The organism is Pararhodobacter sp. CCB-MM2, assembly GCF_001691415.1.
Lineage (GTDB): Bacteria > Pseudomonadota > Alphaproteobacteria > Rhodobacterales > Rhodobacteraceae > Pararhodobacter.
Genome location: NZ_LRRR01000002.1, coordinates 400,317 through 448,463, shown reverse-complemented (window position 1 = coordinate 448,463; position 48,147 = coordinate 400,317). Strand labels below are relative to the sequence as shown.

43 protein-coding genes and 2 pseudogenes (1 of these 45 cut by a window edge) are annotated in these 48,147 nt (G+C 66.8%); 21 read left to right on the top strand and 24 right to left on the bottom strand.

The features are described from left to right. Window positions 1–28 precede the first annotated feature (28 nt). The 5 genes from BCY78_RS04895 (at window position 29) to BCY78_RS04875 (ending at window position 5,537) form a co-directional block, all read left to right on the top strand. Window positions 29–763 (top strand): amino acid ABC transporter ATP-binding protein, encoded by a 735-nt coding sequence (locus BCY78_RS04895; protein WP_068298610.1) that lies wholly within the window; start codon window positions 29–31, stop codon window positions 761–763. A 33-nt stretch (window positions 764–796) separates the two neighbouring features. Further along, entirely contained in the window at window positions 797–2,272 is a 1,476-nt protein-coding gene (locus BCY78_RS04890) for an aldehyde dehydrogenase (protein WP_068298607.1), read from the top strand. A gap of 79 nt (window positions 2,273–2,351) precedes the next feature. Continuing rightward, window positions 2,352–3,758, top strand: a complete 1,407-nt coding sequence (locus BCY78_RS04885) for an NAD(P)/FAD-dependent oxidoreductase (protein WP_083194822.1) — start codon at window positions 2,352–2,354, stop codon at window positions 3,756–3,758. Beyond that, window positions 3,755–4,801, top strand: coding sequence for a Gfo/Idh/MocA family protein (locus tag BCY78_RS04880; RefSeq protein ID WP_068298603.1), 1,047 nt, complete (start codon window positions 3,755–3,757; stop codon window positions 4,799–4,801). Before BCY78_RS04885 ends, BCY78_RS04880 begins: the two co-directional genes overlap by 4 nt. Window positions 4,802–4,805: 4 nt before the next feature. Beyond that, complete coding sequence (locus BCY78_RS04875) at window positions 4,806–5,537, top strand: GntR family transcriptional regulator (RefSeq protein WP_199523106.1); 732 nt, start codon at window positions 4,806–4,808, stop codon at window positions 5,535–5,537. Window positions 5,538–5,600: 63 nt separating this feature from the next. Here BCY78_RS04875 and BCY78_RS04870 read toward each other — a convergent pair whose 3' ends face one another. From BCY78_RS04870 to BCY78_RS04850, 5 genes are all read right to left on the bottom strand, one after another. Further along, a complete protein-coding gene (locus BCY78_RS04870) occupies window positions 5,601–6,509 on the bottom strand; it encodes a dihydrodipicolinate synthase family protein (RefSeq protein ID WP_068298600.1) in 909 nt (302 codons plus the stop codon). Between the two features lie 20 nt (window positions 6,510–6,529). After that, on the bottom strand, window positions 6,530–7,591 hold the full coding sequence (locus BCY78_RS04865) for a proline racemase family protein (protein WP_068298599.1): 1,062 nt from the start codon (window positions 7,589–7,591) through the stop codon (window positions 6,530–6,532). Further along, on the bottom strand, window positions 7,591–8,697 hold the full coding sequence (locus BCY78_RS04860) for a mandelate racemase/muconate lactonizing enzyme family protein (RefSeq protein WP_068298597.1): 1,107 nt from the start codon (window positions 8,695–8,697) through the stop codon (window positions 7,591–7,593). Before BCY78_RS04860 ends, BCY78_RS04865 begins: the two co-directional genes overlap by 1 nt. A 23-nt stretch (window positions 8,698–8,720) precedes the next feature. Beyond that, on the bottom strand, window positions 8,721–10,154 hold the full coding sequence (locus BCY78_RS04855; RefSeq protein WP_369808691.1) for an aldehyde dehydrogenase (NADP(+)): 1,434 nt from the start codon (window positions 10,152–10,154) through the stop codon (window positions 8,721–8,723). Window positions 10,155–10,248: 94 nt separating this feature from the next. After that, on the bottom strand, window positions 10,249–11,181 hold the full coding sequence (locus tag BCY78_RS04850) for a dihydrodipicolinate synthase family protein (protein ID WP_068298692.1): 933 nt from the start codon (window positions 11,179–11,181) through the stop codon (window positions 10,249–10,251). 262 nt (window positions 11,182–11,443) lie between these two features. Between BCY78_RS04850 and BCY78_RS04845 the strand changes: the two genes are divergently transcribed. Next, the gene (locus BCY78_RS04845) at window positions 11,444–12,661 is read left to right on the top strand and encodes a D-arabinono-1,4-lactone oxidase (RefSeq protein WP_068298595.1); all 1,218 of its coding nucleotides are present in this window, start codon (window positions 11,444–11,446) and stop codon (window positions 12,659–12,661) included. Between the two features lie 107 nt (window positions 12,662–12,768). On the opposite strand, the gene BCY78_RS04840 is transcribed toward BCY78_RS04845, so the two are convergent. From BCY78_RS04840 to BCY78_RS04815, 6 genes are read right to left on the bottom strand one after another with little or no spacing between them, the layout of a single operon-like run. Further along, on the bottom strand, window positions 12,769–13,983 hold the full coding sequence (locus tag BCY78_RS04840) for a pyridoxal phosphate-dependent aminotransferase (RefSeq protein ID WP_068298593.1): 1,215 nt from the start codon (window positions 13,981–13,983) through the stop codon (window positions 12,769–12,771). Window positions 13,984–14,022: 39 nt separating this feature from the next. Beyond that, window positions 14,023–14,793, bottom strand: a complete 771-nt coding sequence (locus BCY78_RS04835; protein ID WP_068298591.1) for an aspartate dehydrogenase domain-containing protein — start codon at window positions 14,791–14,793, stop codon at window positions 14,023–14,025. Between the two features lies 1 nt (window position 14,794). Next, window positions 14,795–15,400 carry a hypothetical protein gene (locus tag BCY78_RS04830; protein ID WP_068298590.1) on the bottom strand — a complete coding sequence of 202 codons (606 nt, stop codon included), beginning with the start codon at window positions 15,398–15,400 and terminating at the stop codon, window positions 14,795–14,797. After that, complete coding sequence (locus BCY78_RS04825; RefSeq protein ID WP_068298586.1) at window positions 15,401–18,244, bottom strand: FAD-dependent oxidoreductase; 2,844 nt, start codon at window positions 18,242–18,244, stop codon at window positions 15,401–15,403. Next, the gene (locus BCY78_RS04820; protein ID WP_068298585.1) at window positions 18,241–18,513 is read right to left on the bottom strand and encodes a sarcosine oxidase subunit delta; all 273 of its coding nucleotides are present in this window, start codon (window positions 18,511–18,513) and stop codon (window positions 18,241–18,243) included. Before BCY78_RS04820 ends, BCY78_RS04825 begins: the two co-directional genes overlap by 4 nt. A gap of 10 nt (window positions 18,514–18,523) precedes the next feature. Next, window positions 18,524–19,765: an FAD-dependent oxidoreductase gene (locus BCY78_RS04815; protein WP_068298584.1), complete on the bottom strand. Its 1,242-nt coding sequence runs from the start codon at window positions 19,763–19,765 to the stop codon at window positions 18,524–18,526. 118 nt (window positions 19,766–19,883) lie between these two features. On the opposite strand from BCY78_RS04815, the gene BCY78_RS04810 reads away from it, so the two are divergent. Further along, a complete protein-coding gene (locus BCY78_RS04810) occupies window positions 19,884–20,777 on the top strand; it encodes a LysR substrate-binding domain-containing protein (RefSeq protein ID WP_068298581.1) in 894 nt (297 codons plus the stop codon). On the opposite strand, the gene BCY78_RS04805 is transcribed toward BCY78_RS04810, so the two are convergent. From BCY78_RS04805 to BCY78_RS04775, 7 genes are all read right to left on the bottom strand, one after another. Beyond that, window positions 20,774–21,526 carry a GntR family transcriptional regulator gene (locus BCY78_RS04805; RefSeq protein WP_068298578.1) on the bottom strand — a complete coding sequence of 251 codons (753 nt, stop codon included), beginning with the start codon at window positions 21,524–21,526 and terminating at the stop codon, window positions 20,774–20,776. The genes BCY78_RS04810 and BCY78_RS04805 overlap by 4 nt on opposite strands. 58 nt (window positions 21,527–21,584) lie before the next feature. Beyond that, window positions 21,585–22,553: a threonine/serine dehydratase gene (locus BCY78_RS04800; RefSeq protein ID WP_068298576.1), complete on the bottom strand. Its 969-nt coding sequence runs from the start codon at window positions 22,551–22,553 to the stop codon at window positions 21,585–21,587. A 13-nt stretch (window positions 22,554–22,566) separates the two neighbouring features. Further along, window positions 22,567–23,868: a TRAP transporter large permease gene (locus BCY78_RS04795; protein WP_068298573.1), complete on the bottom strand. Its 1,302-nt coding sequence runs from the start codon at window positions 23,866–23,868 to the stop codon at window positions 22,567–22,569. A gap of 4 nt (window positions 23,869–23,872) precedes the next feature. Next, window positions 23,873–24,388, bottom strand: a complete 516-nt coding sequence (locus BCY78_RS04790; protein ID WP_068298571.1) for a TRAP transporter small permease subunit — start codon at window positions 24,386–24,388, stop codon at window positions 23,873–23,875. A 73-nt stretch (window positions 24,389–24,461) separates the two neighbouring features. Beyond that, window positions 24,462–25,457, bottom strand: a complete 996-nt coding sequence (locus tag BCY78_RS04785) for a TRAP transporter substrate-binding protein (RefSeq protein WP_068298568.1) — start codon at window positions 25,455–25,457, stop codon at window positions 24,462–24,464. A gap of 98 nt (window positions 25,458–25,555) precedes the next feature. Beyond that, window positions 25,556–27,256, bottom strand: a complete 1,701-nt coding sequence (locus BCY78_RS04780; protein WP_068298565.1) for a hydantoinase B/oxoprolinase family protein — start codon at window positions 27,254–27,256, stop codon at window positions 25,556–25,558. Further along, on the bottom strand, window positions 27,249–29,336 hold the full coding sequence (locus BCY78_RS04775; protein ID WP_068298564.1) for a hydantoinase/oxoprolinase family protein: 2,088 nt from the start codon (window positions 29,334–29,336) through the stop codon (window positions 27,249–27,251). Before BCY78_RS04775 ends, BCY78_RS04780 begins: the two co-directional genes overlap by 8 nt. Before the next feature lie 549 nt (window positions 29,337–29,885). On the opposite strand from BCY78_RS04775, the pseudogene BCY78_RS25935 reads away from it, so the two are divergent. Next, window positions 29,886–30,173 (top strand): annotated as a pseudogene (locus BCY78_RS25935) (DNA-binding protein); the annotation flags it as partial. A 122-nt stretch (window positions 30,174–30,295) separates the two neighbouring features. On the opposite strand, the gene BCY78_RS04770 reads toward BCY78_RS25935, so the two are convergent. Then, on the bottom strand, window positions 30,296–31,852 hold the full coding sequence (locus BCY78_RS04770) for a trimethylamine methyltransferase family protein (protein WP_068298561.1): 1,557 nt from the start codon (window positions 31,850–31,852) through the stop codon (window positions 30,296–30,298). Between the two features lie 173 nt (window positions 31,853–32,025). Between BCY78_RS04770 and BCY78_RS04765 the strand changes: the two genes are divergently transcribed. The 6 genes and pseudogenes from BCY78_RS04765 (at window position 32,026) to BCY78_RS04740 (ending at window position 37,424) form a co-directional block, all read left to right on the top strand. After that, window positions 32,026–32,577, top strand: coding sequence for a TetR/AcrR family transcriptional regulator (locus BCY78_RS04765; protein ID WP_068298558.1), 552 nt, complete (start codon window positions 32,026–32,028; stop codon window positions 32,575–32,577). 25 nt (window positions 32,578–32,602) lie between these two features. After that, on the top strand, window positions 32,603–33,712 hold the full coding sequence (locus tag BCY78_RS04760; RefSeq protein WP_068298557.1) for a mandelate racemase/muconate lactonizing enzyme family protein: 1,110 nt from the start codon (window positions 32,603–32,605) through the stop codon (window positions 33,710–33,712). 10 nt (window positions 33,713–33,722) lie between these two features. Beyond that, entirely contained in the window at window positions 33,723–34,454 is a 732-nt protein-coding gene (locus tag BCY78_RS04755) for an SDR family NAD(P)-dependent oxidoreductase (RefSeq protein ID WP_068298553.1), read from the top strand. Beyond that, a pseudogene (locus BCY78_RS26295) lies at window positions 34,451–35,184 on the top strand (SDR family NAD(P)-dependent oxidoreductase). The gene BCY78_RS04755 and the pseudogene BCY78_RS26295 overlap by 4 nt, the downstream one beginning before the upstream one ends. Before the next feature lie 33 nt (window positions 35,185–35,217). Next, window positions 35,218–36,105 (top strand): dihydrodipicolinate synthase family protein, encoded by an 888-nt coding sequence (locus BCY78_RS04745; RefSeq protein WP_068298550.1) that lies wholly within the window; start codon window positions 35,218–35,220, stop codon window positions 36,103–36,105. Next, entirely contained in the window at window positions 36,105–37,424 is a 1,320-nt protein-coding gene (locus BCY78_RS04740) for an FAD-binding oxidoreductase (protein ID WP_068298548.1), read from the top strand. The genes BCY78_RS04745 and BCY78_RS04740 overlap by 1 nt, the downstream gene beginning before the upstream one ends. An 11-nt stretch (window positions 37,425–37,435) precedes the next feature. Here BCY78_RS04740 and BCY78_RS04735 read toward each other — a convergent pair whose 3' ends face one another. From BCY78_RS04735 to BCY78_RS04720, 4 genes are all read right to left on the bottom strand, one after another. Next, complete coding sequence (locus BCY78_RS04735) at window positions 37,436–39,277, bottom strand: sodium:proton antiporter (RefSeq protein ID WP_068298545.1); 1,842 nt, start codon at window positions 39,275–39,277, stop codon at window positions 37,436–37,438. Between the two features lie 196 nt (window positions 39,278–39,473). Further along, window positions 39,474–39,713 carry a WGR domain-containing protein gene (locus BCY78_RS04730; protein ID WP_068298543.1) on the bottom strand — a complete coding sequence of 80 codons (240 nt, stop codon included), beginning with the start codon at window positions 39,711–39,713 and terminating at the stop codon, window positions 39,474–39,476. A 186-nt stretch (window positions 39,714–39,899) separates the two neighbouring features. Beyond that, complete coding sequence (locus BCY78_RS04725; protein WP_068298541.1) at window positions 39,900–40,193, bottom strand: CcdB family protein; 294 nt, start codon at window positions 40,191–40,193, stop codon at window positions 39,900–39,902. Next, window positions 40,193–40,414 carry a type II toxin-antitoxin system CcdA family antitoxin gene (locus tag BCY78_RS04720; RefSeq protein ID WP_068298538.1) on the bottom strand — a complete coding sequence of 74 codons (222 nt, stop codon included), beginning with the start codon at window positions 40,412–40,414 and terminating at the stop codon, window positions 40,193–40,195. Before BCY78_RS04720 ends, BCY78_RS04725 begins: the two co-directional genes overlap by 1 nt. Window positions 40,415–40,474: 60 nt before the next feature. Between BCY78_RS04720 and BCY78_RS04715 the strand changes: the two genes are divergently transcribed. The 4 genes from BCY78_RS04715 (at window position 40,475) to repC (ending at window position 45,362) form a co-directional block, all read left to right on the top strand. Beyond that, on the top strand, window positions 40,475–41,515 hold the full coding sequence (locus tag BCY78_RS04715; RefSeq protein WP_068298535.1) for a tyrosine-type recombinase/integrase: 1,041 nt from the start codon (window positions 40,475–40,477) through the stop codon (window positions 41,513–41,515). Between the two features lie 243 nt (window positions 41,516–41,758). Next, the gene (repA, locus tag BCY78_RS04710; protein WP_068298534.1) at window positions 41,759–42,934 is read left to right on the top strand and encodes a plasmid partitioning protein RepA; all 1,176 of its coding nucleotides are present in this window, start codon (window positions 41,759–41,761) and stop codon (window positions 42,932–42,934) included. Then, a complete protein-coding gene (repB, locus tag BCY78_RS04705; RefSeq protein ID WP_068298531.1) occupies window positions 42,934–43,959 on the top strand; it encodes a plasmid partitioning protein RepB in 1,026 nt (341 codons plus the stop codon). Before repA ends, repB begins: the two co-directional genes overlap by 1 nt. A 188-nt stretch (window positions 43,960–44,147) precedes the next feature. Next, a complete protein-coding gene (gene repC / locus BCY78_RS04700; protein WP_068298528.1) occupies window positions 44,148–45,362 on the top strand; it encodes a plasmid replication protein RepC in 1,215 nt (404 codons plus the stop codon). A 68-nt stretch (window positions 45,363–45,430) separates the two neighbouring features. Here the strand turns inward: repC and BCY78_RS04695 are convergent, their stop codons facing one another. Next, window positions 45,431–46,339: a LysR family transcriptional regulator gene (locus BCY78_RS04695; RefSeq protein ID WP_068298525.1), complete on the bottom strand. Its 909-nt coding sequence runs from the start codon at window positions 46,337–46,339 to the stop codon at window positions 45,431–45,433. Between the two features lie 189 nt (window positions 46,340–46,528). Here BCY78_RS04695 and dctP point away from each other — a divergent pair, with 189 nt between their 5' ends. The 3 genes in view from dctP to BCY78_RS04680 are tightly spaced (at most 9 nt apart) and all read left to right on the top strand, a layout consistent with a single transcriptional unit that may run on beyond the window. Next, on the top strand, window positions 46,529–47,494 hold the full coding sequence (gene dctP / locus BCY78_RS04690) for a TRAP transporter substrate-binding protein DctP (protein ID WP_068298523.1): 966 nt from the start codon (window positions 46,529–46,531) through the stop codon (window positions 47,492–47,494). Window positions 47,495–47,496: 2 nt separating this feature from the next. After that, a complete protein-coding gene (locus BCY78_RS04685; RefSeq protein ID WP_139103081.1) occupies window positions 47,497–47,994 on the top strand; it encodes a TRAP transporter small permease in 498 nt (165 codons plus the stop codon). A 9-nt stretch (window positions 47,995–48,003) separates the two neighbouring features. Beyond that, window positions 48,004–48,147, top strand: the 5' portion of a protein-coding gene (locus tag BCY78_RS04680) for a TRAP transporter large permease subunit (RefSeq protein WP_068298521.1). 1,179 nt of this gene lie beyond the right edge of the window; the window shows 144 of its 1,323 coding nt (coding positions 1–144); it begins with the start codon at window positions 48,004–48,006; its stop codon lies beyond the right edge, outside the window.

Here is a 48,147-nt window from a genome sequence, read left to right as displayed (position 1 = left end):
AGATGTTTATCAGAGACAGGCCCGGGCCATCCGCAAGAGTTTCGGCAGTCTCGAAGTGCTCAAGGGCGTCAACCTGACCGTCGATTACGGCAAGGTCTGCTGCATCCTCGGGCCCTCGGGTTCCGGCAAGTCGACCTTCCTGCGCTGCATGAACCATCTGGAGAAAATCGACGGCGGCCTGTTGCGTGTCGGCGGCTCGCTGGTCGGCTACCGCGAGCACGACGGCAAGCTCTACGAGATGCGCCAGAAGGAAGTCGCACGCCAGCGCGCCGATATCGGCATGGTGTTTCAGGGCTTCCACCTGTTCCCGCACATGACCGTGCTGGAGAACATCATCGAGGCGCCGATCGGTATCCGCAAAATGCGCAAAGCCGAGGCCGTCGCCCTGGCGATGGACCTTCTGGCCAAGGTCGGCCTGACGGAAAAGGCGCAGGCCTATCCCGCCACGCTCTCGGGCGGGCAGCAGCAACGCGTCGCCATCGCCCGCGCGCTGGCGATGAAACCGAAGCTCATGCTGTTCGACGAGCCGACCTCCGCGCTCGATCCCGAATTGGTGGGCGAGGTTCTGACGGTGATGCGCGACCTTGCCCGCGAAGGCATGACCATGGTCGTCGTTACCCATGAGATGGGCTTTGCCCGCGACGTCGGCGACCGCGTGGTCTTCATGGATGGCGGTGTCGTCGTCGAGGAAGGCACGCCCGACGAGGTTTTCAACCACACCCGCGAACAGCGCACCCGTGCCTTCCTCGGCAAGGTGAGCTGACGCTTCTGACCTGACCAAACGACCGGATACGACATGACCACCCTCCCTCCCGATCACCGCACCCAGGCCTTCATCGACGGCCAGCTCGTCGATGCCGAAGGCGGCGCCCTGTTCGACACGCCGAACCCCGCCACCGGCAAGACCCTGACCCAGGTTGCGGCCTGCAGCGAGGCGGATGTCGACCGTGCCGTCGCCGCCGCGCGGGCCGCCTTCCGTTCGGGCTGCTGGAGCCGTATCGCACCGGAAGAGCGCAAGGCCGTGATGCTGCGCTTCGCGGATCTGGTGCATGCCCATGCCGAGGAGCTGGCGCTGCTTGACGCCATCGACGCAGGCAAGCCGATCACCGATTGCCGCACTCTCGATCTGCCGGATGTGGAGAACAACATCCGCTGGTATGCCGAGGCGATCGACAAGGTCTATGGCGCGGTCGCGCCCACCGGCGAGGACCATCTGGGCCTGATCCAGCGCGATCCGCTGGGCGTGATCGGTATGGTGCTGCCGTGGAACTTCCCGCTGGGCACGCTGTCGTGGAAGATCGCCCCCGCGCTGGCGGCCGGCAATTCCATCGTAGTGAAGCCGGCGGAACTCGCCTCGCTCTCGACCATCCGCATCGCCGAGCTGGCCGTCGAGGCCGGGATCCCTGCCGGCGTGTTCAACGTCATTCCGGGCTATGGCCATGTCGCTGGAAAGGCGCTGGGGCTGCACCCGGATGTGGACATGATCACCTTCACCGGCTCCACTGCCGTCGGCCGGCAATTCCTGCGCTACGCCGCCGACAGCAACCTAAAGAACGTGGTGCTGGAATGCGGCGGCAAGAGCCCGCAGATCGTCTTCCCCTCGGCCGCGGACCGGCTGGACGAGGTGGCCGACAACCTCGCCGCGGCTGCCTTCTGGAACATGGGTCAGAATTGCACCTGCGGCTCGCGTATCCTTGTCCATGCCTCGCTGGCCGAGGCCTTTACCGCCAAGCTGGTGGAAAAGGCGCAGGGCTGGAAAGTCGCGCAGCCGACCGACGAGACCGCGATGATGGGCCCGCTGATCGAGGCCAAGGCGCTCGAACGCGTGCTGGGCGCCATCGCCACGGCAAAGGCCGAGGGCGCGACCATCGCGCAGGGCGGCCAGCGGCTGTTCGAGGAAACCGGCGGCTGGTTCGTGGAACCCACCGTGATCACCGGCGTCACGCCGCAGATGGAGATCGCCCGCAAGGAGATCTTCGGCCCGGTCGTCGCGGTGATCCCCTTCGACACCGAAGAAGAGGCGATCGCGCTGGCCAATGACAGCGAATACGGCCTCGCCGCGACGGTCTTCTCCAGCGATATCAATCAGGCGATCCGCGTCTCGCGCCGCATTCAGGCCGGGACCGTCGCGGTCAATGCCTATGGCGAGGGCAACATCACGACGCCCTTCGGCGGCTACAAATCCTCGGGCTTCGGCGGCTACGACAAGGGGATCGAGGCCTTCGATCAATACAGCCACAAACGCACCATCTGGATCACTTTGACCCTGTGACCAACCTTCGGCGGGGCGCGCGTTTGCCCCGCCGCCCTGCCCTCCTCCCGGCGCCGCGGCGCCTCTGAAAGTTCGGATCATGAACCAGCAACACCACGAGGTCATCATCATCGGCGGCGGTCCCTCGGGCCTCTCGGCCGCTTGGGAATTGCGCGACCGCGACATCCATATCCTCGAGACCACGCAGCGCCTCGGCGGGCGGCTGTTCTCGGTCTCGAAGGGGGATTACTGGATGAACTTCGGCGGACATCTGTTCCCCGCCGCCGGATCGCATATGCGCAACATCCTGCATTCGATCGGGCTGGAGGTGATCCGCATCCCCGGCAACAAATTCGCCATCGAATGGCGCGGCAAGGTCTACTCGCCCAAATCGGTGTCGATGCTGCCGCTGACCCTGCCGATGTCGCTGGGCGAGCGTATCCAGTTTGCCCGCATCGGCCTGCGCATCCTCGCGGCCGTGAAGAAATGGCAGGCCGAGATGGCCCCGGTCTATGGCGAGAGCAACCAGAAGCGCCGCGCCCGCGTCGCGCGCTTCATGTCGGACATCAGCTTCAAGGATTTCGTCGGCAAGACCTCGCCGCGCATCGAGAAGCTGTTCCAATCCGCCGCCCGCCGCGCCGCCGCCGAAATGGAGGACCAGAACGCCGGTGTCGGCGTGTCGCTGTTCGGCGCAGTCTGGGCCGGCAAGGGCGATTCCATGGCCTTTAACCTCAACGGCGGCTCGGGCCGGTTCGGTGAGGTGATGATGGAGCTGATGGACGGCCGCGTGACCTATGGCGCGACCGTGACTTCGGTGGAGAAGACCGGCGATCTGGTCACCGTGCGCTACCGCGAGGGCGATGAGGAGCGGGTGGCGACGGCCTCGCAGGTGATCGTGGCAATCCCGGCGAACATCGCCAAGACCATCGTGCGCGACATTCCCGACAATGTGCGCAACGTACTCGCCAATGTGCAATACGGCCCCTTCCCGACCATGGGCATCATCACCGATGAAACCGGGCCCATGCCATATGACGACATCTACGCGATCACCACGCCGGATGCGTCCTTCGACATGTTCTTCAACCATGCCAACCCCTTGCGCACCGGCCCGCGCAAGCCGGGCGGCAGCCTGATGGTCTATTCCGGCGGCGCCCCTGCGCGCGAGATGCTGAAGATGACCGACGAGGGGATCCGCGACGCCTATCTGGCCGATGTCTACCGCATGTTCCCGCAGCTGAATGGCCATGTGAAAGAATGCGTCGTCCGCCGCTGGGAGCCGGGCAACACCTACCGTCCGGCCGGGTTCGACTTCGAGCCGATGCTGCAATACAGCGAGCGCAAGGATGTCGATATCCACTTCGCCGGCGACTATTTCGCAGAAATCGGAAATATGGAGATCGCCACCGGCACCGGCCACGAGGCGGCCCGCCGCGCGCGTGTCCGCCTGACCGACTGGCGTCGCCGCAACTCGACCCCGTTCGCGGCCACCGGCACGCAGGGATGATCCGCTACGGCCTGATTGGCACAGGCACGGCCGCCGGCACCCACGCACGGGAGCTGGCGGCGGTTCCGGACGCCCGGCTGGTTGCCGTTCAGGCCCGCGATCCTGCGCGCGCGACAGAGTTTGTCGCGCGCCATGCCGCCCTGCATCCCGGCCTTCGCGTTTGCGAGACCCTGCAGGATCTGGTGGCTGCACCCGATGTGGACGCGGTCATCATCACCACCCCCAACGCCGCCCATCTGGAGCCCGCCCTCGCCGCCGCCGCTGCGGGCAAGCATGTCGTGTTGGAGAAGCCGATCGAGGTGACGCCCGAGCGCGCACAGGCCATCGTTGACGCCTGCGCCGCGGCGGGGGTGCGGCTGTTCCTCGTCTATCAGCGCCGCCACGCCGAGGCGACCGAACGCGCCCGCGCCGATCTGGCCGCCGGGCACTATGGCGATGTGGTGCTGGTCAACATCGTCGACAACGAATACCGCACCCCGGCCTATTACGCCGACAACAGCTGGCGCGGACGGCGTGCGAGCGAGGGGGGCGGCTGCGTCACCACCCAATCGACGCATATGCTCGATCTCGCGCAATATCTTTTGGGGCCGATCACGGCCGTCACCGCCCTGTGCCGCACCCGCTTCCACGCCATCGAGACCGAGGACACCGCCGCCGCCCTCCTGGAATTCGCCAGCGGCGCGATCGGCACGTTCAGCTCCTCGACCGCGGCCTATCCCGGCCAGCGGCACTTGGTCACGATCTCTGGCACCCGCGGCTCGATTGTCTTCAACGCCGAACATGACCAGATCACCCTGCGCTGCACGCAGGACGACGCGGCAAACGACATCACCGCCCTGCCCGACGGGTTCTCGTTCCGCGATCCGGTCGAGCCCCGCGATTACCCGACCCATGCCCATCGTCGCCTGTTGGAAGGGATCACCGCCGAGCTGCTCGGCGGCCCGGTCTCGCCCGCGGCGACGGGTGATCCCATGGCCGCCCTGCGCGTGATCGAGGCACTTTACGCCTCGGCCGCTCAGGGATGCCGCGTTGCGTTAGGATGACGCAATGACCCAATTCGAGAACGCCTATGCGGCGACACACCACATGCTATATGTTACCCACGAGCACAAAGAGGGACAGCGATTGATGCATCCGGCGTTGAAACAGAGCAACCTTCGAGACCAGGCGCTCGAGATCCTGAAACTGCGGTTGATCTCGGGCGATCTGAAGCCGGGCGAGGTGTATTCCGCCGCCTCGCTGGCGAGCGAGCTGGGCGTGTCCAACAGCCCGGTGCGCGAAGCAATGCTCACGTTGGTGAACCAGGGCCTGATGGAATCCGTGCGCAATCGGGGCTTCCGGGTGATCCCGCTCACCGACCGCGAGCTGAACAACCTCTATGAGCTGCGGCTGTTGCTGGAAGTCCCGTCGATGGAGCGTCTGGCCCGCGATCATGCCGAGGCGATCCGCGCCCGCAAGGACGAATTCGCCGCCATCGCGAACCGGATGATCGACTGCGCCCGGACGGCTGATATCGCCGGCTACCTGACTGCCGACCGCGATTTCCACATCACCCTGCTGCAGATCCTCGGCAACGATCAGCTGACAACAATCGTCGAGAATCTGCGCGACCAGTCGCGGCAATATGGCCTGAAAGCCCTGTCGCGCGAAGGGCGCCTCGTCGCATCGGCCGAAGAGCATCTGCCGATCCTCGAAGCGCTTGAGGCCGGCGATGCGGCGCGCACGGAATCGCTGATGAAAAAGCACCTGTCGCATATGGTCGGGCAATGGGCCGGCTGACGCTTTGACAGCGTGACGAAAGCGAAACGCCCCCGCATCGCGGGGGCGTCGTCGTTTGCGGGCTCAGCGACGCGCGGCGCCGGTCAGCAGGGCCGGGTCCATCGCATCGAGCACGGCCTTCAGGCTGGCCTTCTGCGCCTCGGTGTAGCCGGCGACGGGTTTGCGCACCGGACCCACATCGAGACCCAGCATCTCGCAGGCGGCCTTGACCCCGGCGTTGTAATTGGCGCTGCCCATCTGGCGGATCAGCGGATGCATCTGGCGCCACAGATCGACAACTTTCAGATCGTCGCCGGCCTGCGCGGCCTCGTGGATCATCCGCAGGCCGGGCGCCACGAAGTTGGCGATACCCATCACCATGCCCGGCGCCCGCAGCATCATCGATTGCAGCAACAGCACGTCCTCGCCGATCAGGAAGGTGATCTTGTCGGCGTGATCGCCCAAAAGCGCGTTCATCTGGCCGATGTCAGCGCAGGAATCCTTGACGTATTTCACGCTCGGCACTTCGGCGGCGAGCCGCACGAGGAAGTCCGTGTTCAGATGGAAGCCGGTAGCACCAGGGAAGTTATAGGCGCAGAGCGGCAGGCTGGTCGCGGCGGCGATATCGCCGAAATAGGCTAATGCGCGGTCTTCATCGACGGCCTCGTAATACGGCGTCGCCAGCATCAGCACATCGGCGCCCGCGGCTTCAGCGTGTTTCGACAGCGCAATCGCCTCGCGGGTCGAGGTGGCGCCGGTCGAGGCCATGACCGAGACGCGGCCGGCGGTCTGCTCGCAGACGATCTCCACCAGCTTGCGGCGCTCGTCGCCCGAGAGCGTCGAGAATTCCCCGGTGCCGCCGGCGGGGACGAAGCCATGCACGCCGTCTTCGATCGACTGGTCGACCAGTTTGCGCAGCATCGGTTCGTTGATGGTTTCGCCATCCGCCGAGAACGGGGTGACGATGGCGGAAAGGACGCCTTGAAGGGCCATGGGATGCTCCTGAGGAATGGTCAGAGGGGGTCGAAGCCGTCAGCCAGGGCATCGGCCCCGTCGACAGCGATGGTGAGGAAGCCGTTGATGAAGGCCTGCCCGGTCAAAAGCGGGCTGACCAGAAGCCGCGCGCCGTCCTTGGCCAAGCCGCCCGAGGTCACACGGAACCGCGTGCCGATGATGCTCTCGGTGTGCAGCACGGCCTCGGGCGCGAGATAGCCTTCGGTCACCAGCTTGGCATGGAAGGCGCTCGACCCGGTGCCACAGGGCGAGCGGTCGATCACGCCCGGAGGCGCGACGACGACGATCTTGGCATGGTCGGGCGTGGCCGGGTCGTAGTCGTAGAACAGCGCCTGATAGACATCGAGCGCGGCGCCGGTATGCGGATCGACCGGCGCCTCGGCGTTGAAGGCGGCGCTGAGCAGACGGGCGATGCGGGTGATCTCGGTCGCGTTGGATCGATCCAGCGACAGCCCGATCGCCTTGGCATCGACCGACATGTAGTAATCGCCGCCATAGAGCAGCTCGACCGGCATCACCCGGCCGTCCACCTCGCAATCGCGCCGCAGCGCGGTAAAGGATTGGACATTGGCCAGCGTCACCGTCAGCGCGCCGCCGACGGCCTCGCGGGTAATTCGGGCGCCGATCGGGCCGGCGGGCGTGCGGATTCGGATCTGCGCGGCCAGCGGATCGGCGCGCCACAGATCGGGCAGCAGGTCCAGCTCGCCGATCACGGTCGCAAAGCCGATCATGCAATGCCCGCACATCGGCGGGTATGAGCCGGGCTCCAGGATCACCGCGCCGATGTCGCAGCCATCCTCGGTGGTAGCGATGGGCAGGACGGCGCAGGTCAGGCCACCGCCGCGCGGCTCATGCACCAGACGGCGGCGCCATTGGTCGGCATTGTCGCGCAGCCAGAGGCGTGCGGCATCGACGCCGGTGACATCCTCGGGCAGGTCGAGCCCCGAGAGCACGATGCGCGTCGGATTGCCGGCGGTATGGCTGTCGACGGCGATCAGCGGCTGACGGTCGGCACGCGCCAGCCAGTCCAGTGCGGCGGCGGGGAGGGTCACAGGCGTCATCACGCGATCTCCGCCAGCGGCGCGCCGAGGGCGGCCATGTCAATTTCGATCCCCAGACCCGGCGCCTCGGTCACGCGGCCGGTGCCACGCTCGGAGCGGATGCCTTTCGAGGCCACCTTCTCGACCGTCCAGTCGTTGAAGAAGGCCGCGTGCATCAGCGCCTCGGGCCGGGTCGAGGCCGCGACATGGGCGACGGCGGCCGTGGTCACGTCACCCCCCCAGACATCCTCGATGCACATCGAGAAACCCAGATCCTGCGCCATGTTGCGCATCGTCACCGCGCCCGAGATCCCGCCGACCCGCGCCAGCTTGATGTTCAGCGCGCAGGCATTGGCGTCGTATTTCGCGCGGTACAGCTCGGCTGCGTTGGTGACGCTCTCGTCCATCGACAAGGGCAGCCGGGTGTTGCGCTTGACCAGCGCGCAATCGGCCGTGTCGCGGCAGGGCTGTTCGAGGAAGATGTCCATGTCCTCGCACAGGCGCACGGCCTGCATCGCCTGCGGCAGGGTCCAGCCGCCGTTCGAATCCGCCACGATCACCGCCTTGTCGTCGCAGATCGCCAGAACCTCGGTCAGGCGGCGCGCATCGTCATAGGGATCGTTGCCGACCTTCACCTGCCAGCGGTTCACGCCGGTCTCGCGCCGGGTCTGCACGAACTCGGCCATCGCCTCGGGATCGGCCAGCGGCACGGCCTCGTAGAGCGGGAAATCGGGCTGGGCGATGCCGCCGATCATCCGGGCAATCGGCAGGCCGGCCTTCTTGCCGAGGATGTCCCAGCAGGCGATGTCGATGGCACTTTTCGCGGCGTTCTGCTCCAGCAGGATCGAGGCCATGATCCGGTGGATCACCGCGAGGTTGGTCGCATCCTGCCCGATCAGTGCGGGCGCCATGACGCGGATGCCCTCGCGCGTGGCCTCGGTGAAGGCGGGCAGATAGGTCCCGGCGAGGGTGCTGCTCTCGCCCCAGCCCTCCAGCCCGTCGGCGGTGCGGATCCGCACCAGCGTCGATTGCTGCTGCGTCGCGGTGCGGCCCTTCGACATGGCATATTCGCCATGGGCATAGGTCAGCCCGTAGCCGTAGATTTCGATCGAGGTGATGGGTGACATGGCCTTGGTCCTGAGAGGGCGGTTCAGCGAAGCTCGGCCGGCAGCAGGGCCGCCGGGATATCCTGGAAGCACAGGGGCCGCAGGAAACGACGAATGGCAAGGGTGCCGACCGAGGTCGCGCCGAAATTCGTCGAGGCCGGGTGAGGCCCGCCATGCACCATGGCGTCGCAGACCTCGACCCCTGTGGGGAAGCCGTTGGCCAGAAGCCGCCCGGCCTTGCGCGACAGGATCCGCAGCAGGGGCGCGGCCTCGGCATGGTCAGCGTCATCGAGATGCAGCGTCGCGGTCAGCTGGCCCTGCAGGCCACGGGCGATCGACAGCATCTGCGCGGCGTCCTCGGCGATGACCAGAAGGCCGGCGGGGCCGAAGATCTCCTCGGCCAGATGCGGCTCTGACAGGAAGGTCTCGCCGTCGACGCGGGCGAGGTTCGGCAGCGCCTCGCGCCCTGATTGGTCGTTGCGCAGCAGCGCCTCGACCCCCGCCATGCCGTCCAGCGCGTCCAGCCCCTTGCGATAGGCGGCGGCGATGCCGTCTGTGAGCATGGTTTGGCCAGGGACACGGCTCAGGGCCAGTGAGGCGGTGCGGGCAAAGGTCTCGGCGGCCGCACCGGCGGGCAAGATCGCGATACCGGGGTTGGTGCAGAACTGCCCCGCCCCCATCGTCAGCGAGGCGGCCCAGCCCTGCGCGATGGCCTCTCCGCGCGCGGCGAGCGCCTCAGGCAGCACAAACATCGGGTTCACCGCGCCGAGTTCGCCGAAGAAGGGAATGGGCTCGGGCCGCGCGGCGCAGAGGTCGAACAGCGCCTTGCCGCCGGCCAAGGAGCCGGTGAAGCCCACGGCCCTGATCAGCGGATGCTGGACGAGCGCGGTGCCGGCGGCGCGGTCCTGCGCGCGGATCAGGCTGAACACGCCGCGCGGCGCGCCGGTCCGGGCGATGGCCGCATCGATGGCGGCGGCGACGCGCTGGCTGGTCAGCGGATGCGCGCTGTGTTCCTTGACCACGACCGGGCAACCCGCCGCCAGCGCCGAGGCCGTGTCCCCGCCCGCGACCGAGAAGGCCAACGGGAAGTTCGAGGCACCGAACACCGCCACAGGGCCGATCGCCACCTGCATCAGACGCAGATCCGGGCGCGGCGCAGGCTTGCGGTCAGGCAGCGCGGGATCGTGGCGCAGATCCAGATGGCGACCGGCCCGGACATGATCCGCGAACAGGCGCAGCTGGCCGGTGGTCCGCCCCAGCTCGCCGGTGATGCGCGCCTCGGGCAGGCCGCTCTCGGCGACGGCGGCGGCGATGATCGCCGGGCCGCGCGCGGTCATCTCGTCGGCGATCGCTTCCAGCAGCGCGGCACGCTCGGCGCCGGGCAGCGCCGAGAAGGCGTCGAACGCGGCCTCGGCCGCCTCGGCGGCGAGGGCCACGGCCCGGGTCGAGTCCGGCTCGGTCACCAGCTGGCCAGCGATATGGTGGTCTTTGTGCAGCGCGTCGGTCACGGGAGAAGTCCTGCGGTCAGTCAGAAAGGAGCCGGGGCGCGCGAGACCGCCCCGGCGGGTCGGCTCAACGGTCCCAGTCGGCGTACCACGCCTTGAACAGGTCGAACTGGGTCTTGGCATAGGCGGCCTGCGAGACGGTCAGCGCATCGGTCTCGTTGAAATGCAGCGCGTATTCGGCGTCGCCACCCAGCACCATCAGGTACTTGTAGTACAGCACCAGATCGACGCCCTCGTCGAAGCGCGACAGCATGTCGAGGGCGCTTTCCAGCTCCAGCGCGCGGCGGCGAGCCTCTGCGTCACCCTTGGCGGCGGCTTCGCACAGCGCGACCAGTTTCAGCACTTCCTTCGGCAGCGCGTTGCCGATGCCGGTGATCGCACCGCCGGCGCCGCAATTGACGAAGCCATGGAACACCGTGGTATCGACGCCGACCATCAGCGTCAGTTCCTTATGCCCCGAGGTGATTGCCTCGGCCGCGTAGGTCAGATCGTCCTTGCCGCCGAATTCCTTGAAACCGATCAGGTTGGAGAAATCCTTGCGCAGGTCGAAAAACAGGTCGGCACGGGTGGCGAAGCCGTAATACGGGCTGTTGTAAATCACCGCCGGAATGTCGCCCGCCGCCTCGAGGATCGCCGCGAAATGCGCGCGCTGCGCCGCGACCGAGGTGCCGCGCGACAGGACGCGCGGGATCACCATGAGGCCCTGCGCCCCGACCTCACGGGCATGGGCGGCAAGGCGGACGGCCGATTTGGTGTTGATCGCGCCGGTGCCGACGATGGTGGGCACACCGGCCTCGACCAGCGCCGCGACGCCGGCCATGCGGTCCTCGTCGGACAGAAGCGGCCAGTCGCCCATCGAGCCGCAATAGACCACCGCGGACATGCCGGCGTCGATCAGTTCGCGTCCTTTGCGGGCCAATGCGGCGATGTCGGGGCTGCGGTCGGGGCGGCAGGGGGTCATCAGGGCGGGGATGCAACCGCTGAAGATGGTGGAGCTCATCATAATCCTCTCAATGCCCTCCGGTGCCGTGCGACCGCGGGAGGAGCGGCTCTGCGCCAACGGCGCCGGGGGTCTTTCGCCTATCGACGATATGTAATCGATAACCGAGCACCTGAAACCTGTCTAGCGGCAAAAGGGCTCCGGTGACAATATCATACTATAACATGTGATATACTACCCGTTGACGGTATCCGATGACATTGCATATTGGGGGAAATCCCTCGGCTGCTTCTGCTGCGGCCCTGCGCAAAGGACATGCCCGATGCCTTCAAGCTGGACGAACTGGGGCCGTAACCAGCGGTTCACCCCCGCCGCAATTTTCCGCCCGCTCACTGAAGACGATGCCATCGCGCGAATCGGCGAAGCCTTGCGCGCCGGGCAGCGGGTGCGGGTGGCCGGCAGCGGTCATTCCTTCACGCCGGTGGTGGAAACCGACGGGCTGCTTGTGGATCTCTCGGCGCTGACCGGGGTGATCTCGGTCGATGCGGCGCAGCGGCAGGCCGTGGTCCGTGCGGGATCGACCATCGCGTCGCTGGGCGAGCCGCTTTGGAACGCCGGCCTGTCGATCGCCAATCAAGGTGATGTGGACGTACAGTCAATCGCCGGCGCGGTGGCAACGGGAACCAAGGGATCGGGCTTGGCGTTCGGTTCGCTGTCCTCGGCGGTGACCTCGATGCGGTTGATCGACGGGCGGGGCGAGGTCGTGGACATCGACGCCTCGGACCCCGAGGCGCTGGCCGCGGCGCAGGTCTCGGTCGGCATGCTGGGTGTGGCCCTGCGGATCGGGCTGCAACTGGTCCCGGCCTATGGCCTGCGCGAGGAGAATTGCGCGCTGCCGATGGCCGAGGTATTCGAGCGTTGGGATGATCTGCTCCGCGATTATCGTCATTTCTCGTTCTGGTGGATGCCCACCGACCGCTCGGCCGCGATGTATGCGCTTGGCGACGTGCCTGCCGATCATTGCTTCGTCAAACTGCTGCGCGAAGTCCCGCCCGAGGCGATTCCGGCCCGACCCGGCCCCCTGAACGCCCGCACCGACCGCGCCTACCGGATCTATCCCGACGGCACGACCGACGCCGAGTTCCACGAGCTCGAATACATGGTCCCAGCCTCTCGCGCGCGTGAGGCGGTGCTCGCGCTGCAAAGCCTGATGCTGACCCGGTTCCCGCATGAGATTTCGCCGCTGCAGGTCCGCTGGCAAAAGGGTGACAGCGCCTTCCTCTCGGCGCAGTCGGGCCGGGACAGCGTATCGCTGTCCGTCTCGGGCGTCATCGGCGAGGCGTATGAGCCCTTCCTGCGTGCCGTCGATACCCTGCTGGCAGAGTTCGACGCCCGTCCGCACTGGGGCAAGTTGCACTTTCTCACGCCCGAGAGCTTCCGTCGCGCCTATCCCGACGCCGCAAGGTTCGAGGCAGTGCGCCGACGTTTCGATCCCGAGGATCGGTTTCTGAATTCGCACCTCAAAGCGCTTCTTGCTTGAGTTGGCGGAAAATCTATTTTGCGCCGGTTCAGCAATCGACGGCACAAGAATAGAATGCCCCCTCCGAACATCTTCGGCGGGGGCGTGTTACGTCACAATCAACCAGATCAAGCGCGGTAGCGGTCGACCATTGCGGCAATCCGCTCGACCGCCGCGACCGCCGCAGCATGATCCTGCGAGAAGTTGAGGCGGATTCCCCGGTCTTCATGCGGGCTGAATTCGGTGCCCGGCGTCACGGTCACACCCGCCTGTTCGCGCAGGGCGCGGATGAAATCGAGCGGCGACAGGGTCAGCTCCGGCAGCTGCGGGAACAGGTAGCTGCCGGCCTCGGGCACACGCAGGGTGCAGCCTTGGATGCGGCGGAAGCGCGCGACCAGATCGTCGCGGATCGCCTGATGCGCGGCGATGCGGGCGTCCATCCAGCCCTCGGGCTCGGCGAACCAGGTCGCCAGCACGGCCTGCGAATAGCCCGCAGCGCGCAGGGAGACGATCGCCTGCAGCTTCTCCATGCGCGCGATCACCGCCGGCGCCCCGAAGGCCACGCCCAGCCGGTAGCCGCTCAACGATTCCGTCTTGGACGGGCCCATGATGGTGATGACGTTGTCGGGCGACATCAGCCCCGAGGCGCGCAGATGGGTATAGGTCGAGCCAGTGTAGAGCAGCCGCGAATACAGCTGATCCACCACCACCGTCGCACCGTAGCGGTCGGCCAGCGCGGCGATCTGGGCGATCTCGTCCGCGGAATAGACCAAGCCGCAGGGGTTGTTGGGGTTCGAGAACAGGAACACCCGCGCCCCGTCCCGGAAGGCGGCCTCCAGCTCGGCCAGATCCAGCCCGGCGCCGGTCTCGGTCTCGCGGTAGCGCAGCTGCACCGGGATCATCCGCCCCTCGAGGAACTCGACGATCTTGCGGTTGGCGAAATAGTCGGGCTGCACGATGGCAACCCTGTCGCCCGCCGCGACCAGCGCCCCGAGCGCGAGGAACAGGGCGCCCTGCGTACCGGGGGTGACGATCAGCCCGTCGGTACCGTCGACCGGCGCGCCGGTGAAGGCGGCAAGGCGCTCGGCCACCTGCGCGCGCAGCGCGGCGCCGCCGCGGTATTCGGTATAGGCCTGCGACCCGCCCCGTGCGACGCCATCGAGATAGGCCTCGCGCGAGCCGGGGGTGGGCTCGTGCGCATCCACATCCCCATGCGAGAAATCGACGGGCGTGCCCGGCAAGTCGTCGCCGATCTTGCAGTCGCCACCCGAGCGCGCCTGACGGGTCTCCTGCCCGGGGGCATGATCCGTCGCCAACCGCTTGAACTTGTCCTCAACGCTCATTGTCTGTCCTGTCTGTTGTCTGTTCCGGGGCGGACGCGCTCAGGCGACCACCACCCCTGCCCCGCCGAGAATGCGCCGCACGGTGCCCGCGGCCGAGCGCGGTGTATAGGCCCCCGTCACCCCGCCCAAGGATCGCGAGGTGATGCCCAGATCCCAGGCAAGCCCCTGCCCCGTGACCTCGATCCGGTGTTTCATGTCCACCAGTCCGGGCACCGCGACGATCCGGCTGATCGTGCGGTCAAAGCCCAGCCCCGCCAGCGCGATCGCCGCATGGACGTTCACATTGCGCGGGAAGCGGTGGCAGGCGTCACGGGTCGGGCCGTCGAAGATCGCGCCTTCGGTGTCAGGGTCGATGCCGAGGCTCTTGCCGCTTTTCGTCGTGGTGATCGTCACGCTGTCGATCAGGCCCTGCCCGTCGCCCAGCCCGTCGAGCCCCAGCACCGCGCCATGCGGGACATAGAAGCGGCGGCCGTGGGTCAGCGCGGCCTCGCGCACGGCGTCTTCGGTGGCGCGGTCGGCCAGCGCGGTGCTGGAGAAGCCGCAGAAATCGCCGTGGCGCAGGAAATCCGGCGCGAGACGCTGCACGGTGTCGGCCATCGCCGCCTCGACCACCAGATCCGCGCCACGCTCCAGCGCCACGGCCTCGTCGGCGATGACGCAACCCTCGGGCAGGCCGAGGTCGGCATGGGCCGAGGGGTCGCGGACCAGAACGAAGGCGATCTCGACCCCCGGCAGCGATTGCAGCTCCTTCAGGATGGTCCGGCCGATGGTCCCGGCCCCGATCAGGCCGACGCGTTTCATGGTATTCATGTCACTCCTCCCGGCCGGCCGAGACCCGCCCCTGTCTGTGGCCGGGCAGGACCGCGGCCAGAAAGTCGGCAGCATAATGGGACGAGGCCACGTCGAAGAACAGATCCACCGAGGCCCCGTCGCGCAGCATCACCACGTCCATATGGAGCGCCCGAGTCTGCAACACGCCGTCCGCCGGGAAGGCCGCGTCGCGGGTGTCGGCCGCCGTCAGCAGCGGCAGCACAGCCTCCAGCCCGGTGACGCGCAGCCAGGCCCAACCTTCATCGCGCCAGGCGTCGAAGCCCTTCGCGCACTCGGCCTGCGCCCAGTCGCGGCGCAGGTTGGCGAGGGGCGTCGCGTCGCTGGTCGCCGGCAACACCAGCACCTCGTCGCTACCCAGCCGGGCGATGCGCAGGCCCTGCGTGGTGGTGGTCCGGTTGACCTCGGGCAGCGCGAGGCCGCGGGCGGTCAGCCAATCCCCGGTGCCCGGCCCGCGCAGACCGAAACGGGGCTGCGCGGACAGGTCCAGAAACAGGTCGCCGGGCGTGGCCGGATCGATCAGAGGCAGAAACGCCAGCGGCCAGTGACGCGCCGCCGCGACGGGAAGGGATGCGAGAGCAGCGGACATTCAAAGCTCCTGACGGGTGTTTTCGGGATCGTAGAACGGCAGCGGGACCACCTTGGCCTCGACCTCGCCGCCGGTGAAACGACGCAGGCGCAGGCTCTGGCCCGGCACCGCATCCTCGGGCGCGGCATAGGCCATGCCGATCCAGCGGTCCAAGGTCAGCGAGAAGCCGAACGAGGTGACATGCCCGACCGGCTGGCCGCCCTTCATCACCAGCGCGGATTCGCCCAGATCGCTGCGGTCAGGCAGGGTGAAACCGCACAGCTTGCGCGCCTGACCGATCGCGCGGCGCATCGCCACCGCCTGCCGGCCGACGTAGAACGGCTTCTTGCCGGACAACGCCCAGCTCATGCCAAGCTCATCGGGCGTGGTCAGCGCATCGGTGTCCTGCCCGATGATGATATGCCCCTTCTCCAGCCGCAGGATGCGCGAGGCTTCCAGCCCATAGGGCGTGGCCCCGGCCGCGCGCAAAGCACGCCACAGTGCGACGGTCTGCGATTGCGGCGCGTGGATCTCGTAGCTGAGCTCGCCCGTGAAACCGATGCGCATGATCCGCACCGGCACCCCGGCCAGATGACCGGTCCGGCCATCGAGGAAGCCGAAGCCCTCGCGCGACAGGTCGACATCGCCTGCGAGGCGCTCCAGCACAGCGCGGGTCTGCGGGCCGGTGACGTTGATCGCCCCGAAGGTCGGCGTGACGTTCTGGATATCGACGCGCAGGCCCCAGATCGTCTTCTTCAGCATCATCTCGGCAAAGACACGCTCGACCGCGCCGGTGGTGGCGGTGACGTAGAAATGCTCGGGCGCGATGCGATAGGCCACCCCGTCGTCGAGGATCGAGCCCATCTCGTTGAGCGCGAGACAATAGCGCACGCGGCCGACCGGCTGTTTGGCATGGGCCATGGTGTAGAAACGGTCGAGGAACTCCGCCGCATCCGGCCCGCGCAGGTCGAGCTTGCCCAGGGTCGAGACATCGAGCATCGCCGCGCCTTCGCGCACGAGCCGGATCTCGCGGGTCACGCCCTCGGCCACGCTTTCGTTGCCGCGGTAGAGGAACGGCCGCCACCAGGCGCCCACCGGCTGCATCTTGGCGCCGGCGGACAGATGTTCGCCATGCAGGGGCGTGTGGCGCTCGCGCTCGGGCGTGGTGTCGGCGAGAAGGCCCAGCTTTTCCGGCCCGAACGGCGGGCGCGAGGTGGTGACGCCAACCTCGCCCAAGGTGCGCCCGGTCTGCCCCGCCACCAGCCGCGCCGTCGCCAGCGCCGAATGGCGCCCCTGCGAGGGCCCCATGCCGACGGTGGAATAGCGTTTGACCAGCTCCAGCTCGCGGTAGCCGTCGGCGACCGCGTTGACGATGTCCTTGGCCTGCAGATCCTCGTCGAAATCGACGAAGTCGCGGCCCTGCTTGTGCGGCACCAGCCGGGGCGCGCGCCGCCAGCCGGGCACGGCGGCGGGGGTTTCATCCGCGGCCCCGGTCACGGCCCGCAGACCCGCCTGCGCGCCGCTGTCGATCACCGCGGAAAGATTGCTGAGACCCTGCGCCGCCCCGCAGACATGCACATGCGCGGGAAGGCCGGTCAGGGCAAAGGTCAGACCCTCGGCATCCGAGGTCAGTTTCGCCCCGGCATGCAGCGCCAGCTGGTAGCCCGGCGTATAGCCGCCCGCCACCGCGACCAGATCGCAGGCCTCGTGCCGAATCGTGCCCGAACCCTCGCGGATCGTCACCCTGTCGACATGCAGCCCGCCCCGGGCGCTCTCGATCGTGGCGCCCCGCAGGACCGGAATGCGGCGGCGCTGGCATTCGGCGTTGAAGCCGTCGCCATCGCGCCCCTCGGGATCGACGATCAATGCGACTTCGACGCCCGCGTCCTGCAGGTCGAAGGCGGTCAGGTAGCCATCCCGATGCGCGGCCAAAACCACGGCGCGGCGGCCGGGGCGCACGGCATAATGGCGCATCAGACGTTGGGCGGCCGAGGACAGCATCACCCCCGGCAGGTCGTTGTTGCGGAAGATCGCCGGCTGCTCATGCGCGCCGGTGGCGATCACCAGATCCCGCGCACGGACGCGGATCAGCGTGTCACCCTGCAGGATCGGCAGCCAATTGTCCTCGAACCGACCGTTGCAGGTGGCACCGAGCAGGCACTCGATGTTCGGATCGGCCAGCACGCGGGCGCGCAGATCTTGAAGCTGGGCCTCGGCCTCCGTGCGGTCGATGTCGAAACGTGCATAGGTCAGCGCGCCGCCGAGTTCCGGCTCGCGTTCGACCAGCATCACCTGCGCGCCTTTGGCCGAGGCCGCCAGCGCCGCCGACAGACCCGAGGGCCCGGCCCCGACCACCATCACGTCGCAATGGCGGGTCGCCTTGTGATAGGTCCGCGGCGTCGGATCGAGGCTTACCACCCCAAGACCAGCCGAGCGGCGGATGATCGGCTCCCACAGCTTTTCCCACGAGCCGCGGGTCGGGCCGAAGAAGGTGCGGTAATAGAAGCCGACCGGCAGGAAGCGCCCGAGATGGTCGATGATCCGGCCCGAATCGCGCTTGAGGCTGCCCAGAACATTGACCGGCGAGACCTCCAGCCCCTCGGCGGCGGGGCGCAGATCGGCGCGGACATTGGGCTCGTCGCCCACCTGCACCAGCGTATTGGCATCCTGCCCCGCCATCGTCATCACGCCGCGCGGGCGATGATATTTGAACGAACGCGACAGCACCCATTCGCCCTGCGCCGCCAGCGCGCTCGCCAGCGTGTCGCCGGGATGGGCGGCAATGGCGCGGCCCTCGAAGCGGAAGTCGAAGCGGCGGCTGCGGTCGATGCGGCTGCCCCAGCCGGAACCCAGACGGTCGGTCATTGCGCGGCCCCCGCGGTGCTGTCGGTCCCGGCATTGTGGAAATAAGTGCGCAGGATCTCGTTGGTGGTCAGGTGCCGTTCGGCGATGAAGACGGTGTTGGTGGGGGTGTGCCGCCACCATTCTCGCAGCACGCCCAAGAGGTTGGGCGCGAAGAACAGGCGTTCCACCAGCGCGCCGCCCTGCGGGTCGTCGTCCGGCTGCACCGCGCCGAGCCATTGGAATTCCGCGATGCTGCGGGGCCCGTTCATCGGGCAGGTCATCAGTTTCATGCCTCTGTCCTCAATGGCCGGCGGCAGTGGCGCCCATCTCGTTGAGAAGGGCGAAGCGGTCGAACCGCTCGAGCGCGAAGGGTTGCAGGATCGCGGGCACGCGGCCCGTGGCGATGGTTTCGGCCAGACGCTTGCCGGCGACGGCAGTGGCCTTGAAGCCCCAGGTCCCCCAGCCCGCGTCGAGCCAGTAGTTCTGGAGGGCCGAGGCGCCCATGATCGGGCTGAAATCCGGGGTGATGTCGGTGATCCCGGCCCATTGGCGCAACAGCTTCACATTGTGCAGGAAGGGCATCAGCTGCAGCGCGCCGGTGGCCAGCGCCTCCTTCTGCGGCAGGGTCGAGCGGGTCGAGGCCAGCTGATATGGGTCGGTGCCGCCGCCGATGACGATCTCGCCGCGCGAGGATTGCACCAGATAGGTGTGCAGATCGGACGAGCTGAGCAGGATGTCCAGAAACGGCTTCAGCGGCTGCGTGACCATCGCCTGCAGCGGGAAGCAGCGGATCGGCAGGGCGATGCCGGCCAGCGCCGCGATCTGCCCGTTGAGGCCGCCCGCCGCCTGCAGGACCTGCCCCGCACGGATCGTGCCGCGGTTGGTGCGGATCTCGGTCACCCGGTCGCCCGAGACCGCCATCCCGGTGACCTCGGTGCGCTGATGGATCTCGACCCCGCGCTCGGCCGCGCGCTTGGCGTAACCCCAGGCGACGGCGTCATGGCGCGCGGTCGCCGCGTCCTCGTGCCAGAGCCCGCCCAGAACCTCGTGCCTGCCGCCCTCGTCCATGTGGACCTGCGGGCAGATCTCGCGCACGGTCTTGGGATCGACGACCTCGATCCGCGTGCCCATGTGCTTGCCCATCTCGGCCCGCAGACGGAAGCTGCGCATCGCTCCGTCCGAATGCGCCAGCGTCAGCTGCCCGCGCTGCGAGAACATGATGTTGAAGCCAAGCTCCTGCGAGAGGGTCTCATAGAGCTCGACCCCCTCCTTGTAGAAGGCGATGGACGGCGGGGTCAGATAATTCGAGCGGATCGTCGTGGTGTTGCGCGCGGTGTTGCCGCCGGCGAGGTAGCCCTTCTCCAGCACGGCGATGTTGGTGATGCCGTGCACATGCGACAGGTAATAGGCCGCGGCCAGCCCGTGCCCCCCGCCGCCGATGATGACGACGTCATAGCTGGCCTTCAGATCGGGCGTGGCGGGGATGTCCCGGAAGGGTTCGTGGCCCGATCTGAGCCCGTATTTCAGAAGGTTGAATGGCATCGCGGCCCCCTGTTCTATCGGGTCCAGATGGCCCGCTGCGGCCCCTGATCGCAAGAAATCGAACTTTACCCTCAGACCCCGATTTCGTAATGAGGCGTCCAGAGAATCCGGGACCGTGATGCGCAATCTGCCCCATCTGACCTATCTGCAGGCCTTCGAGGCCGCCGCCCGCCACCTGAGCTTCAGCCGCGCCGCCGAAGAGCTGAACTGCACGCAATCGGCGATTAGCCAGCGGGTGCGGGCGCTGGAGCAATATCTCGGGCGGCAGCTGTTCAACCGCCTGCGCAATGGGCTGGAACTGAGCGAGGTGGGCGAGGCCTATCGCCCCGGCGTGGCCGAGGCGCTCGATGTGCTGGAGGCCGCGACGCAGGGTCTGACCGGCCCGCGCGCGCGGCGGGTGGTGACGGTCTCGGCGCCGATCTCGTTCGTGTCGATCTGGATCGCGCGGCATCTGCACGATTTCCAGACCCGCCACCCGGATATCGAGGTGCGGCTAAATTCGACCATCTGGACCGATCCCAATGTCGAGCTGGCGGATCTGAGCATCGCCATGGTCGACCGAGTGCAGCTGACGCCGGACATGGTGCCCTTGGGGCGCGAGCGGATGATGCTGGTCGCCCCCAAGGGCGAGACCCTGCCCGCGCCCGGCGAGGCGCTGGCGGATTGGGTCAATGCGCGGCGGCTGGTGTATACTCAGGGCAAACACCAGCTCTGGGAGCGTTGGGCCGCTGCGATGGGCGTAACGCTTGCGCCGACACAGGCGCCGATCAAGGTGGACAACACCCTGACCGCGCTGGAGGTGGTGAAGGGATCGGGGGGGTTGTGCGTCCTGTTCTCGACCTATGGCGAGGCCGAGATCGAGGCCGGACGGGTCATCGCGCCCGAGGGCAGCGCGGCCGAGATTTCACTGGTCTTCGCGGCCTCGCTGACGCCGCACCGCGCGGTCTCAACCTCGGCGCGGAAATTTCTGGATTGGCTGCGCGAGCGGCTACCCGCCGACCCGCCGACCTAACCCGCAGGCAGCTCGGTGCTGAGCGAGAATTGCGCAGCGGTCGCATCGCCGAACAAGAGCCGCTGCAGTCGACCGCGCGACAGAGATTCATGCGCTACGGCCATCTGTTCGGACTTGTCCTGATCGCCGGTGCGGATCGCCTCGACCATCTCGCGGTGCTGACGGCAGGTCTCGCGCAGGTGCGCCTGCGTGGCGGCGTCCGGGGCCTTGCCGACATTGGCCTTCTCATGCTGCGAGAAGGCCGCCCGGGCGAGGCGGAAATTGCCGATCAACGCATGCTCGTAGAAGCGCTGGAAATAACGGTTCTGTGCGGCGTCCGAGATGGCGAAATGCAGCTTCAAGTTCAACTCGGAGCGGGCCATGCCGTCCCCCAGCTCCGCCCCTTCCTCAAAGGCCAGCATTGCGGCCTCAATCGCCTTCAGCTGCGGCAAGGTACAATTGGCGGCCGCCAGTCGGTGGATCATGCGGCTGGAAATCAGCAGCGCCTCGCCGAGACGGGGGATCTCGTCGAAATCGAGAGGCGTCACGCGCACGCTGCGCCCCTCTCGGACAACCAGATCATCGGCAATCAACTGGATGATCGCTTCACGCACCGGGGTGCGCGAGACTTCCATCGCTTCGCAAAGCGTCGCTTCGTCGATGACCGAGCCCGGGCGCAATTCCAGCCTCAGGATCGCCTCGCGGATCCGCTGGTAGGTCCTGCTGCCGTCCCTGACCCGTTCTTCCATGACGATTCCGCGCTTTTCCATGGGCTTGATCCTGTCAGGCTAAGGGTCGGTCGGGCTGAACTCAAGGGGCGGCGCCCCATCAAACCGCGATATCGCCGGCAAACACCGCACGGTCGATATTGCCGCCGCTCAGGACCACGACGGCGCTGCCACCGTCCAGCGGCAAGGCCCCCGACAGGATCGCGGCCAGCCCCACGGCGCCGCCGGGTTCCACCACCAGCTTCGCCTCATCGTAGAGCAGGTTCACCGCGTCGCGCACCGCGGCATCCGAGACCGCGACGCCGCCCGTCAGATGCGCCTTCAGCACGGGGAAGGTCGTCTGGCCGGGGATCGCAGTCAGGATCGCGTCGCAGATCGAGGCCGGCGCGCCCTCGTTCGCCAACCGCTTGCCGGCCGCCAGCGAGCGGGCGGTGTCGTCATGGCCCTCGGGCTCGACGGCATAGAGGCGGGTCGCGGGCAGCAGCACCGCCAGTGCCGTCGCGATCCCGGCCATCAGGCCCCCGCCGCCGACCGGGCAGGCCAGAAGATCCGGCACCAGCCCCAGGGCCGCGCATTGCCCCGCGATCTCCAGCCCGATGGTGCCCTGCCCGGCCATCACCCCTTCGTCGTCATAGGGCGGGATCAGGATCGCGCCCGAGCGCGCCTGAACCTCGCGGGCGATGGCTTCGCGGTCGTCGCGCTGGCGGTCGTAGGTGACGACCTCGGCCCCCAGACGGCGGGTGTTGCGCAACTTGATCGCCGGCGCGTCGGACGGCATGACGATGGTCGCCGCCATGTCGAAGCGGCGCGCCGCCGCCGCCACGCCCTGCGCGTGGTTGCCGGCCGAGAAGGCGACGACGCCCCGCGCGCGCTCCTCGGGCGTCATCATGGCGATGCGGTTGTAGGCCCCGCGAAACTTGAACGAGCCGGTCTTCTGCAGCGGCTCGGCTTTCAGCAGAACCCGCCCGCCAGCCAGATCGTTCAGCGCCGGGACCTCCAGAAGCGGGGTCAGCACGGCCTGCCCGGCCAGACGGTCACGGGCGGCGAGGATATCGGTGAGTGTGATCATGAGTCTTGTCCGGTCAGATCAGGGCAGGCAACCACAGCACGATGGGCGGCCAGAGGGTGAGGATCGTCACGGTCAGGCACATGATCAGGAAGAACGGCACCGCATAGACGGCGATCTTCAGCATGGATTGCGACGACAGGTTCTGCAGGATGAACAGGTTGAAACCGACCGGCGGCGTGATCTGCGCAAGCTCGGTCATGATCACAAGGAAGATGCCGAACCAGATCGGATCGAAGCCCGCGGCGGTGACCAGCGGCAGGGTGATCGGCAAGGAGATCACGGTGATCGAGATGCCCTCAAGGAACATGCCCAGCATGACGAAGAACACGGCCAGCACGGCAATCAGCTCGTAGGGAGACAGGTCCATATGGGCGATCAGCCCGGCCACCTGTTGCGGCACATGCAGATAGGCCATTGCCGTCGACAGGAACGAGGCGGTGATCAGGATCGCGATGATCATGCAGCTGGTATAGGCGGCCGAGCGGAGGCTCTCGCGGACGATGCGGAAGTTGAGCTGACCCATGCCCAAGGTCATCAAGAGCGTCGCGCCCACCGCTACCGCGCCAGATTCCGACGGGGTCGCATAGCCCGAATAGATCGATCCCAGCACGAGGACGATCAGCACCAGCACCGGCAGCAGCAGCCACAACCCGCGCAGCAGGTCACGGAAGCCGGTCTTGGGGGCGCGCGGCGCGAGGCTGTCGTCCATCAGGCAGCGCAGGCTGATCCAGCCCGAGAACAGCGCGGCCATCAGCAGGCCCGGCACGATCCCCGCAAGGAACAGCCGCGTGATCGAGACCTCGGCCAGCACGCCGTAGACGATCAGCACAACGGACGGCGGGATCAGCAGACCGAGGCTGCCGGCCCCGGCCAGCGAGCCGAAGTTCAGCGCCCGATCATAGCCCCGGCGGTCGAGTTCGTAGGCCGTGATCTTGCCCACCGTCGCGGTGGTCGCCGCGCTCGATCCGCAGATTGCCGCGAACAGGGCCGAGCCCAGCACGTTGGTGTGCAGCAGGCGTCCCGGCAGGTGGTTGGCGATCGGGGTCAGCCCCTCGAACATGCGGCGCGAGACATCGGTGCGCAGCAGCAACTCGCCCATCCAGACGAACAGCGGGATGGCCGCGACATCGGCCGAGGTGGCGCTGCGCATGATCAGCGAGCCCATGATGCCGCCGATCCGCGCCGGGTTCATGTCGAGCAGGAAATACAGCGCGCTGCTGGAGACGAGGAGCAAGCCCGCGAAGACCCAGACGCCCGCGCCGAGGAAGAGGATGATCAGCGCAAGGGTCAGCGCCGCGATGAGGATGGGATCCATGATCTCACTCGCCTTCGGGAGAAGCGTCGGGTTTCATGCCGGAAATGGCGGTGCGGATGGTCGTCGTGACGATCTGCAGCAGGAACAGCACAAGGCCGGTCAGGATCACGAGGTCGATGATCCAGTTCGGCACAGCCATGACGGTCGGGCTGACCGATCCGCGGGCGAGGTCACGCTGGAAAACCGACCAGACCACGCTGGTCAGCCACGACATCACGAAGCCCGTGGCGATCAGGCAGCTCAGGTCGAGAACCTTTTGCGCGGCGGGCGGCAGGGCGCTGATCAGCAAGCCGACGCGCACATGGCGCCGCTGGTAGAACGTGTCGCCGAGGCCGAGGAACACCATGCCGGCCAACGCATAGCCCACGAATTCCTGCATCGAATAGGTCGAGGTGTGGAAGAAGACGCGCAGCACGATCTCCAGCAGGATGTGCAGCATCATGTAGACGATCAGCAACTGCGCGAGCACCAGCCCCAGCGCCATCAGCTTTTCGACGAGGGATTCAAACGTCCTGAACATCGGCAGTCCTGTCTCCGAAAGGTTGAGGCGTCCCGGAGCGGCCCCCGGGCCGCCCCGGTCTGCCCTAGCGGGGTTATTCGGACTGTGCCGCGGCGAAGGCGTCAAGCACCTCTTGCCCGGCCGGTCCGACCCGCTGCAGCCAATCGGTGTAGACCACCTCGCCCGCAGCCCGCAGCTGGCTTGCGAATTCAGGCGAGATTTCGCGGGTGATGGTCATGCCATGGCCTTCCATTTGGACATACAGCTCGTCGATGCGGGTCCGCAGCTGTTCCCAGCCTTGCGTTTCGGCAAATTCCGCGGCTTCCAGAACCCACGCCCGCTGTTCGTCGCTCAGTGCGTCCCATTCGTCACGGTTCACATGGATCATGTTGACCGACTGGGAGTAATTGATGGCGGTGAAGTTATCGAGGAATTCCCAGAAGTTGGCCGAAGCCCCACCATCGGCCGAGGTCAGCACGGCCTGAATTCCGCCGGTCGCCAGCTGCGCCGGAACATCGGCCCAGCCCATCTGCACGGCATGCGCACCAGCTTGCTGCAGGGTCTGCGTGCCCGAGGCATCCCAAGCGCGCACGATCAGGCTGTCCAGATCGGTCGGCGACAGGATCGGCATGTCGGCCCAGATGCCCGCCGGCGTGAACGGCACACCGAACAGCAGAACCTGGTTGTTGCGGGCGAACGCTTCCTCATAAGCCGGACGGGCGACTTCCCACAGAAGATGCGAGGCATCGGTATCGGCGGCGAGGAACGGGAGCGAGGGCAGCAGGAAGATCGGCTCGATCCCCGCGACCTGACCGACAGAGGTGCTGGCGATCGGCAGAAGGCCCTCGCCCACGGCGTCGAATTGCTCCAGCGAGCCGAAGCCGATCGAACCGCCGAAATGGTTGGTGATCTCTATCTCGCCGTTGCTGATTTCTGCGAGCTTCTGCGAGAAGGCGAGCTGGGTCTGCCCCAGCATCGTGCTCTCGCCGTATTCCGTCGCCATGTCCCAACGAACCTGCTGGGCTTGCGCAGGCATCAGCCCGGCGACAAGGACCGCCGAGGCGGTCAGGATCTTGGCCGTGATAGTCATCGTCTCATTTCCCTGTAGTTTGATTGTTGGTCGTCGTTCTGGCGGAGGGGCGGCGGATCGTCACCGCCCGACCGGAAGTCTGTCAGCCGCGCGCTGCCTCAGCCGGCATTGGCCGGGGCCGCGGCGAATTGCGGGTAATTCTCGTGCAGCCATTGGTCGGAGAACTTGCCCGAGGCCTTGTCGCGGGCGAAATCCTCGGCGCTGCGCTCCTCGGGGCGGCCATAGCCACCGGCGCCCGGCGTCTCCATCACCGCCGCCGCGTCGGGCGAGAGGCGGATCTCGCTGGCTTTCGGCGCCAGCGAGGTGACGCTGCCGTCGTCCTTGCGGATCAGGAAGCGACCGGCCGCGCCCTCGCGCCCGCCGAACAGGCCCCAGGGCTTGTGGCGGAAGCGTTCGCCCACCCCGTTGAATTCGCAGGTATGATCCACCGGACGGATCACCCGGCGCATGCCCAGACCGCCGCGATAGCGGCCCGCGCCGGCAGTATCGGTGACCAGTGAATATTCCTCGACGCGCAGCGGGTATTCGAGTTCGATCGCCTCGACCGGCAGGTTCGAGGTGTTGGTGATGTTCACCTGCACCGCGTCCTTGCCGTCATGCGTGGCCCGCGCACCCATGCCGCCGCCCAAAGTCTCGAGATAGACATAGGCCTGCCCGTTGCGCGGATCGACACCGGCGAAGACGGCGCTGGTGTTGGCCCCGTTGGTGGCCGCGACCACCTTGCCGGGTACGGCCTCGGCCAGGGCGCCGAACACGCAATCGACGACGCGCTGGCACGAGTTCGCCCGCATCGCCACCGCCGCCGGGAACACGCAGTTGACGAAGCTGCCGGCCGGGGCCTTGATCTCGATCGCGTCGAAGATGCCCTGGTTGTTGGCGACCTCGGGGTCCAGAAGCGCCTTCAGGCCGAAGCACACCGCCGCCTGCGTGGCGCTCCAGGTCATGTTGAAGTTGCCGGGGACCTGACGGTCGGTGCCGTCGAAATCAAAGACGATGCTGTCGCCGGATTTGGTGATCGCCAGCTTGATCAGGATGTCGGTCGTGCCGCATCCGTCGTCGTCCATCAGATCCTCGAAGCTGTAGCGCCCGTCCGGCAGCGTGGCGATCGCCGCCCGCATCCGCATCTCGGTCCGCATGACGATCTCGTCGAACATCTGCGCCAGCGTCGCGCCACCGAGTTCCGTGACCATCTCGCCCAGCCGCATCACGCCCAGACGGCAGGCCGCGACCTGCGCGTTCAAATCGCCCCGGCGCTCGTCCGGCAGACGCATGTTCAAGAGCAGCAGCTCCAGAAGCTCGGTGTTGAGCGCGCCGGCCGAATGCAGCCGCATGATCGGGATGCGCAGGCCTTCCTTGTAGATCTCGTCGAGCCCACCCGACATCGAGCCCACCGCCGCCCCGCCAACATCGGCGTGGTGGATGATGTTGGCGACAAAGCCGAGAAGCCGCTCGCCCTCGAAGATCGGCATTGCCATGTTGATGTCGGGCAGGTGCGTGCCGCCGGCGACATGCGGGTCATTGGCGAGGAACAGATCGCCCGGACGGATCGTATCGCCGTATTTCGCGACGATCCCCGACAACAGCCCCGACATCGAGGCGAGATGGATCGGCAGCGCCATCTCGGCTTGCACGACCAGCCGGCCCTTGGCATCGGCGATGGCGGTCGAATGGTCGTGGCGCTCCTTCACGTTGGTGGAGAAGGCCGTGCGCATGATGCTGATGAAGCATTCGTCGGCGATGGATTTCAGGCCGTTCCAGGCGATTTCCAGCGCGATGGGGTCGATCGTGCGGTCAGACATTGTTCAGTTCCATGATCATGTTGCCGGCCTCGTCGATCCGCACCGTGGCGTCGGGCGGAACGATCGTGGTGGTGTCCATCTGGGTGACGATCGCGGGGCCGGCGAAGCTGTCGCCGGGCTTCAGCCCCGCGCGCTCGACGATGCGCGTGTCGCGGTAGCCCTCGCCGAACCAGACCGGGATCACCTGCGCCGCGCCGGTCTCGGCGGCGACGAAGTCCTGACGCTGGTCGTTGCGCGCCAGATGCGCGAGGACACGCAGGCGGGCGTTGACGATCTCGACGGGCGCGGCCGGGTCGTGATGGCCGAAGTTGCGCTCGTAGGTCTCGAAGAAGGCGGCCTTCAGCACTTCGGCCCCCGGCAGGACCACGCGGCCATCGGCGCTGACCTCGGCCTCGATTTCGACCGGGAGTTCATAGTTCTGGCCGACATAGCGCATGTCGAGGAACATCAGCAGCTGCTCGCCCTGCGCATCGGTCGCCTCGGTTTCCAGCCAGGCCTTGCCCTGCGCGAATAGGACCTGCGCGATCTGCTCCAGATCCTCGACGCCGCCGGTCAGCTTCATGTGACAGCTGGTGACGAAATCCTCCTGCAGATCGGCGGCGATCAGGCCGTCGGCGCAGAGGATACCGGGCGCTTCCGGCACGATGATCTGCGTCATCCCCAGCGCGCGGGCCACTTCTGCCGCGTGAAGACCGCCGGCACCGCCGAAGGACATCAGCGCGAATTTGCGCGGGTCATGGCCCTTTTCCACCGAGATCGTACGGATCGCCCGGACGATGTTCGAGTTGACGATATCGATGATCCCCATCGCCGCGGCCTCGAGGCTGATGCCCAGCCGGTCGGCGATCGGCTGCACCGCCGCCACCGCCAGATCGCGGCGTAGGGCGAAACCGCCGCCCACCAGTTCCGTCGGCAGACGCGAGAGGATCGCGTTGGCGTCGGACACCGTCGGCAGCGAGCCGCCGCGGTTGTAGCAGGCCGGCCCCGGCACGGCGCCGGCGCTTTCCGGACCGACCTTCATCAAGCCGTCGTTGCCCAGAACCGCGATCGAGCCGCCGCCCGCGCCGATGGTGTGGATATCGACCATCGGCAGGCGGATGCTGAAGCCCGAGATATCGCGGGCCCGGGCGATCGAGGTCCGGCCCTTGCGGATCAGGCAGACATCGCTGGAGGTGCCGCCGATATCGAGGGTGATGATGTCGTCGATCTGCGACAGAGCCCCCGCCCGTGCCGCGCCGACCGCGCCCGCCGCCGGACCCGAGAGCGCCGTGCGCACCGGGAATTCCGCCGCCCGCGCCGCCGACATCAGCCCGCCCGAGGATTGGAAGATGCCGAAGCTGGCCTTCGGCGCCGCGTCGTCGACCTTGGCGCGCAGCCGGTCGATGTAGCGGCTGACCTCGGGCTGCAGGAAGGCGTTGATCAGCGTGGTCGAGAACCGCTCGTATTCGCGGAATTCGGGCTGCACCTCGCGCGAGACCGAGACCAGCAGATCCGGGAAAGCGGCGCGCAGGGCGGCGGCGAGTTTCTCTTCATGCTCGCCGTTCAGATACGAGAACAGCAGGCAGATGGCGATGCCCTCGATCTCGGGATGGGTCTTCAGATCGGCGATCAGCGCGGCGATGCCGGCGTCGGTCAGGGGGGTGACGATCTCGCCGCGGGCGCCGATGCGTTCGTCGATCTCGAAACGCAGTTCGCGCGGGGCCAGCGGCGCCGGATAGTCGAGCTGCAGGTCATAGAGATGCGGGCGGATCTGACGACCGATCTCCAGAAGATCGCGGAAGCCTCGGGTGGTGACGACCGCGACCCGGGCGCCCCGGCGCTGCAGCAATGCGTTGGTGGCGACCGTGGTGCCGTGGGCGAAGCGGGTGATCGAGACGGGGTCGATGCCGTGCTTGGCAATGAGCTCGCCGAGGCCGTCGATCACCGCGCGGCCGGGATCATCCGGGGTCGAGGGACGCTTGTGCAGCTTGACCTGCCCGGTCTCCAGATTGCGTGCCGAGAAGTCGGTGAAGGTGCCGCCGACGTCGACGCCGACCAGCCATTCCCCTTGTGAAACCGTGTTCGAGACGTTGCCGTCCATCTGTCTGTTCCCTGAGTGCCGAGGTTGAGATCAGTCTTGTATCCATTTCGTATACCGTCAATGAAATTTTTCACAGAACTGTCACTGCGCTCAGAAGAAGAGGCAGAATCTTGGCGCAACGAGGAGGTTATTACTTAATGATTCCATCGTATTATGATGCCATGCACATAATTTAATCACCTCGTCGGTGGTTTGGCCATGAGCGGCTGAATGGCCTCATTTCGTCGGCTTCCTGATCCCGAAGATGGTGGGTTGAGACAGACTTCGGACGGATGTCTTCCATCAGGGGCGCGGCGGGCAGGCTTGAAAGACGCGTCCGGTGAGCGATCCTGATCCCGGTCTTCGTCACGCCGATTCGTCGCTTGAGCGTGGGTGCGAACGGGCGGGCAATTCCCGGCAGTCAGTGATCCGGCCCTATCGAGGACAGCGAAGTCGCACGACTGTCTTTCACCGGAATGCATTTTTCATACGACGGGCAGAGGTGCTGGGGCGTCTCGGCGAGCTGGAAGTCGCGATAGAAAAGCTCGAGGTTCGACCGCTGAAGGTCACGCGCTCGGTGCCAATGCTTCCGACGACGAGGACGAGGGCGCATTGAAGCCCCTGCCTGAGTCGCTGGTCATGGAGCTGACGGACCACCGGACATTGGCCCTGCGCGAAGCGGTCGGTCGTTCTCCCGAGACCGCGTTGACGTTACTGCTCCTGACGCTCTTGGGCGACACCTTCCGGGCCTCCAATTCTGCCGGCAGCTGCCTCGAGGCAACCGTCCGTCACGTCTACATGTCTGCGCAGGCGAGCAATCTGAAGGATAGTGTGGCTGCCAAGCTGGTGGCTGATCGGTGGGTTCAGCCGCAACATCCATGCCGCGATCCTCGATGCCTATCGGTTGATGATCGGGCTTTGAACGGCAAAGTGCCCGCGGGTCGAAACCTGCGGGCCCCGTCGGATGGGGTATCGGGCGGTCAGTAATCCTGGTTCAGCGTCTCGACCGCCGGGATCTCGCGCTCGCGCCGGGCGATGTAGTCGAGCAGCGCCTCGTTCACCCCTTCTTCAAGCTTCGGCTCCTCATAGTCCGCCAGCAGGCTCTTTGCGTGATCCAGCGCGCGGCGGGTGATCTCCTTCGAGCCCTCGGCCACCCATTGCTCGATCGAGTTGTTGTCGAACAGCTCGGGCATGAAGAAGGCGCTCTGGAAATTCTCCTGCGTATGCGGATGGCCAAGGTAATGGCCGCCCGGGCCGACATCGGGAATGGCCTGCAGCGCGGTGTCGAAATCGCTCCAATCCGGGCCCTTGGCCATCTTGTAGCCCATCGCGCATTGCTCGGCGTCTACGACGAATTTGGCGACCGAGCAGTGCATCCCGGCCTCGTTCCAGCCGGCCGAGTGCCAGATGTAATTGGCCCCCGCATGCAGCACGGCGGAGAGGGTCGTTGCGCTCTCATAGCCCGCCTGCGCATCGAAGGTCTTCGCCCCGCCCAAGGTGTTCGAGGTCCGCCACGGCACGTCATAGAACCGCGCCATCTGGCCGATCATGAAGTTCATCAGGCTGATCTCCGGCGTGCCGGCCATCGGCGCCCCCGACTTCATGCTGACCGTCGACAGGTAATGCCCGTAGATCGCCGGCGCGCCCTTGCGGATCACCTGCGTATAGGCAAGCGCGCTCAGGGCCTCGGCATTCAGCTGCGCGACCGAGGCCGGGACCGACGCGGGCGTGTTCGCCCCGCCCAGCACGAAGGGCGAGCAGAGCACCGGCTGGTTGCGGCGCACGAAGGCGCGCATCGCGCCCAGCATCGTCTCATCCCAGACCAGCGGCGAGTTGCCGTTGCAGTTGCCGGTGGTGACCGCATGGGTGTCGAGGAAATCCTCCCCGAACAGGATCGCGCACATGTCCATCACGTCCTCGGCGTTCTTGGGCGAGGTCGTCATGCCCATGAACATCTTGTCCGAATGCTTCATCGACGAATAGGTGATGCGCAGGTGGCGCTGGCTGATCGGGTGATCGTAGGGCTCGACGATGTGATGCGCGGTCGAATGCAGCGCCGGCAGCATGTGGCTGAGCTTGTGGAACATGGCGAGGTCGGCGAGCAGCGGATTGCGCCGCACGTCCTCCAGATCGCGCAGATAGGGCGCGCCGGTCATCGGCACGAAGACCGAATGCTTGCCGCCCAGCTTGACGTTATTGGCCGGGTTGCGGGCATGATAGGTGAATTGCGCGGGGATCGTCTTGATCAGCTCGCGCACCAGACCCCGGTCCAGGAACACCCGCTCGCCGTCAACTTTGGCGCCGGCACGTTTCCAGTCCGCCAGCGCGATGGGGTCGCGGAACTGGACGCCGACGTTCTCCAGAATGTCCATCGAGGCCGCGTCGATCCTCTCGACATGCGCGCCGTCCATGACCTCGCATTCCGGGATCGCGCGGGTCAGGCCGGGCAGCATGGTGAAGTCGCGCGTGGTGCGCAGGGTGCGGCGGGCGGCCCGGCCACCAGAGCGGCTGCGGGCGGGGGCTTGGATGTCGCTCATGGCTGGGTCTCCGTGTTCCCTTCGAAAATGACGGGGTGGCCGGCGCAAGACTTGCAGGAAAACGAAATCCCCTTGCAGGAAACGACTCTCGGGGTCGTCGGGGATCGGAAAAGAAGACATGTTGTCTACTTTTCGATTTACAGAGGGAGAGTGATCGCTCTACCGATGCTCCCATGACCGATATTCGCACCCGAATCGCCGTGGAACTGGAGCGCTCGTTCGCCGAGGCAGGCTTCGCCGATCAAGGCGTCGAAGCCCTGCGCGCCGAGGCCGATGTCTCGTTGCGCACGCTCTACCGCCACTTTCCCAGCCGCGAGGCGATGATCATCGGCGCGCTGGAACAACGCGACCGGACCTATGACGCGTGGCTGTCCGGAGGGCCCGAGGACGGGATCGACCATGTGCTCTACCCGCTGGTCCGGCTGGGTGAATGGCTGCATCAGGCGGCCAATACCGGCTGCCTGTTCCTCAACGCGCTGGCTCAATACCCGGACAACGCGGCGATCGAGGCGGTGATCAAGGACCACAAGGCCCGCCTCGCCCGGCAATTCAACCGTCGCCTTGCGCATGTCGCGCCGGGGCGGAACCTCGACCATCTCGCGGCCACGCTGTTCCTTCTGCACGAGGGCATGACGCAGGCCGCGCGCCTGCAGGGCCTCGAAACAGCCACCGAAGCCGCCCTCTATGCCGCCCGCGCCGCTCTCGCGGCCGAGGGCCTGACCTGATCCCCCACCCCGCTGCGAGCCCCCCATGAAAATCGCGGAACTGCACGTCTATTCGCACTCCCTGCCGGTCAAGAACGGCCCCTACCGCATGGCCAATGCGATGGTCTGGTCCTTGGAGACGACGCTAGTGAAGCTCGTCACCGACACCGGCCTTATTGGCTGGGGCGAGACCTGCCCGGTCGGCCCGACCTATCAGCCACACCATGCGCGCGGCGCCATCGCCGCGCTGACCGAGATGGGCCAAGGCCTGATCGGCGCCGAGGCACTGACGCCCCTGACCCTGCGCCGGCGGATGGATGGGCTGCTGAACGGTCACCGCTATGCCAAGGCCGCGATCGACATCGCCGCGCATGACCTGATGGGCAAGGCTTACGGCGTCCGCGTGGCCGACCTTCTGGGCGGCGCGGTGACCGAGCGCGTGCCTTCCTACTACGCCACCGGCGTCGGCGAGCCCGACGAGATCGCCCGCATCACCGCCGAGAAGGTGGCCGAGGGCTATCCCCGCCTGCAGGTGAAGATCGGCGGTCGTCCGGTCGAGCAGGATATCGAGACGCTGCGCAAGGTCTGGGAACGGATCGGCGGCAAGGGCATCCGCCTCGCCGCCGATGGCAACCGGGGGCTGCCCACGCGCGACGCGCTGCGCCTCAGCCTTGAATGCGCGCAGATCCCGCTAATCATGGAGCAGCCAACCAATTCCATCGAGGAGATCGCCGCGATCCGCGCGCAGGTGCGCCATCCGATCTATCTCGACGAGGCCGGCGAGGATCTGGCGACGGTGATCCGTGTCGCCGGACAGGGGCTGGTCGATGGCTTCGGCATGAAGGTCACGCGCATCGGCGGGCTGCAACCGATGGCCGTCTTCCGCGACATCTGCGAGGCCCGCGCCCTACCGCATACCTGCGACGACGCCTGGGGCGGGGATATCATCGCCGCCGCCTGCACCCATATCGGCGCGACCGTCCAGCCCCGGCTGATGGAGGGCGTCTGGCTGGCGCAGCCCTATATCGACGGCCATTACGACCCGCAGAACGGCGTGCGGATCGAGAATGGCCATATCGCCCTGCCGACGGGTCCGGGTCTCGGCGTGGTGCCGGACGAAAGCCTGTTCGGCGCCCCCATTCTCTCGTTCAACTAAGGACAATATCATGGATTTGCAGGGAAAGGGCGCGCTCGTCACGGGCGCCGCCGGGGGTATCGGCTTGGCCGTTGTCCGGGCGCTGAGGACGCAGGGCGTGCGCGTGGCGGTCGCCGACCGCGATGTCTCGGGCGTCGAGGCGGAGGCGCATCTGCCGGGTGACCTTCTCGACCCCGCCTATGCCGACGCGCTGCCGGGCGCGGCGCTGGCGGCGCTGGGGCGGCTCGATATCGTCGTCAACAACGCGGGCGTCATCACCCGCGGCCAGGTGACCGAGACCACGGATGCCGACTGGGCCCTGTCGCTCGGGGTCAATGTCGAGGCCCCGTTCCGCGTCTGCCGCGCAGCGATCCCGCTGATGGCGGCCTCGGGCGGCGGCGCGATCGTCAACGTCGCCTCGTGCTGGGGGCTGCATCCCGGTCCGAACCACGCGGTCTATTGCATGACCAAGGCCGCGCTCGCGTCGCTGACGCAATGCATGGGCATGGACCACGCGCCGCAAGGCATCCGCATCAACGCCGTCTGCCCGAACGAGGTGAACACGCCGATGCTGCGCACGGGCTTCGCGCGCCGGGGCTTCGACCCGGACAAGGCGGTGGCACAGCTCGGCACGACCGTGCCGCTGGGCCGCATCGCCGAGCCCGAGGATATCGCCGACGTGATCCTGTTCCTCGCCTCGGACGCCGCGCGCTACATGGTCGGCGCGCTGGTCGAGGTGAACGGCGGAAAGGCCGTGGCATGAGCCGGCATCAGGGCAAGGTCGCGCTGGTCACCGGCGGGCGTTCCGGCATCGGGCAGGCGATTGCCCGGCGTCTGGCCGAGGACGGCGCGCGTGTGTTCACCGCGCAGCGGGGGGTGGACAGCGAGTTCGAGGGGATCGCCGCCGACATGGCCGATCCCTCGAGCCCCGCCGCCGTGGTGGCCGAGGTCATCGCCCGCGCCGGGCGGCTCGATATCCTCGTGAACAACGCGGGTGTCATGCAGGAGGCGCGGGTCGAGGACATGAGCCTTGAGGATTGGCAACGCACGCTGGCGGTGAACCTCACCGCGCCGTTCCTGATGATCAAGGCCGCGCTGCCGGCCTTGCGGGTTGGGCGCGGCAGCATCGTCAACATCGGTTCCATCGAGGGACTGGGCTCGAACCCCACCACGCCGCGTATTGCGCCAGCAAAGCCGGGCTGCACGGGCTGACCCGCGCCGTTGCCGTCGATCACGGGGCCGAGGGCATCCGCTGCAACGCCATCGCGCCGGGCTGGATCGACACCGAGCTGAACGAGGCCTTCGTCGACGCCATGCCCGACCCCACGGCCTTCCGGCGCGAGATCGGGCGGATCCATCCGGTCGGCCGCACTGGTCGCCCCGAGGAAGTCGCCGCACTGGCCAGCTGGCTCGCCTCGGACGATGCGGGCTTCGTCACCGGGCAGGTCTGGACCGTCGACGGCGGCCGGATGGCGAAGCTGTCCCTGCCCTGACCCCCCACACATCTACACCCTACGGAGCATCCCATGACCGATTTCGCCTTTCCCGGCCTGAACCTCGCCCTTGCCACACCCTTCAAGCCGGACGGCAGTCTCGACCTCGCGCGGCTGGAGCAAAACATCGAACGCTATCTCGCCGCCGGGGTGACGGGCTTCGTCCTGTCCTCGGGCACCGGGATGCATGTCTATCTGTCCGAGGCCGAGGCCCAGCAGGTCATCGCGCAGGGCTGCCGCCTGATCGACGGGCGCGCGCGGGTGATCGCCCAGACCTCGGCCCTGCGGGTCGAGGATGTGGTCGCCCGCACCAAGGCCGCGCGCGATGCGGGGGCTGACGGGGTCATGGTCCTGCCGCCGTTCTTCGAGGGGCCGTCCGACGACGCCGGCATCGTCGATTTCTACGCCGAGGTCTGCGCCGCCGGCCTGCCGCTGATCGGCTATAACGTCCCGCATGCCGTGGGCGTTGAGATCACGCCGGATCTGTACCGCCAACTGGCAGCGATCCCGGGTTTCGCCTCGGTCAAGGATTCGAGCGGCGATCTGGCCGCGCAGGCCGCGTTGATCCGCACCGGGCTGCCGGTGATGAACGGTGCCGATCCGCTGGTGCCCTATGCGATGCTGGCCGGGGCGGCGGGGCTGATCTGGGGCGGGGCGAACTTCGCACCGAAGACCTGCCTCGCCGTGGTGCGCGCGGCGATGGCTGGCCAATGGGCCGAGGCGCGCGACCTCTGGCGCCCCTTGGAGGCGGTGATGACCCTGATCTGGGCCGGAGATTACGTCCAATCGGTCTATGCCGCGGCCGAGATCACCGGCTACGGCGCCGGCCAGCCGCGCAAGCCGCTGCGCCCCCTCGATCCGGCCAAGCTGCACGCGCTGCACGCGGCGCTGGCGGATCTGGCCGAGCGGGAAGCCCTCTGATGAGCGGCTATCGGTTTCGGGGCGCCCTGCCCCGGCACCCCGGCCCCTGCGGCTGGACCGCATTGCTGCCCCCGCGGCAGACCAAGCCCGCCCTGCAGGCTGGGGCCAGTGCCGATGTGGTCGTGGTCGGCGGCGGTTTCGCCGGCCTCGCCGCCGCGCGGGTGCTGACGCAGGCTGACTCGACGCTCTCGGTCATGCTGCTGGAGGCCGGCGAGATCGGCGAGGGGCCGGCCGGGCGCAACTCGGGCTTCCTGATCGACCTGCCGCATGACGTCTCGGCGGGGAAACTGGGAGGCGATCACCTGGACACCGCGCGGCGTGCGATCGCCAAGAACCGTGCCGCGATTGCCATCGCCACCGGCCTCAACCTCGGGCGCGAGATCGTCGATCCCTGTGGCCGCTATTCGTTTTCCGCCAATACCGAGGGCGACCGCCACCTGATCGCCTATGCCGCGCAGCTGGACCGTCTGGAGGAACCGCATCGGTTGCTCTCGGCCGCCGAGGTCACCGCGCTGACCGGCACCGAGAGCTTCACCTCGGCCCTGTTCACGCCGGGCACGGTGATGATCCAGCCCGCCGCCTATGTCCGCGCCTTGGCCGACGCCCTGCCCTGCCCGGTGCACGAGTATTCGGCAGTCACCGCTATCGCGCGGCAAGGCAACTTCTGGCGGGTGACGACGGCGCAAGGGGCGGTCACGGCGGGTAAGGTGATCCTCGCCTGCAACGGTCATGCCGGGCGGTTCGGGCTGGTGCCGCGACGGCTGATGCCCGTCTTCACCTATGCCTCGATGACCCGCGCCTTTGATCCCTCGCGACTGGGAGGCGCGCGGGACTGGGCGGGCACTCCGGCGCTGGCGATGGGCACCACGTTGCGGCGGATCCGCGGGATGGAGGACGACCGGCTGCTGATCCGCGCACGCTATACCTACAACCCGTCGGTAGAGGTGGGCGCCGGGCCCCTCGCCCGTGCGGGCGCCCTGCATCGCCGCAAACTGGCGCTGAAATTCCCGATGCTGGCGGATGTGCCGACCGAGTTCCTTTGGGGCGGGGCGATGGCCCTGACGTGGAACGGCGCGCCCTTGGTCGAGGAGATCGAACCCGGTCTGATCACGGCGCTTGGCTGCAACGGCGTCGGCGGGACCAATGCCACGGCCAACGGGATCGTCGCGGCGGAGCGGGTGTTGGGCGTCTCCTCGGACCTCGGGGCGGATTTCGCGGCAAAGCCTCGGCCCCCGCGCATTCCGCCTGAACCCTTCGCCACCCTTGGCGGGAAGGCCACACTGATGTGGAAAGAACACCGGACCGGCGCCTTGGCCTGACCCGGCGGCGCTTAGGCCGGCGCGGGTTCCGAGGCAGCGGCGGCCTCTCGCGGGGCCGGAGGCGAGAAATGCAGGATCTGCGCGCCGGCTCCGGCGCGCAGGCTGTCGTCCTCGGTCGGGAAGCGCAGCGCGTTGTTGGGATAGAGGACCGCCATGATGCGCGACTCGGGCCGCGCGGCGCGCCAGTCTTCGAGGGTGTATTGCTCGGTCAGCTTGGTGATCCGGAACTCCCAACCCGCCGCGTGATGCGCCGACATCTCGCCGTAGCTGGCCGATTGCCCGAAGGGACGGCCGCCCAGCGTCGAGGGCAAGGCATGGCGGGCATTCTCCGGCGCGGTGCGGGGCAGCTGGAACACGTTGTCCCGCCCCAGCTCGGGCCCGAGGTCGGTGGTGATCAGCGTGTTGTAGGCGTCGTTGTCGGTCAGCGCGACCAGCCGCTCGAACTCGGACAGCTGCACGTTATGCTCCGTCGCCTCGGCAAGGACATCGCCGTAATAGGTGCGGATGCCTCGCTCACGCGCCTGCCGCAGCCGGTAATGGTTGAGATCGCACAGAAGGACCGGGACGCCCGCCCGGTTCAACGCCTCGGCCAGCGCGATGGACCACGGCGCCGCGCCCACCATCATCACCCCGCGCTTGTCCTGACTGGCAAGCCCCAGCGCCCGCGCGACCGGAGCGAGGGTGAAGCCGTGCAGGATCACCGTCGCCGCCACCAGCACAAAGGCGAGGGGCGCAATCGACTCGCCATCCGCGATCCCCAGCGCGGCGAGGCGCTCGCCGAACAGGCCCGCCACCGCGACCAGCACCACCCCGCGCGGACCGGTCAACGCCACCAACACCCGCTCGCGCCACGGGATATCTGTGCCCAGAAGCGACAGCAGCACCGTCGCGGGCCGGGCCACCACCATGACCAGCACGACGAGCAACGCGGCGCGCCACGACAGGGCCTGCAACATCTCCAGATCGATCGAGGCCGTCAGCAGGATGAACACGCCCGAGACGAGGAGCGTGGTCGCATGCTCCTTGAAGCGGCGGATCTCCTCGTAGGAGGCGAGCTCTGCATTGGCGAGCCAGATGCCCATGATCGTCACCGCCAACAGCCCGCTTTCGTGCAGGACCGCATCGGTCGCCGCAAAGGCGCCCAGCAGCGCCACGAACAGCACCGGCACCTTCATGTATTCGGGCACCCAGCCCCGGCGGAAGCTCTGGGTCAGCAAGAACCCCGCGCCGAGGCCCACGACCGAAGCCACGACCACGCCGAGGATCAGCTGGAACGCCATCTCGCTGCCCGAGGCATTGGTGTGCCAGACCTGCACCACGGTGAACGCCAGAACGGCGGCGAGCGCCCCGATGGGATCGTTGACGATGGCTTCCCATTGCAGCAATTGCGCCGGCCGCCGTTTCATTCGCGCGCCACGCAGCAGGGGGGCGATGACGGTCGGGCCGGTGACGATCATGATGCCGCCGAACACGGTCGAGGCCTCCCACCCCAGCCCCGCGCCGTAGCGCAGCGCGAGGGTCGAGAGGATCCATCCCAAGGGCGCGCCCAGCACCACGAGGCGGAACACCCCGCGCTCGGCCCCGCGCAGGGTCTTGAAGTTGAGGGTCAGACCGCCCTCGAACAGGATGATCGCCACGGCGATGGAGACCATTGGCCCGGTCAGGGGCCCGATGTCGCGCGCCGGATCAAGGAGGCCGAACACCGGCCCCACGAGGAAACCGGCCGCCAGCAGCAGCACGATGGCGGGAACGTTCATCCGCCACGCCCAGAGCTGCGCGCCGACCCCCAGTACCCCGACCGTGGCTATCGCCACGACCGGCGACATGACCGTCAATTCAACACCGCTCGACATGGCATCCCCGTCCCAAGATCAGCGCCAAGCTGACACCGACCCCGGCGACGGGCAAGCCGTGCCGCGTCAGGTCACGCCCCGCCCGAAGCGATGTAGAGGCCGTGGCCCCGGTGACCAGCATCCAAGCATACATCCTTGGTGCTGTTCTGAAGAGAACCCGCCCTGATGCCGCAGTTGAACCGCCAATCGATGCCGGTCAGGGCCCGTCGGTCTTCGTCCAGTAGCCCCGCTTGCGCTTGCGTGCCGCGATGCGATGGCAAAGGGCCTCCGCCCGTTCACGGCTGTCGAATGCCTGGATCTTGCTTTGACCCATGGTTCCGATCCGCCCCCAGCAACGGATGAGGCACCATGTGCCGAACAGGTCACGTTCCACCTCCAGCCGGTAATAGCGGAAGACGTTCTCGGTGGGGTCGCGGCGTTCTAACACCACGGTCATTGGCAAGTTCTCCTGCGCGAAGTTGCCGTTCAGTGAATGAGCTTACCACATTACTGCGCATAAAGGCATTGAATTGCGCACTACACTTGCTTCCGGTGCCCAGCTCAATGACTCATGATAAGTCCGCCTTATCATGACTCTTGAAAACTGACGCCCCACCGCGCAAGATCGCCTGCGAACCGGAGGTCAGATGCCGTCGATCAGGATATCCAGCGCACGTTTCAGCGCGTCACGATGCGCGGAAAGGGTGCCGACACGGTTGCGCAGCTCGCGCCCCGGAACGGCTGCAAGCTCCTGTATGCGCACGACCCAACGGGTGTCGCCGAATTCGACCACGGGGGTGAGGCCCGGAAAGGCGGCATATCGCTCGGCCTCACGCAGCGGTGCCACGATGCGCGAGGCGTCAATGCCGATCAGGTCGGTCTGCAGATCGACCACCAACTGGCCGCCCGACAATCGGTACAGGTCGAACTGCGCCATCAGAAGCTGCGGTATTCGCTCAGCGGCAGGCCCTCTTCCTCGACCTCGCGCGCATAGGCTTGCAGCGATGCCGCATTCTCGCGGCGCCATCGGCGGTTACGCTCGACCCGCGTGGCCTCGGCGATGGCGGCTTCGGCCAGCCGGGACATGTTCAAGCCCAAGGCCCGCGCGCTTTGCGCCACCTCGGAATCGAGGGTCAGGTTGACTTTCACACGGGCCATGACGGCTCCCTCTTCATACGCCTACACTAAGAGTATAACTCACCCCGACGAGACGGCAAGATGACCCTCCCCCTGCCCCATCATCACCAGCTGTCCGACGCCGATGAACAGGCGCTCAGCGACCTGTTTCGCCGCGGGACACCCGCCAACACCCTGCGCGCCTGGGAACGCGACCTCCTCTATATCACCGCGTGGAAGCAGGCCGCGTTCGGCACCCCTCTGACCTGGCCCGAGGACGAAGCCGTCGCCCTCCGCTTCATCCTCCACCATGCCGAGGATCTGAGCACACAGTCCGGCCCCGCCCGTGCCGTGGCCGATGCGCTGATTGCGATGGGACTGCGCCGTGCGCTCACGGCCCCTGCCCCCTCGACGCTGGATCGCCGAATCGCCAGTTGGCAGGCGTTTCACCGGATGCGGAACCTGCCATCGCCTTTCGCCGCACCACTGGTGGCACAGGCACGGCAGAAGGCCCGCCGCGCCAATGCCGCGCCACGGGTGCCCAAATCGCCCCGCCCCGTAACGCGCGACGTGCTCACGGCCCTTCTGGGCACCTGCGACGACAGCCATCGCGGCATCCGGGACCGCGCGATGTTGAGCCTCGCGTTCGCGTCCGGCGGGCGGCGTCGATCCGAAGTCACAGCGCTCGACGTGAGCGACCTCTCGCTGGCCGAGTTCGAGGCGCGCGGGCTCGTCTGGCTGCGGCTGCTGGAAACCAAGACCACCCGAAAGGCCGACGCCCCCCGCTTGCCGCTGAAAGGCCCCGCCGCCCGCGCGTTGATGCATTGGCTGGAGGTGACAGGCCTCACTTCGGGGCCCCTGTTCCGGCCGGTATCGCGCGCGGATCGTGTCCTCAAGCGGCGGCTGGCACCCGACGCGATGCGGGTCATCCTGCGCCATCGCCTGTCGCTCGCCGGCCTGCCCGAGGATTACGCCACCCCGCATGGCCTGCGCGCGGGCTTCCTGACACAGGCGGCGCTGGACGGCGCCCCATTGGCCGCCGCGATGAAGCTATCGCTGCACCGATCCGCGCTTCAGGCACAGAAATACTACGCGGATGTCGAGATCTCCGAGAACCCGGCAACGGATCTTCTGGGCGATTGACCCGCGTCCGATTCGGACAAAGGGGCCGCTGCGCGCCCTGCAAAGCCCTCGAGCAGACGCAAAATCGGCCTCGGTCTCGCCCCAACGAGCGGTGAAACAGCGCCGTGACACCACAAAATGTGGAAAAAGCCTTGCGCCATGGGAGTGTGACGGGCAATAGTCACGAAAAAGCGCGATCAAACGCCAAATTCCGTGAACACGACGCGAGCAGATGTCGGAACGGACCCCGAGGGCAAAAGCAGTATGGCACATCAAGACGACCTGAACACCGTTATCCGCCAGCATTCCGAATGGCTGGCGGCGCAATTGCATAACCAGCGCGAAAGCCTGTTTCCGCCTGATGCGTCGAAGCAGATGCGCAAGTTCACCTCCGGCGAGGCGGCGACCTTGCTGGGCGTGAACGATTCCTACCTGCGCAAGCTCAGCCTCGACGGCAAGGGCCCCTCGCCCGAGCTGACACCCGGCAACCGCCGCCTCTATTCCGTCGAGGATCTGCAGGCGCTGCGGGTGATGCTGGAGAAAACCGCACGCAAACCCGGCGATTACCTTCCCGGCCGTCGTGAAGGCGATCATCTGCAGATCATCGGCGTGATGAACTTCAAGGGCGGCTCCGGCAAGACCACCAGCTCGGCCCATCTGGCACAACGTCTGGCCCTGAAGGGTTACCGCGTGCTGGCCATCGACCTCGACCCGCAGGCCTCGCTCACCGCGCTTTATGGCGTGCAGCCTGAGTTGGACCTGAAGGACGGCGGCACGCTTTATGACGCGATCCGCTATGACGACCCCTGCCCCATCGCCGAGGTCATCCGGAAGACCTATCTGCCCAATCTCGACCTGATACCGGGCAATCTGGAGCTGATGGAATTCGAGCATGACACCCCCCGCGCGCTGGCGCAGGGGAATGCCGGACTGTTCTTCTTCCGCGTGAAAGAGGCGCTGTCGCAGGTCGATGGCGATTACGACGTGGTGGTCATCGACTGCCCGCCGCAGTTGGGCTTCCTGACGATGTCGGCGCTTTCTGCCGCGACCGGGGTTCTGGTCACCATCCACCCTGAGATGCTGGACGTCATGTCGATGAGCCAGTTCCTGCGGATGACCGCGGATTTGATGGACGTGATCGCCGAATCGGGCGCGGACATGTCGCATGACTGGATGCGCTATCTGCTCACCCGCTACGAGCCCACCGACGCGCCGCAAAACCGCATCGTCGCCTTCCTGCGCACGATGTACGGCGACAAGGTGCTGAACGCGCCAATGCTGAAATCCACCGCGATTTCGGATGCTGGCCTGACCAAGCAGACCCTCTACGAGGTCGAGCGCAGCGCTTTCACCCGCACCACCTACGACCGCGCCATCGAGAGCCTGAACGCCGTCAACGACGAGATCGCCGACCTGATCCAGAAAACCTGGGGCCGCTGATGACCGACAGTAAAAAGAAGCGCATGAGCATGCTGGACTCGCTGGCCGCGGCCGGCATGGGTGCCGGCGCACCGACGGGCAGCCCCAACGCGGCCGGCAGCATGATGTCCACGAACCGGGCGCTGCGCTCGGCCCGCGATGCCGTTGATTCGCACCGCATATGGGAGTTGGACCCCGAACAGATCACCGACGACCGCCCGCGCGACCGACTGGACGCCTCGGATGTCGAGGATCTGCGCCGCTCCATCGAGGTAAACGGCCAGAGCGTGCCGATCCTCGTGCGGCGCGACCCTTCGGCGGCGGACCGCTACCTGCTGGTCTATGGCGGACGGCGGCTGGCAGCGATCCGTAGTTCGAACAGTGTCACCAAGGTGCGCGCGTTGATCGCCAGCTTGGACGACGATTCGGCCCTGCGGACCCAGATTTCCGAGAATACCGGACGGCGCGACCTCAGCTTCATCGAGCGCGCGCTGTTCGCGACTCAGCTGTTGGATCAAGGGTTTGGCACGCAGGTGCAGATCGCCGAGGTGTTGAACATCTCGAAATCTGCCGTGTCGATGGCGATCTCGGTCGCGCGTGCGGTCGGGCCGGAACTGGCCCAGGCGATCGGTCCGGCGCATGGTATCGGCCGCCCCCGCTGGGAAGCGCTGGTCGCCGATCTGGCGGCCACGAAGCCGGACCTCTCCGGCCTGATCGAGCGCGCGCAGGCCACACGAGAGGCCGCCGTTCTGGAGGAGATCGCCGCCGCGCAAAGCCCGGATGCTGCCCCGGCCCCGGATGCCTCCGTCGTGACGTTCGACGGCGTTGCACGCGAATTGCATCGTCTGCTCCCCAAGCCGCCGAAGACGGGAGAAGCCGCGCGCACGTTGCATCTGAACGGTGCCCGTGCCGGCCAGGTGAAACGCACCAAGACCGGGGTGCGGCTGGACCTCAACCCTGCTGATTCGGATTTCGCGGATTGGCTGGACGCGCAGGCGCAGGACGTCCTGCAAGACCTTTACGCCCGCTGGAAGCAGCAGGGCTGACCCCTTTCACCCAATCTTTCAACGAAAAACAGGAGGCACGAACCCGGCAATAGAAAAGGTCCCGCAAAGCTTTCACTCCACGAGACCCCGACTTTGTCTTTAGCACCTTCAAGGTAGTCGTCTCGCAGTTTCTCCGCAAGTCCTGAGTGATTCGCGGCGCGGAATTTTATTGTCTTCGTGATGGAAAAATGGGCTACCAACCCGTAACGCCGTTCCGGCGAATGATGGATGCTGCGCTGGTGAACCGTGCGCTGGCAGCTGAACCCCTATCCGCACCCCCTGCCCCCGACCCTGAGGCCAAGGCCGTCAGCAAATGGGACGCCCTGCGTGAGCTGTCCGAGGCGCGGCAAAGCTGGGATCTCAGCGACCGCGATATGGGCGTGTTGCAGGCCTTGCTCAGCTTCTTCCCCCGGACGCCGCTGGAGGGCGATCACCTGATCGTCTTCCCGTCGAACGCCGCGCTGTGCACCCGTTTGAACGGGATGCCGCTATCGACCATGCGCCGGCATCTGGCGCGCCTTGTCGCCGCGGGCGTCATTGACCGCCGCGACAGCCCGAACGGCAAACGCTACGCCCGTCGTGGCGCCGAGGCCTTCGGCTTCGACCTCCGCCCCCTCGCCCGCCAGTTCGATGCCTTCCGTGCCGAGGCCGACCGGATCCGCGCCGACCGTGACCATCTGAAGCGCCTCCGCGAGACAGTCAGCCTGATGCGCCGCGACCTCGCAGGATTGTCGGACTGGGGTTGTCAGGAACAAGGTGAGACGCCCCTTTGGAGTGAGCTGACCGCCCTCGCGTCGCAAGCGGCCAGGCTGCTCCGGAGAAAGCTGGATGCCGATCAACTCGCGGCGCTTCAGGCTGAGCTGGACGATGCCCTGGATGCAGCGCGCGACGCCCTGAGCCCTGTGGAAATCGTACCGGAAGCTCACGATGAAACAGCCGATTTGAGCACCAGCGCCGCCGAGAATGAGCGCCACCTACAGGATTCAAATAAAGATCTTTCTGAATCTGAACAGGGCCATGAGGACGTGCCCGTGACACCCACCCGCCTTGAGCAGTCCGACGCACTGGATGGAAACGTGGGGCCGCGCGTGCCCTTGCGCCTTGTGGTCAGCGCTTGCCCCGAAGCGGCGACCTATGCCGATCGCCCGATCCGCCACTGGCACGACCTCACCAGAACCGCCGAAGCAGTCCGCCCGATGATGGGGATTACCGCCCCGACATGGGAGGAAGCGAAACGCGCGCTCGGCGCCGAGGAAGCGGCGATTGTCCTCTTGGCCATGTTGGAACGCTTCTCTGATCTCCGCTCTCCCGGCGGCTATCTTCGAACCTTGGCGAGGAAAGCGAGCGAAGGCAGTTTCTCCTCGGGTCCGATGGTGATGGCGTTGCTGCGGCGAGCGGCATGAGGGGTCAGAGAGTTCACAGCTGTGAACTCATGGAGGACGGGCGAAAGTTCACAGCTGTGAACTCCGCGTCAGCGCCGGCCCTCAATGTTCGCCTCAAGGATCGACAGGAATTCCCTGGCCGCGGGCGGCAAGGAACCCTTGTCGCGCCGATACAGGAACAGCTCTCGTGTCCATTCCAATTCGGGCATCGGCAGCCGGATCAACTGCCCCAACGCCACTTCACTTCGTAGCAGTGATTCCGGCATCAAGGTGACGTAATCAGCCATGTCGACGGATGCAACGGCGACGGTAATCGACCGGGTCGAGACGACGTAATCTGGGGGCGGCAACCCACGCTTACGGAACACCATCCGCAGATGGGCCGAAGCGATGCTCTCGTCGGGCACCATCACCCAGCGATAGGCGACGAGGTCTTCCAGAACCGGGGCAGGGTGCTCAAGCAGCGGATGTCCCGGCCGCAGGAACAGGTGCCAGGCGTCATAGGCGAAGTGCTGCTGGCGGACATTCACTCGGCGCGCGCCGTCAATGTCACTGCCGATGGCAAGGTCGATCTGGCCCGCGATCAGCCCGTCGATCAGCCGGTCTTCGATGGCGTCTAGGACGGTGATCTTCAGACCCGGATGACGCTCCAGCATCTCGGCCATCGCGCGCTTCAGATAGGGGTTCACCGCGCCCGCCACGCAGCCGATCCGCAAGGTGCCTGTGGTCAGGGTCGAGAGGCTGCGCTGCTCCTCCATCACCGCTTCCCAATCGGCCAGCAGCAATTCGGCGCGGGGGAGGAAAGCCTGCCCATGCACGGTCAGCACCATGCCCGTCGGGTGGCGCTCGAACAGCGGCGCGCCAACGGTGTCCTCAAGATTCCGGATGATCCGGCTAAGCGCGGGTTGGGTGATGTGCATCTGCTCGGCGGCCCGCCCGAGGCTGTGCAGCGTGGCGACATGGACGAAGGCCGTGAGGTGGCGGTGATTGAAGCTCATAACAAAACGGCATGGGTTCGACTGATATCAGCATTGGCATATTCCCGGTCTCACTGGAAGTCTGAGGGGGCGCATCCCGCAAAATATGACGATTGCACGGATCAAAGCGCCTAGCCCTATCACCGTACCGATGTCTGGAGGGGAGCCAGCTCAGTATTTTTCGTGATGGGTAGCCACAGGGAGGATACCATGAAGACGACGTTCGCATTCGCGACGGCTGCGTGCCTGTTCGCCATGCCCGCTTTCGCGCAGACCAGTTTGCGCGTGGTGACCGCGTTCCCACAGGGGACCATGCAGAATATCCCGCTCACCGCCTTCATCGATCATGTGAACGAGACCTGCACCGACAGTGTCTCGCTACAGCTGGTCGGTGGCCCGGAAGCCATCCCGACCTTCGAGTTGGGCGAGGCCGTGCGCAGGGGCGTGGTCGATGTTGGCTTCAGCTCGCAGAGCTTCTACACCTCGGTTGCGCCCGATGCCTCGGCGATCCGGCTGTCCACGAACACGGTGGCCGAACAGCGCGAGAATGGTGGCTGGGAGCTGCTGAACCAGATCCACAACGAGCGCATGAACGCGTGGTATCTGGCGCGCACGTCAGAGGACATTCCGTTCCACCTCTATCTGACCGAAGAGGCGAATCCGCTGGATCTGACCGGCGTCACCCTGCGCATCGCGCCGGTCTATCGCGCCTTCTTCGAGGACCTGGGTGCGACCACCGTGCAGATCCCGCCGGCCGAGGTCTATCCGGCTCTGGAGCGGGGCGTGGTGCAGGGGCTCGGTTGGACCAGCCTCGGGCTGTTCGATCAGGGCTGGGACCAACACATCCGCTACCGGGTCGAGCCTGCCTTCTACCGCTCGGACACCAACGTTCTGATCAACCTCGATCGCTGGAACGGCCTCGATGCGGCGGCGCAGGAATGCCTGACCGACGCCGGGATCTGGATCGAAGGGCAGGGGGGTGTGCTGGTCGATCTGCAGGCCGAGGAGCTGCAGCGTCAGGCCGATGCTGGGGTGCAGGTCATCACCTTGGAGGGCGAGCAGCGGGCTGAATTCCTGCGCCGCGCCTCGGACGCGGGCTGGGCGGAGCTGGAACGCCTGCAGCCTGAGCATGTCACCGAGCTGCGGGCGCTTCTGGCCCCTGAGGCCACGCAGTGACGGTGACCCCGTTGCTTCGGCTGCATGATGCCATCCTGAAGGGCGCCGCCGTGATCGGCGCCCTGATCCTGGCGCTTTCGGTCGCGGTGACGGCGGGGGCGGTGCTGGGCCGGATGGTCGGCTGGAGAGTCTTCGCCTGGCATGTCGATGCCGTGGAGCTGGGGCTGGTGCTGTCGACCTTCCTGCTGGCGCCCTGGGTGCTGGCGAAAGGGGCCCATGTGCGGGTGGACATCGTCCTGCACCTGCTTCCTGCTAGAATTTCGGGAATTGTCGAAAGACTAGCTTGGGGCTGGGGAGCGCTGCTGTGCGGCTTCCTCGGCTGGCTCGCCGTGGACGAGCTTCTGAGCGCGGCGCAGCGGGGCACGCTGTTCATCCGCGCCTTCGTGATCCCCGAATGGTGGATCCTCACCGTGGTCCCCTATTGCTTCGTCGCCCTCTGCATCGAGCTGATGCTGCGCGCGGCCGGAGCGCGGCGGGGCGACGAACGCGCGGCGATCTGAGGACCGGCAATGGAATGGTACTGGGCACTGACGCTCCTTCTGGGGCTGGCGACCGCGCTGATGATGACCGGGCTACCGGTGGCGCTGGTGTTTCTCAGCGTGAACATCCTCGGTGGGATGCTGTTTCTCGGCGGCTTCTCGGGCCTCGGGCTC

Bases quoted from the DNA above. Each gene is read 5' to 3' on its own strand.
- BCY78_RS04890 (WP_068298607.1), top strand. From the start codon at position 797: ATGACCACCCTCCCTCCCGATCACCGCACCCAGGCCTTCATCGACGGC.
- BCY78_RS04885 (WP_083194822.1), top strand. From the start codon at position 2,352: ATGAACCAGCAACACCACGAGGTCATCATCATCGGCGGCGGTCCCTCG.
- BCY78_RS04880 (WP_068298603.1), top strand. From the start codon at position 3,755: ATGATCCGCTACGGCCTGATTGGCACAGGCACGGCCGCCGGCACCCAC.
- BCY78_RS04875 (WP_199523106.1), top strand. From the start codon at position 4,806: ATGACCCAATTCGAGAACGCCTATGCGGCGACACACCACATGCTATAT.
- BCY78_RS04870 (WP_068298600.1), bottom strand. From the start codon at position 6,509: ATGGCCCTTCAAGGCGTCCTTTCCGCCATCGTCACCCCGTTCTCGGCG.
- BCY78_RS04865 (WP_068298599.1), bottom strand. From the start codon at position 7,591: ATGACGCCTGTGACCCTCCCCGCCGCCGCACTGGACTGGCTGGCGCGT.
- BCY78_RS04860 (WP_068298597.1), bottom strand. From the start codon at position 8,697: ATGTCACCCATCACCTCGATCGAAATCTACGGCTACGGGCTGACCTAT.
- BCY78_RS04850 (WP_068298692.1), bottom strand. From the start codon at position 11,181: ATGAGCTCCACCATCTTCAGCGGTTGCATCCCCGCCCTGATGACCCCC.
- BCY78_RS04845 (WP_068298595.1), top strand. From the start codon at position 11,444: ATGCCTTCAAGCTGGACGAACTGGGGCCGTAACCAGCGGTTCACCCCC.
- BCY78_RS04840 (WP_068298593.1), bottom strand. From the start codon at position 13,983: ATGAGCGTTGAGGACAAGTTCAAGCGGTTGGCGACGGATCATGCCCCC.
- BCY78_RS04835 (WP_068298591.1), bottom strand. From the start codon at position 14,793: ATGAATACCATGAAACGCGTCGGCCTGATCGGGGCCGGGACCATCGGC.
- BCY78_RS04830 (WP_068298590.1), bottom strand. From the start codon at position 15,400: ATGTCCGCTGCTCTCGCATCCCTTCCCGTCGCGGCGGCGCGTCACTGG.
- BCY78_RS04825 (WP_068298586.1), bottom strand. From the start codon at position 18,244: ATGACCGACCGTCTGGGTTCCGGCTGGGGCAGCCGCATCGACCGCAGC.
- BCY78_RS04820 (WP_068298585.1), bottom strand. From the start codon at position 18,513: ATGAAACTGATGACCTGCCCGATGAACGGGCCCCGCAGCATCGCGGAA.
- BCY78_RS04815 (WP_068298584.1), bottom strand. From the start codon at position 19,765: ATGCCATTCAACCTTCTGAAATACGGGCTCAGATCGGGCCACGAACCC.
- BCY78_RS04810 (WP_068298581.1), top strand. From the start codon at position 19,884: ATGCGCAATCTGCCCCATCTGACCTATCTGCAGGCCTTCGAGGCCGCC.
- BCY78_RS04805 (WP_068298578.1), bottom strand. From the start codon at position 21,526: ATGGAAAAGCGCGGAATCGTCATGGAAGAACGGGTCAGGGACGGCAGC.
- BCY78_RS04800 (WP_068298576.1), bottom strand. From the start codon at position 22,553: ATGATCACACTCACCGATATCCTCGCCGCCCGTGACCGTCTGGCCGGG.
- BCY78_RS04795 (WP_068298573.1), bottom strand. From the start codon at position 23,868: ATGGATCCCATCCTCATCGCGGCGCTGACCCTTGCGCTGATCATCCTC.
- BCY78_RS04790 (WP_068298571.1), bottom strand. From the start codon at position 24,388: ATGTTCAGGACGTTTGAATCCCTCGTCGAAAAGCTGATGGCGCTGGGG.
- BCY78_RS04785 (WP_068298568.1), bottom strand. From the start codon at position 25,457: ATGACTATCACGGCCAAGATCCTGACCGCCTCGGCGGTCCTTGTCGCC.
- BCY78_RS04780 (WP_068298565.1), bottom strand. From the start codon at position 27,256: ATGTCTGACCGCACGATCGACCCCATCGCGCTGGAAATCGCCTGGAAC.
- BCY78_RS04775 (WP_068298564.1), bottom strand. From the start codon at position 29,336: ATGGACGGCAACGTCTCGAACACGGTTTCACAAGGGGAATGGCTGGTC.
- BCY78_RS04770 (WP_068298561.1), bottom strand. From the start codon at position 31,852: ATGAGCGACATCCAAGCCCCCGCCCGCAGCCGCTCTGGTGGCCGGGCC.
- BCY78_RS04765 (WP_068298558.1), top strand. From the start codon at position 32,026: ATGACCGATATTCGCACCCGAATCGCCGTGGAACTGGAGCGCTCGTTC.
- BCY78_RS04760 (WP_068298557.1), top strand. From the start codon at position 32,603: ATGAAAATCGCGGAACTGCACGTCTATTCGCACTCCCTGCCGGTCAAG.
- BCY78_RS04755 (WP_068298553.1), top strand. From the start codon at position 33,723: ATGGATTTGCAGGGAAAGGGCGCGCTCGTCACGGGCGCCGCCGGGGGT.
- BCY78_RS04745 (WP_068298550.1), top strand. From the start codon at position 35,218: ATGACCGATTTCGCCTTTCCCGGCCTGAACCTCGCCCTTGCCACACCC.
- BCY78_RS04740 (WP_068298548.1), top strand. From the start codon at position 36,105: ATGAGCGGCTATCGGTTTCGGGGCGCCCTGCCCCGGCACCCCGGCCCC.
- BCY78_RS04735 (WP_068298545.1), bottom strand. From the start codon at position 39,277: ATGTCGAGCGGTGTTGAATTGACGGTCATGTCGCCGGTCGTGGCGATA.
- BCY78_RS04730 (WP_068298543.1), bottom strand. From the start codon at position 39,713: ATGACCGTGGTGTTAGAACGCCGCGACCCCACCGAGAACGTCTTCCGC.
- BCY78_RS04725 (WP_068298541.1), bottom strand. From the start codon at position 40,193: ATGGCGCAGTTCGACCTGTACCGATTGTCGGGCGGCCAGTTGGTGGTC.
- BCY78_RS04720 (WP_068298538.1), bottom strand. From the start codon at position 40,414: ATGGCCCGTGTGAAAGTCAACCTGACCCTCGATTCCGAGGTGGCGCAA.
- BCY78_RS04715 (WP_068298535.1), top strand. From the start codon at position 40,475: ATGACCCTCCCCCTGCCCCATCATCACCAGCTGTCCGACGCCGATGAA.
- repA (WP_068298534.1), top strand. From the start codon at position 41,759: ATGGCACATCAAGACGACCTGAACACCGTTATCCGCCAGCATTCCGAA.
- repB (WP_068298531.1), top strand. From the start codon at position 42,934: ATGACCGACAGTAAAAAGAAGCGCATGAGCATGCTGGACTCGCTGGCC.
- repC (WP_068298528.1), top strand. From the start codon at position 44,148: ATGGGCTACCAACCCGTAACGCCGTTCCGGCGAATGATGGATGCTGCG.
- BCY78_RS04695 (WP_068298525.1), bottom strand. From the start codon at position 46,339: ATGAGCTTCAATCACCGCCACCTCACGGCCTTCGTCCATGTCGCCACG.
- dctP (WP_068298523.1), top strand. From the start codon at position 46,529: ATGAAGACGACGTTCGCATTCGCGACGGCTGCGTGCCTGTTCGCCATG.